40 protein-coding genes and 8 pseudogenes (1 of these 48 cut by a window edge) are annotated in these 57,671 nt (G+C 43.7%); 19 read left to right on the plus strand and 29 right to left on the minus strand.

What is annotated here, in order from left to right; translation table 11 throughout:
- The 5 genes and pseudogenes from ITG09_11360 to ITG09_11380 form a co-directional block, all read right to left on the minus strand.
- Window positions 1-6,239, minus strand: partial view of a hypothetical protein gene (locus ITG09_11360; protein UPR51303.1) — the 5' portion only. Its footprint begins 964 nt before the window's first position; the window shows 6,239 of its 7,203 coding nt (coding positions 1-6,239); it begins with the start codon at window positions 6,237-6,239; its stop codon lies beyond the left edge, outside the window.
- Between the two features lie 67 nt (window positions 6,240-6,306).
- A complete protein-coding gene (locus ITG09_11365) occupies window positions 6,307-8,394 on the minus strand; it encodes a type I secretion system permease/ATPase (protein ID UPR53630.1) in 2,088 nt (695 codons plus the stop codon).
- An 83-nt stretch (window positions 8,395-8,477) separates the two neighbouring features.
- Window positions 8,478-9,860 (minus strand): HlyD family type I secretion periplasmic adaptor subunit, encoded by a 1,383-nt coding sequence (locus tag ITG09_11370; protein UPR51304.1) that lies wholly within the window; start codon window positions 9,858-9,860, stop codon window positions 8,478-8,480.
- Window positions 9,860-11,983 carry a type I secretion system permease/ATPase gene (locus tag ITG09_11375; GenBank protein ID UPR51305.1) on the minus strand — a complete coding sequence of 708 codons (2,124 nt, stop codon included), beginning with the start codon at window positions 11,981-11,983 and terminating at the stop codon, window positions 9,860-9,862. Before ITG09_11375 ends, ITG09_11370 begins: the two co-directional genes overlap by 1 nt.
- Window positions 11,984-12,368: 385 nt before the next feature.
- A pseudogene (locus ITG09_11380) lies at window positions 12,369-12,563 on the minus strand (ISAs1 family transposase).
- Window positions 12,564-12,848: 285 nt separating this feature from the next.
- On the opposite strand from ITG09_11380, the gene ITG09_11385 reads away from it, so the two are divergent.
- A complete protein-coding gene (locus ITG09_11385; GenBank protein ID UPR51306.1) occupies window positions 12,849-13,766 on the plus strand; it encodes an IS5 family transposase in 918 nt (305 codons plus the stop codon).
- 198 nt (window positions 13,767-13,964) lie between these two features.
- On the opposite strand, the gene ITG09_11390 is transcribed toward ITG09_11385, so the two are convergent.
- The 3 genes and pseudogenes from ITG09_11390 to nrtS all read right to left on the minus strand — a co-directional run bounded on the left by ITG09_11390 (window position 13,965) and on the right by nrtS (window position 15,904).
- Window positions 13,965-14,696, minus strand: a complete 732-nt coding sequence (locus tag ITG09_11390; protein ID UPR51307.1) for an EAL domain-containing protein — start codon at window positions 14,694-14,696, stop codon at window positions 13,965-13,967.
- Window positions 14,697-14,733: 37 nt separating this feature from the next.
- Window positions 14,734-15,662 (minus strand): annotated as a pseudogene (locus ITG09_11395) (chemotaxis protein).
- A gap of 2 nt (window positions 15,663-15,664) precedes the next feature.
- Entirely contained in the window at window positions 15,665-15,904 is a 240-nt protein-coding gene (nrtS, locus tag ITG09_11400; protein ID UPR51308.1) for a nitrate/nitrite transporter NrtS, read from the minus strand.
- A 276-nt stretch (window positions 15,905-16,180) separates the two neighbouring features.
- On the opposite strand from nrtS, the pseudogene ITG09_11405 reads away from it, so the two are divergent.
- Both ITG09_11405 and ITG09_11410 read left to right on the plus strand, forming a co-directional pair.
- Window positions 16,181-16,369: pseudogene (locus ITG09_11405) on the plus strand (transposase).
- 108 nt (window positions 16,370-16,477) lie between these two features.
- Window positions 16,478-17,495 (plus strand): annotated as a pseudogene (locus ITG09_11410) (IS481 family transposase).
- 484 nt (window positions 17,496-17,979) lie between these two features.
- Here the strand turns inward: ITG09_11410 and ITG09_11415 are convergent.
- From ITG09_11415 to ITG09_11430, 4 genes and pseudogenes are all read right to left on the minus strand, one after another.
- Window positions 17,980-18,297, minus strand: a complete 318-nt coding sequence (locus ITG09_11415) for a hypothetical protein (protein ID UPR51309.1) — start codon at window positions 18,295-18,297, stop codon at window positions 17,980-17,982.
- 220 nt (window positions 18,298-18,517) lie between these two features.
- Window positions 18,518-19,835 (minus strand): annotated as a pseudogene (locus ITG09_11420) (HAMP domain-containing protein).
- A 36-nt stretch (window positions 19,836-19,871) separates the two neighbouring features.
- Window positions 19,872-20,549, minus strand: a pseudogene (locus ITG09_11425) (response regulator transcription factor).
- Between the two features lie 162 nt (window positions 20,550-20,711).
- On the minus strand, window positions 20,712-21,632 hold the full coding sequence (locus ITG09_11430) for an IS5 family transposase (GenBank protein UPR51310.1): 921 nt from the start codon (window positions 21,630-21,632) through the stop codon (window positions 20,712-20,714).
- Between the two features lie 267 nt (window positions 21,633-21,899).
- On the opposite strand from ITG09_11430, the gene ITG09_11435 reads away from it, so the two are divergent.
- On the plus strand, window positions 21,900-22,217 hold the full coding sequence (locus ITG09_11435) for an IS66 family insertion sequence element accessory protein TnpB (protein UPR51311.1): 318 nt from the start codon (window positions 21,900-21,902) through the stop codon (window positions 22,215-22,217).
- 156 nt (window positions 22,218-22,373) lie between these two features.
- Window positions 22,374-23,475, plus strand: a pseudogene (locus ITG09_11440) (IS66 family transposase).
- A 197-nt stretch (window positions 23,476-23,672) separates the two neighbouring features.
- On the opposite strand, the pseudogene ITG09_11445 reads toward ITG09_11440, so the two are convergent.
- Window positions 23,673-24,023 (minus strand): annotated as a pseudogene (locus ITG09_11445) (outer membrane beta-barrel protein).
- 83 nt (window positions 24,024-24,106) lie between these two features.
- Between ITG09_11445 and ITG09_11450 the strand changes: the two are divergent.
- Window positions 24,107-25,027, plus strand: a complete 921-nt coding sequence (locus tag ITG09_11450; protein UPR51312.1) for an IS5 family transposase — start codon at window positions 24,107-24,109, stop codon at window positions 25,025-25,027.
- Window positions 25,028-26,224: 1,197 nt separating this feature from the next.
- Here the strand turns inward: ITG09_11450 and ITG09_11455 are convergent.
- A complete protein-coding gene (locus ITG09_11455; protein ID UPR51313.1) occupies window positions 26,225-28,348 on the minus strand; it encodes a methyl-accepting chemotaxis protein in 2,124 nt (707 codons plus the stop codon).
- A 207-nt stretch (window positions 28,349-28,555) separates the two neighbouring features.
- On the minus strand, window positions 28,556-29,476 hold the full coding sequence (locus ITG09_11460) for a histone deacetylase (GenBank protein UPR51314.1): 921 nt from the start codon (window positions 29,474-29,476) through the stop codon (window positions 28,556-28,558).
- A gap of 261 nt (window positions 29,477-29,737) precedes the next feature.
- Here ITG09_11460 and ITG09_11465 point away from each other — a divergent pair, with 261 nt between their 5' ends.
- Complete coding sequence (locus ITG09_11465) at window positions 29,738-30,424, plus strand: SDR family oxidoreductase (protein ID UPR51315.1); 687 nt, start codon at window positions 29,738-29,740, stop codon at window positions 30,422-30,424.
- 7 nt (window positions 30,425-30,431) lie between these two features.
- Window positions 30,432-31,433, plus strand: coding sequence for a DUF3080 domain-containing protein (locus ITG09_11470; GenBank protein ID UPR51316.1), 1,002 nt, complete (start codon window positions 30,432-30,434; stop codon window positions 31,431-31,433).
- Between the two features lie 18 nt (window positions 31,434-31,451).
- On the opposite strand, the gene ITG09_11475 is transcribed toward ITG09_11470, so the two are convergent.
- The 3 genes from ITG09_11475 to ITG09_11485 form a co-directional block, all read right to left on the minus strand.
- Window positions 31,452-33,428, minus strand: a complete 1,977-nt coding sequence (locus tag ITG09_11475; GenBank protein UPR51317.1) for a DNA topoisomerase III — start codon at window positions 33,426-33,428, stop codon at window positions 31,452-31,454.
- 115 nt (window positions 33,429-33,543) lie between these two features.
- Entirely contained in the window at window positions 33,544-34,092 is a 549-nt protein-coding gene (locus ITG09_11480) for an NAD(P)H nitroreductase (protein ID UPR51318.1), read from the minus strand.
- A gap of 208 nt (window positions 34,093-34,300) precedes the next feature.
- On the minus strand, window positions 34,301-36,310 hold the full coding sequence (locus ITG09_11485) for an NADPH-dependent 2,4-dienoyl-CoA reductase (protein UPR53631.1): 2,010 nt from the start codon (window positions 36,308-36,310) through the stop codon (window positions 34,301-34,303).
- A gap of 279 nt (window positions 36,311-36,589) precedes the next feature.
- Between ITG09_11485 and sppA the strand changes: the two genes are divergently transcribed.
- Both sppA and ansA read left to right on the plus strand, forming a co-directional pair.
- Window positions 36,590-38,440 (plus strand): signal peptide peptidase SppA, encoded by a 1,851-nt coding sequence (sppA, locus tag ITG09_11490; protein ID UPR51319.1) that lies wholly within the window; start codon window positions 36,590-36,592, stop codon window positions 38,438-38,440.
- 118 nt (window positions 38,441-38,558) lie between these two features.
- Complete coding sequence (gene ansA, locus ITG09_11495; protein ID UPR51320.1) at window positions 38,559-39,575, plus strand: asparaginase; 1,017 nt, start codon at window positions 38,559-38,561, stop codon at window positions 39,573-39,575.
- 143 nt (window positions 39,576-39,718) lie between these two features.
- On the opposite strand, the gene ITG09_11500 is transcribed toward ansA, so the two are convergent.
- Window positions 39,719-40,000, minus strand: coding sequence for a DUF1315 family protein (locus ITG09_11500; protein UPR51321.1), 282 nt, complete (start codon window positions 39,998-40,000; stop codon window positions 39,719-39,721).
- Window positions 40,001-40,113: 113 nt separating this feature from the next.
- Here ITG09_11500 and ITG09_11505 point away from each other — a divergent pair, with 113 nt between their 5' ends.
- Window positions 40,114-40,920 (plus strand): DUF2989 domain-containing protein, encoded by an 807-nt coding sequence (locus tag ITG09_11505; protein UPR53632.1) that lies wholly within the window; start codon window positions 40,114-40,116, stop codon window positions 40,918-40,920.
- A gap of 170 nt (window positions 40,921-41,090) precedes the next feature.
- Here the strand turns inward: ITG09_11505 and msrB are convergent, their stop codons facing one another.
- A complete protein-coding gene (gene msrB / locus ITG09_11510) occupies window positions 41,091-41,489 on the minus strand; it encodes a peptide-methionine (R)-S-oxide reductase MsrB (GenBank protein ID UPR51322.1) in 399 nt (132 codons plus the stop codon).
- Window positions 41,490-41,847: 358 nt separating this feature from the next.
- On the opposite strand from msrB, the gene gap reads away from it, so the two are divergent.
- Window positions 41,848-42,843 (plus strand): type I glyceraldehyde-3-phosphate dehydrogenase, encoded by a 996-nt coding sequence (gene gap / locus ITG09_11515; GenBank protein ID UPR51323.1) that lies wholly within the window; start codon window positions 41,848-41,850, stop codon window positions 42,841-42,843.
- Window positions 42,844-43,082: 239 nt separating this feature from the next.
- Window positions 43,083-43,967: a D-hexose-6-phosphate mutarotase gene (locus ITG09_11520; GenBank protein UPR51324.1), complete on the plus strand. Its 885-nt coding sequence runs from the start codon at window positions 43,083-43,085 to the stop codon at window positions 43,965-43,967.
- A gap of 92 nt (window positions 43,968-44,059) precedes the next feature.
- Here ITG09_11520 and ITG09_11525 read toward each other — a convergent pair whose 3' ends face one another.
- Window positions 44,060-45,034, minus strand: a complete 975-nt coding sequence (locus ITG09_11525; protein ID UPR51325.1) for a nucleoside hydrolase — start codon at window positions 45,032-45,034, stop codon at window positions 44,060-44,062.
- Window positions 45,035-45,238: 204 nt separating this feature from the next.
- On the opposite strand from ITG09_11525, the gene rlmA reads away from it, so the two are divergent.
- The 4 genes from rlmA to ITG09_11545 all read left to right on the plus strand — a co-directional run bounded on the left by rlmA (window position 45,239) and on the right by ITG09_11545 (window position 49,770).
- On the plus strand, window positions 45,239-46,054 hold the full coding sequence (rlmA, locus tag ITG09_11530) for a 23S rRNA (guanine(745)-N(1))-methyltransferase (protein UPR51326.1): 816 nt from the start codon (window positions 45,239-45,241) through the stop codon (window positions 46,052-46,054).
- 75 nt (window positions 46,055-46,129) lie between these two features.
- On the plus strand, window positions 46,130-47,083 hold the full coding sequence (locus ITG09_11535; GenBank protein UPR51327.1) for a ChaN family lipoprotein: 954 nt from the start codon (window positions 46,130-46,132) through the stop codon (window positions 47,081-47,083).
- A gap of 276 nt (window positions 47,084-47,359) precedes the next feature.
- Window positions 47,360-47,713 carry a hypothetical protein gene (locus ITG09_11540; GenBank protein UPR51328.1) on the plus strand — a complete coding sequence of 118 codons (354 nt, stop codon included), beginning with the start codon at window positions 47,360-47,362 and terminating at the stop codon, window positions 47,711-47,713.
- A gap of 170 nt (window positions 47,714-47,883) precedes the next feature.
- Window positions 47,884-49,770 carry a BCCT family transporter gene (locus ITG09_11545; GenBank protein UPR51329.1) on the plus strand — a complete coding sequence of 629 codons (1,887 nt, stop codon included), beginning with the start codon at window positions 47,884-47,886 and terminating at the stop codon, window positions 49,768-49,770.
- A gap of 105 nt (window positions 49,771-49,875) precedes the next feature.
- Here the strand turns inward: ITG09_11545 and ITG09_11550 are convergent, their stop codons facing one another.
- The gene (locus ITG09_11550) at window positions 49,876-50,313 is read right to left on the minus strand and encodes a YcgN family cysteine cluster protein (GenBank protein ID UPR51330.1); all 438 of its coding nucleotides are present in this window, start codon (window positions 50,311-50,313) and stop codon (window positions 49,876-49,878) included.
- A 159-nt stretch (window positions 50,314-50,472) separates the two neighbouring features.
- Between ITG09_11550 and ITG09_11555 the strand changes: the two genes are divergently transcribed.
- Window positions 50,473-50,721, plus strand: coding sequence for a YkgJ family cysteine cluster protein (locus tag ITG09_11555; protein UPR51331.1), 249 nt, complete (start codon window positions 50,473-50,475; stop codon window positions 50,719-50,721).
- A gap of 100 nt (window positions 50,722-50,821) precedes the next feature.
- Window positions 50,822-51,511 carry an aquaporin Z gene (gene aqpZ / locus ITG09_11560; GenBank protein ID UPR51332.1) on the plus strand — a complete coding sequence of 230 codons (690 nt, stop codon included), beginning with the start codon at window positions 50,822-50,824 and terminating at the stop codon, window positions 51,509-51,511.
- Window positions 51,512-51,578: 67 nt separating this feature from the next.
- Here aqpZ and recR read toward each other — a convergent pair whose 3' ends face one another.
- From recR to ITG09_11595, 7 genes are all read right to left on the minus strand, one after another.
- On the minus strand, window positions 51,579-52,178 hold the full coding sequence (gene recR / locus ITG09_11565) for a recombination protein RecR (GenBank protein UPR51333.1): 600 nt from the start codon (window positions 52,176-52,178) through the stop codon (window positions 51,579-51,581).
- A gap of 77 nt (window positions 52,179-52,255) precedes the next feature.
- Entirely contained in the window at window positions 52,256-52,585 is a 330-nt protein-coding gene (locus tag ITG09_11570; GenBank protein UPR51334.1) for a YbaB/EbfC family nucleoid-associated protein, read from the minus strand.
- Window positions 52,586-52,737: 152 nt separating this feature from the next.
- A complete protein-coding gene (gene dnaX / locus ITG09_11575; GenBank protein ID UPR51335.1) occupies window positions 52,738-54,975 on the minus strand; it encodes a DNA polymerase III subunit gamma/tau in 2,238 nt (745 codons plus the stop codon).
- Window positions 54,976-54,993: 18 nt separating this feature from the next.
- The gene (gene apt / locus ITG09_11580) at window positions 54,994-55,539 is read right to left on the minus strand and encodes an adenine phosphoribosyltransferase (protein ID UPR51336.1); all 546 of its coding nucleotides are present in this window, start codon (window positions 55,537-55,539) and stop codon (window positions 54,994-54,996) included.
- Between the two features lie 161 nt (window positions 55,540-55,700).
- Window positions 55,701-56,072: a YbaN family protein gene (locus ITG09_11585; GenBank protein UPR53633.1), complete on the minus strand. Its 372-nt coding sequence runs from the start codon at window positions 56,070-56,072 to the stop codon at window positions 55,701-55,703.
- Window positions 56,073-56,146: 74 nt separating this feature from the next.
- Window positions 56,147-56,284 (minus strand): hypothetical protein, encoded by a 138-nt coding sequence (locus tag ITG09_11590; protein UPR51337.1) that lies wholly within the window; start codon window positions 56,282-56,284, stop codon window positions 56,147-56,149.
- Between the two features lie 148 nt (window positions 56,285-56,432).
- Window positions 56,433-57,536, minus strand: coding sequence for a response regulator (locus ITG09_11595; protein ID UPR51338.1), 1,104 nt, complete (start codon window positions 57,534-57,536; stop codon window positions 56,433-56,435).
- Between the last annotated feature and the right edge of the window lie 135 nt (window positions 57,537-57,671).

Genomic DNA, 57,671 nt, shown 5'->3' on the forward strand with positions numbered 1-57,671 from the left:
CGATAAGCTTTATCCAACGCAAATTGGCTATCCACAGTTTCTATTATGCTTTCACCTTGCGCTGCTACACCTTCGGAATCAGAGCTAGCCTGATACAAAGATTGCCATTGAACCGCACTTTCATCTACGGAGATAGCAGGTACTGATGTCCCAGCAAATTTAGATCTATTTAAAACTGTGCGTTTAGTAGGGTCACTCAATAGTTGAGTAATAAAAGTCTCTACCCCTGCGGCATCAAGCGATTGATCCTTGAATCTAATTCCATGTGGAAGTGATTCAGCCACTTTTTGCGCAGTATTTTCGATATCGATAACACGCGATTTAATATCTTTAAAAGTAAATAATTGTAATTGTCGCTCTCCAGCCATAAGCCAGAGTCTTAAGCCTGATGAACTAGTAACTATTAACGTTACATCTGACGATTGGGCCTCCGATAACTGCAACACAGTTCCTTCCACAAAACCTTTATACGTGCCTTCGCGCCCATCAGGCTTATTCAATACCGCATTTACCAGATCTGCCAATCCATTAGCATTAAGTGTTTTATCTGCCAGAATAATCCCCCCAGGGGTGAGTGTTTTGATGCCATAAGCAAGGCCGGTAGCACTAAGGTTTCTTTTATTTTTTAAGGTTTCCTCTAAGTCCATATTAAAGGTTTGTAATACTCGGTCACCTGCCATCAAACTAATGGACTTATCTGAATTGGGGTCGCTATCACCGTCAATTTTGATTGTGATACTTTCTGAATCTACATCGGTATAACGTAAACCAAAATTACCATCTTTATCTAAAAACTTAATAAAGTTAAAGTCTTGGGTATCCGTAATACTGCTTGGGTTGCGAGAGGTAAAATAAGCGATTACTTCTTCATCTTCTACGATAAATTTTTTGCCATCGGCTTGCTCAAATAATATTTTATCCGGCAATGACTCAAGCGTAAGCACTTTGTTACCCGCAATATGCCATTCGTAGTTACCATTAGACTGAGTAATAGCAATACTATTTGGAACCCAGTTTTTCACTACGAGTGTATCTACGTCGTCTTGTTCACTAGTGAACTTCACTGTAACGTGTCTGTTCAAGTTACCTACGGCCACAGAATCGTTCCCAGCTCCTGTGTCAATGGTTAAGTCTCCATTACCGTCTACCGCATAAATAATGTCATCGCCATGATTCGTAGCAACTGTTCTTACGGTATTGCCATCAGCAAAGATAACATCATCTCCATCACCCGTTACACTACCTTCACCTTGAGAGTGACGCATGTACATATCCCATGTGGCAGATGCCGCTTGCTGTTCTAGTTGAGTAACATCACTTTTTGACTTACCTTCAATGCTATAGCTCATTTCAATGTTGAGTTTATTTAATAACATCGTATAGATATCTGGCCCAAGTATAATCTCATCTTTAAACGACATCTTTTGATAACGCAGAGCAAAGTCTGCAGCCAATTCTCTTAAATCAGGCTTTTGTGCTAGATTTGGATCCCAGCTTAACCCTTCATCCGTAAACAATAGGTCACCATGCTTATTCTTAAATAATACTTTTCCTTGTGCTTCATCCAATTCAATTTTTAAATCATCTACATTGTTAACCGAAAGCAATTTAATTTGATTAGCAGCGCTAACATCTTCTAATTCAGCACTAGAACCTATCGACGTAAACCGAACAAATATCTGCTCGCTGCGGTTACGTTCAAGGGATGAAAAGTCATTGTTGGGTGAAAATGCTAACTTATTATCTACAATAGAAATGGCTCCCTTATTGCTAACAACGTTGCCATCAATGTCTATAATTTCTAGCGACGTTGGATCAATGGTTAACCCTGATTCATGTTGTAAAACATCTACAACCAGCTGGTTATTTGACCACTCGCCATTCTTAGCTTGAACGGTAATCGTGCCGTCATTATCATTAGATACCGATACCAATAAGCTTTCTTGCACTCTAGCACCACTGATTTTATAAGTATCGCTTCCTTCACCACCTTTTAATATATGCTTACCTCTTTGAGCTGTCAGTACATCATCACCATCTCGGCCTTCCACAGTATCCGTTCCACCATAAGCCGCAAGGCTATTGTCATCACTATTACCTTTTAAATGATCACCACTCATTTCTGTTGCAATTATCGCAAAGTTTGAGTTCTGGCCTATGGTTGCCAACTCAACTTCTTGTGTTTGATCATTTCGGGTTTTAGTAAACCTCACATTATCAACTGCTACCGTGGTAAGCATTCGGGGATGGTAACTATCTGGTTTATGGTTGGCTAGTTCAATAGTAATATTTTTACCTTCATACTGTGCTAATTCCTTGCCGCTAACATTCAAGGTAAAAGTCTGCCAGTACTGAATAGGATCTATTAAATTAGTAGTAGCTTTTATTTCAGAGGCAGGGACAGTATTATCAATCGTTATGGTTTTCTCCCCTATCACTTCGCCATCAACAACCATATAACCCTTAATAAAACCATCTTTACGACTTTGATCTCCGAAAATTGACCAGGCGCGATTGTCAAACACCGGACTATAATTAAACTTCAATTCATAGTCAAAGTGACTAGAAAATGTTTCGGTTAACGTCTGTTTTAACCGAGCGGTACTATCGGACCAGTCCTGTCCAGAGCTTAAAATAAAGGAGCCGCTACCATCCCCAAACTTGATACCTTTATAGTCACGAAAACCATGGTTTAATGAAGAATGAAACGTACTCGCGGCTCTTGAAGATAAACTTTCGCCTACCTCGGCAACACCAAAGTCCCAGCCTTTGCCATCCGTACCATCGCTTATTGTACTATCAAGCGATGCTACGTCTTCAAAAGAATGATTTTCAACGTCAACCGCATAAGATGGTGCAACCTTTCCTGTAACCGTTCTAGACGCTAAATCAATATCCAATGCTTGTTGTGAGTACGAACTAAAGTTTAAAGTATCAACGCCTCCTGCATTATTAAACTGTGTTCCCTCACCAAAATTCAGTATGTTAACTTTATCGTTATGTTCAGTCGTCGTTACTTTAGCTATTCCTTTTGTGTTAACATCAATGCTCAAGTCTTGATCATATAATGACGCATCTAATTGTACATTTGAATCCGTGTAATTTTTCAGTTTTGAAGAATCCAAATATACACTTTCTATGCTATCTGCATGTAACCGAACTTGATCATTAGCAAGGTTTTTTCCATTAGCATCGCCGTCTTTATTCATCAACACATAACTAAAACTTCTATCCTTATAGTACCTACTGTGTACATCTTCTACGTTACTTAACCGAAGTTTGTCTGTGCCCTCCCCCCCATAAACTCTAACGATATTAGTACTTAAATCATTCGAGCTCTTCTCGTTATTTTCCAACACAAAGGTGTCATTCCCGCCCCTCAAAACGATGTCAGCCTGCTCTACTGCGGCTCCACTTCTTTGGTTGAATGCCAGCTTAATGTAGTTGTCTTGCTCATCTCCTTCCAGATAAGCTTTTTTACTGCCATCAACAATAATGTTTTCCGCTGTTTGCAAAGAAGTAGCAACAAAATCTGCTACTAACTTATTAAGAGCATTACTATTTTGCTCTACTTTCAACTCGCCGTTTTCTATTGCTTCGGCCGTATCCCGAATATTTTTTTCCCATTTGGCCAAACTGAGTCGCACCGAATCAGATTCGTCATAGTAAGTCATCCTATATAGATAAGTGCCATCGGTCATTACGTAAGTATTACCCCATATTTCAGCTTTACCCAGAATCCATACTTTCTTATCACCTAATTTTTCTTCAATTGACTTAAGCGTAGTTTCTGACGTTTTTCCACTATCTATTTCTTCCTGACTTATCTCATACATACCAAGGTAAGACTTTTGCTGGTTATTTTCTAGGGAGTTAAAGACTAGAGCTGCCAAGGTATTTACATTTTCCTCTGGATACAAATAACTGGATTCAAGGTTTTTATTCCATAATGCAGCAGGGTCAAACGCAACAGCCTTATTGCTAAAGCCAGAAGCGTCGGAAGTTGCAGCGACTTCATTGTTCAATGAAATATATACCGCTTCATCAATCTTAGACACAACAAGGTCATTATCAGGCCCCCCTACAACCACCGTATCTATTCCAGGCTCAAAAACAATCGTATCATCACCTGGACCACCATATAATTTGTCTACACCAGCGCCACCAACGATATAGTCATTACCTGCTCCCCCTTCAATCAGGTCATCGCCATCTCTCCCTTGTAGCGTATCATCACCTTCTCCACCGTAAATAAAGTCACCACCAAGTCCGCCAATTAAAATATCATTACCACCATACCCTCTTAAGATTTTACTGCTCTTTAAGTCTTCGCTTACCACGCTAATTAAATCATCTGCAGCCCCACCTTCTCGTGTAGCATCACCGTATGTATTATCTATAATCGCCTTACGTAAAAGGTTTACCGTATCCTTAGCCCCCCTTACGGCTTTGTGGGCCTCTGTTTTTTGAGCTTCTGCTAGCTTTCTCTGATAATCTTCATCCTCTTCGTCTCCCACAAGCCCTGCACCCTCTGGGTCCACGTAATACTCCAACAAATCATAACCTTGTGTTTTATAGCTTGTCCATAAATTGTCTACATAAGTCTCAAGTGGCCCCCCTTCCTTTACAAAATCCTTAAAATCCTGCTCTAGTATTGTTTCTGGTGATCTGGTGTCAACTTGCTCAGTAAACCAGCCAATCATATCGCTGATAAAACTCAGTGCTGTACTGACAAGGTCAACAATAAAAGATACTGCTGTACCCACCCCAGGAATAAAGTCAGCAATACCACTAAAAACATCCAATACCATTGTGACTATATCAAGCGCGGCCATCACACTAAACATTGCCGCTCGTCCACCATTTCCTTGTTTAAGCGCTTGATCTGCCGCTTTTGCATTTTTTAACATAGAGTTAACACCAACACCTACACTTAAAAATGCGCCTGCAACAGGAGCAAATCTCGCAACTTTTTTACCTACAGCCTCACTGGCTTCCGTGCCTACCTTTGCAACAACTTTTTGAGTAATAAAGGTACCTAAATCTAAGGTCCCTTTCGCTAAACCAAATACCCCTGTCGATATACGTAAGTTCTTCTCTGTTATAGCAGGCAGGTTGCCATGTTCATCTATTTCCGCGTCAACATCTTTACCCGCACCAGCTGCCGTATCAATGCCACCTTGAATAAGGCTAAAAAACGAGCTTCCCTTTGATATACCATCATTAACTTTACCAAATAATTTTTGTGCTCTTTTAGCAGACTTTGATAGCCGCTTCATAGAAAGATTTGACTGTTTCTCAAAATTATTAACTTTCTCTATTTCTGCGTTAAAAAGCCGTTTATTTTCTAGGTAAGCATTTTTGAGAGCTTGCTCGCTGAGGTTAGCATATTTATTATTTTCCAAATCAGGTACATCACTAATCGAGTTAAGCAATTTAGCTCTATGAATTTTAGCGGCTTTTACTTCTTCAAAATCTAGCCTGATATTTTTCCGTGCTTGCTTTGCATCTTTGGAAAATAAGTCTTTTTGCTTAAGTTGTAATTCTTCTAATTCTGACTTGAACTTCATTCTTGAATCAAAAGCTTCCGATAAAGAAAGATCGCTATATTTATTTTTCACAACGAATTCATAATCTAAGGGATCGTGACGAAACTGATCAAAAATCTGCACCCTTAATTCAGATAAGTTATTAATTCGTGTTTTAATTTGATTGTTATGATCAAGTTTTTTAAGCTTTTCGATATTTGCTCCTGATCCACTTTCTGCAAGCTGACCTAAGGTTCCTGGCAATGCGGAAAAGAAACCGCCAAGTGTCGTACCTGAGCCTGTAATGTAATCACTATATAGTTCAAGGTCAGCCACAGAGTTCCCTGTAAAATCAATAGTCAAACTGGACGTACTTGATTCCGCTTCTGGTAGTGCACCTACTGTTGTTATGTCGTCATCACCATTTAGCGAATTTTGGTATTTTGTGATTTCTCTCAACATCTCCGGATCTGACTTTAATTCCCTAATAGCTTGAACAATGTCTTCATTTCCAGGCTCATTAGCTAAAGCATCTGCCATATTATCAAAAATAGACATAGGATCTGGATCTTCACTGCCAGTCAGGCTATTTAGCATGTCTTGTGTTACTCTTTGAAATAAATCAGCCTGAACATCTGTATCAAGTGTATTGTCGCTAGTCTGACTCTCTTGAGTGTTTGAGCTGTTGTGTACTTCATTATTATTACTCATTTTTAACCTCTACTCTCTCTGATTGTTTTGGGATATCCCCAGTTATTGCCGAAAGCTCGACTATTAGTTATTCGCTCAACCGCTGATTCCACAGTCGGGCATAAAGTTGATTTTGTTGCAGTAGTTCGTCATGGCTGCCCTGTTCGATAATCTGACCTTTATCCATCACCAAAATACGGTCAGCATGACGTAAGGTGTTTAATCTATGCGCAATACTAATCACCGTTCTACCCTGCGTAATTGCCTGCATGTTGCTCATCACTGCCGCTTCCGATTCATAATCGAGCGCACTGGTAGCTTCATCGAGCAATAAAATGCCCGGATTGGTTAACAGGGCGCGAGCAAGAGCAATACGCTGGCGTTGTCCGCCAGATAAACGCGCACCACGTTCGCCCACTTGGGTTTGGTAACCTTGTGGTAAGCTGCTGATAAAACTATGAGCTCCGCTGGTGGTGGCTGCAGCAAGTATTTGTTCGTCGGTCGCATCAGGTACACAGATTTTAATGTTGTCAGCAATGCTGCCTGAATACAGGCGACTTTCTTGCAGTACCACACTCATGTTGCGACGTAAGGCAACGGGATCCGCTATCGCTAAATCAATACCGTCAACCATCACTTGCCCATGTTGCGGTACATAAAGGCGTTGCAACAGGCGGGTTAACGTCGACTTGCCCGAGCCAGAAGGGCCGGTTATGCCAATAAACTCACCCGGCTTAATATCCAGATTTAAGTTACGTAGTACTTCTTGACTGTCTTCACTATAGCGAAAGCGCACACCTTGAAAGCTCACACTGCCTGACAGAGTTGGTACTGACGCTAACCCTTGATTGCCACTTTCTGTCTCCTGGTCAAGAATGTCGCCAATTCTGCGCAATGAAATTAAAGTATGTTGAAAGTCTTGCCACATTTGCGCTAAACGAAGAATCGGCTGAGTAACATGGCCCGATAGCATGTTAAATGCCACTAAGCCACCAACAGTTAGCGCACCATCCATCACCAACGTGACTCCCCACCACAACAATATTGCCGAGGTGATCTTTTGCACTAAACCAATGCCTTGACCAGCAATAATACCTACCACTCGAGCGCCAAACAGTGCACGAATATAGTCAGCTAACTGTCTTTGCCATTGTTTTTGAAAGCGAGTTTCAGTAGCTGAAGTTTTTATCGTTTCGATGCCTGTTACCGCTTCAGTTAAAAATGCAGTATTCTCAGCACCTAGTTCATACTCTTTGGTAACTTTGGCGCGTAGTACTGGCCCTACGGTTAACCAAAATAAGAAGTACACCACCAGTGAACCCAGTACCAGCCAAGTTAGTTCACTGCTGTAGGCAAACATTACCGCGATAAATAGGCCGATAAAGGCTAAGTCTAAAATCATGGTCAGCGCAGAGCCTGTTAAGAACTGGCGAATTTGTCCTATTTCTCGAATACGCGCAATAATTTCGCCGCTTTGGCGTTGTTGAAAATAGCCCAGAGGCAGTGATACCAAGTGCTGAAACAAACGGCTGGACAACTCACTGTTAACCTTGCTGGCTAAATTGGTAAATAACCAGGAACGAATGTAGTTAAATAAGGGTTCAGAAATGGCCAGTGCCAGCATTGCAAACCCCAGCACTTGTAGGCTGGAAAGGCTACGGCTAACCAATACCCGGTCAATAACATTTTCAAACAATAGTGGTGTCACCAAAGGAATAAGCTGAAGTAACAAAGACACGACAATAACGGTGCGAAACTGCGCAGCATGTTTAGTAATGGAAGGCACAAACCAACCAATGCCAAATTTACGTTTTACTTCAGTTTGTCTCGGTTGAGCTAATAAGAGTACTTCTGATGACCAAATAGCGCCCAAATCATCTAGCGTAAGTGTATGCAATAAACCAGTAGCGGGGTTAAACAATGTCGCTTCATGTTCATCAACAACGTTGAGGGTGTGCCAACCTTGGCAAGTTTTTACTAGCGCAGGTAATGCAACCCTAGCCAGTTTGTCTAACGCCACGTGTTGCGTACGTGCTCTTAAGCCTAACCACTTGGCACAGCGGTTCAGATCAAACTCACCAAGCGTTTCACTGCCTAAACGATGCGCTAATTGTGCTACATCTGCATTAATATCAAATGCTTGTGCCGCGTGCACTAGTGCTGTTAACGCTAACATTTGCTCATGGCTGGCAGAAACGGTATCTTCAGCGGTTTCATTGCTCAGTTCAGCTGCATTTGAGGTGATAGTTGCAGTGGTCATTATCTTTCTCCTAATGCTTCAGATTGATATTGCTGAATAGGACTTAGAAGATAATCAATCACCCGTCTATCACCGGTACGAATTTCTGCGCTAATACTCATACCGGCTTGTAATGGCACGCGTTTGTCTTCAACCAAAATATCACTGTCACTAATCAGAATTTTGGCAGGGAAAACCAAGCCAAATTGTTCGTTCTCAACTGAGTCGCGTGAAACATAAGCCAGTTTTCCGCTGATAGTGCCGTAACGTGTGTATGGGAAAGCATCTATTTTGATTTCGACTTCCTGCCCGCGATAAACAAAACCTACATCTTTGTTTAACACCATCACTTCAGCCTCTAACGCCATGCCATCAGGAACAATAACCATCAGTTGCTGAGCAGGTTGCACCACGCCGCCCAACGTATGCACAGCAAGCTGCTGAACAACGCCATCAACCGGAGCCACTAAGTTATGTTGGCGACGCTTTTCTTTTATTTGTACTAATTGCTGTGTCAGTACAGCCAGATTAGCTTGTGCTTGACTTAACTTATCGAAAGTCTCACGCCTCGTTTTAGCAACAAAGTTTTCTTGTTCATGCAATAAGCGCTGTACTTGAGCTAATAGCACAGAGAGCTCACCTTGTTTTTGTGAATGGGTTCGACGAATTTCTAGGGTTTCACTTTCTAGCCTCAACAAATCCATCAATGGAAATTGATTAGCATCAGCTAATGTTTTACTGGCGTTAAAACGTTTATTCGCGTTCTTTTCTAATTGCTGTAGCTCAACCAGTTCATTTTCTAACGCGATGCGCTCAGCTTCATTAACCTTTAACTGGCTTTTATAGCTAGCTAACTGCGTGCTGATATCACGCCATTCACTCGTTAAGAACGCACGTGCCGTATCAACTTGCTGTATTGAAGCCGTCTCAGGGGGGGCGAATTGACTTAGAGGGTCATCACTTAATAGTGCCTGCAAGCGTGATTTTTCTAGCTGCTGAAACACAATTTGTGCGTGTAACTCTTCTACTTTTGCTTTTATACCAACCGTGTTTAATGCAATTAAAACATCGCCCGCTTTAACACTTTGCCCATTGGCAACATTAATACGGGCTATTTCTCCTGCTTCAGCAGCTTGTACGACTTTTGAGTTGCTGCTAACAATCAATCGTCCTGTCGCTTGAGCGTGAATATCTAACTTACCAACAATAGACCACGCTAATATGGCAACCAGTAATAACGTAATGCCGATAGCTAATCGTTTAGTCCAAGGCGCGGGTGGACGGTCTACTATTTCTAAATATCCCGGCTGAAATTCATATTCTTGTTGACTTAGTTCGATTTTTTTAGGTTCTTGTTTCTGGCTCTTAATTGCCTGACGAGCGGTGTTAATATGCTTGAGCATTACGCTACCTCCTCTGTTAGGTCCTGTTGAAGCTGCCAAAGGCGTGCGTAGGTACCTTGTAAACTGATTAACTGTTGATGAGTGCCCATTTCGGTGATCTTTCCTTGCTCTAAGGTGATAATACGATCACAGCTCTTTACAGTGCTCAGACGGTGAGCAACAATAAACACGGTGCGGTTATTGGCAATTTCTGCCATGTTTTGTTGGATCATGGCCTGAGATTCATCATCTAATGCACTGGTCGCTTCGTCTAAAATAAGTAGTCTTGGATCGCCCATTAAAGCGCGAGCAAAGGCGATGCGTTGGCGCTGGCCACCAGAAAGTGATTCCCCCCCTTCCGATAACACCGTGTCGTAACCTAGAGATAAGCGCAAAATAAAATCATGAGCACCAGCCAACTTAGCCATCTGAATAACGTCATCTAATGACGCATTCGGTGTTTTGAGTGCAATGTTGTCGCGTACGCTACGGTTGTATAAGTAGTTTTCCTGTAACACGACACCAATTTGGCTACGCAGGTAATGAGGATCTAAGGTGTCCATTGATTTACCATCAAGCAATACACGTCCTTGCTGTGGGCTGTATAACTTCATCAACAAGCGAGTAAGTGTTGATTTACCTGAGCCAGAGGGCCCGACAATACCGATGCTTTCTCCTGCATGTATTGTTAGGGTGAGATTGTCTATTACTGGGTTACTACCGTCAGGCTGATAACTAAAGCTAATGTTATCAAAGATGATATTTCCTTTAAGTGATGTGTCCGGAGTGAATTTTCCCTGCTCTTGTTCAACGGGTAGGTTGAGCATGTCTCCTAGTTTGTCTACTGCGACTCGGGTTTGGACAAACTGTTGCCATAACTCAATCAGCTTGGCGATTGGTTGTAATACATGATTCACCATCATGTTAAAGGCAATGAGCTGACCTATTGTCATTTCCAGTGACATCACCAGGTTGGCACCAATCCAAATGACGCCAACAGTGGTGACTTTCTGTAGCAAGGTCACGGTTTGTGAAATTTGGTTATTAATAACCTGGGTTTCAAAGCCGGCTTCCACCATATCTTTGGTTTGTGATTCCCAGCGGCGCTGCATCTTTGGCTCGATAGCTAAACTTTTAAGGGTTTCACTGCTACTTACTGTTTCATTCAAGAAAGCACTATTTACCGCTGAGGTTTGAAATTGATGTTCAATTTTCTCTTGTAAAGGTTTAGTGCTAAAGCAAGCAATTAAGAAATACAAAGGTAGTGTAGCTAATACTAATAGCGTCAGCATAGGTGATAACCAATACATGACCCCAAAAAAGACAAAGGTAAACAATAAATCAACACTTAACGTCAGCATAGAGCCCGTTAGGAAATCACGAATACTGTCTAATTCCTGCACGCGCATGATGATGGCGCCAACTTGACGTTGTTTAAAGTAATTAAGCGGTAAGCCGAGTAAATGACGGAAGAGTTTAATGCCTAAACCAATATCAATTCGGCTTGAGGTGTGAACAAAAATATATTCTCTTAGCCCTTTTAGTATCACCTCAAAGACACCAACAACAACAAGTACGACAACTAAGACATCTAAAGTAGCCAGCGCTTGATGCACCAAAACTTTATCCATAATGACTTGAAAAAACAGTGGTGTTACCAATGCCAACAACTGGAGCATAAGGGAAAAAACAATGACTTGGCTAAACAATTTGCGATGGCGAATAAACTCAGGGATGAACCAGCTAACATCAAATCGTAAAGCTGGACCTAGCAGCACAATGACTTCACCTGACCATTCTTGCTCCAGTTCAGCTAATGTAAGCTGGCTAGGGGCTGAATTATCAGTAAATTGTACGAGTGCATGCTCAGTTGATACTTTCGCTAGCAGGGCAAATTTACCTGACTTCAGTCGGAAGATCAGCGGCAATTGCTGCGCATTTAATTTTTGATAAGCAACCTGCTTTAATTTAGCCGATACTTTTTGAGCTCGGCTAAATTGTGCGAGCTGCTTTTTAAAAGGAGAGGATGTATGCTTGCTATAATCATAATCATCAGCTTGCTCCCCATTAAGTTGCATTAATAATGTTAAGCAACTAAAAGCAGACTCAATATCTCCAACCGCGTATTTATCTAGCTTCAACATACATATTCACCGTTAATAACAATCACCGATTGATTATTACTTTTAAAAAACAACCGGCATGCATGAATAGGCATAAATCGGCCAAGAGTATTAGCTAGAGAAAAACGAATATTCGAGCGGTGAAAAGGTTTAACAGTGGAATTTGTATATACCGTGCTTAGTCTGCTACCACGCCGGCTATTTACTGAGGGTGTATGCACGGCCTTCAACAGTAATACACATTTATACTTTAAGTTCATCACTGACTCCGTTTAATTCAAGTGGAGTGATTATAAAAAAATTATGGTTAATACAATGTTGGTTAATTGTATGGAAATGTAAGCAAAATCGTTACATTATTAATTGAATAAATGGTCAACTAGAGCCAGGGTGACCGCATGAGTGCCTAGTTTTTCACCACCCGAGTAAAACCAGCACTTAATACAGCCTCTAGCATTGATGTATTCATCATGCAGCGCTTTTGCTAACCAACAATGCTTAGCTTGGTTAGCTCTTCTCGGAGCATGTTCAAGCTCATATGACGTAGGCATGATAGGTTCTCTGCACCGTGATCTTTGTATATCTGGCACGCATCTTCATTCTGATCAAAAAACGTTCACGATCTCACCCTGCTCTCCAATGCGTGCTAACCATTAAACCAGTCGAGTGGTTAATGGATATTCAAAAGCTCTTTTCTGCCCACCAGAATATAACTTCAATGTTTACATTTGTTTAATGGGAAATAACGATAGATTCAATAGGTGAAAACGATGGAACGGTTAAGTGTGATTGGGATGAGGTAAAACAGGCTTTGTTGCGTAATTCAATGGAACTAAATCCAGAACCTACGATCTGATCAGCTACCTCCACTCTCTCTCGTAGTCCTATGCCTAAGCCTCGTTACAAAACAACCAACTGGAAGCAATACAACCAATCACTCATTAACCGTGTTTCGACCTTTTGGATTGATGAAGAAGCAATAAGCGGGTGGGCACAAAGCAAACAGAATAAGCGCGGGAGGCCGCGTCGGTTCAGTGATTTAGCTATCACGACAGCACTCATGGTCAAACGAGTTTTTTCTATGCCATTGAGAGCGCTTCAAGGATTTATCGACTCGATATTTAGGCTAGCCCATGTACCGTTAAGTTGTCCGCATTACACCTGCATCAGTCGTAGAGCCAAGCAAGTTGAGGTTTCATTTAAGACTAAAACGAGAGGAGCGATACAGCATCTAGCCATTGATGCTACTGGCCTTAAGGTTTATGGCGAAGGTGAATGGAAAGTCAAAAAACACGGTACGGATAGCAAGCGTAGAGTCTGGCGAAAGCTTCATATTGCCGTCGATACCAACACTCATGAGATCGTTGCCGCCGAGCTAAGTTTATCGACGGTTACAGATGGAGAAGCACTTCCTTACTTACTGAAACAAACACGCCGAAGTATCCTTGAGGTGTCTGGTGATGGCGCTTACGACACGAGAGCGTGTCACGCTGCTATTAAGATTAAGGGAGCTATTGCGCTTATTCCCCCAAGAGAAGGGGCAGCCTTCTGGGAGCGTGGTCACCCTCGAAATCTCGCCGTGGGTTGCCAGAAATTATACGGCTCAAATAAGTATTGGAAAGAGCGGTATGGATACCACAAACGTTCACTCTCAGAAACAGCGATGTATCGAGTTAAACAGTTGCTAGGAGGGAAACTGAGCTTAAGAAATTACAATGCCCAGGTGGGTGAAACTTACGCGATGATAAAAGCGTTGAACAAGCTTACTAGGTTAGGTATGCCTAAAACTTGTCGTATTGACTAAGAAATACGCGAAACGGGTTGGCTCTATATCTAAATTTAATTACGCAACAAAGCCGGGTGGATTTGTTCTACTTGAAGCAAAGTATACTTGTTGGTATTTTTAGATAAATGTGGCTATATTTATAATCTCAATATATAGAACAATAAGGATATCAAAATCCAACTGTACGATTTTTATTGAGGACTAGGTTTTTGTGACTCAAATAAGTGGCTGTGGCTTATCAAAAAGATAGCCTTGTGCTAGATCGATGTTCAGTTGCTCCGCCATATCGAGCTGTACGTGCTCCTCAATCCCTTCAGCTAAAACAGCGCCACCGTAGTCATGAACCGCTTTGACGACCGCTTTTATTTCATCAACTAGAGTAGGATCAAACGTAAGTCTGCTGATGATTTTGATGCAAAGTTTGACTACCTCTGGTTTGACTTCATCGATCAGCGCCAAATCAAAAAATCCGCAGCCAACATCGTCAAGCCAGAACTGATAGCCTTGCTTTCTCAATTGAGCCATTCGCTGTTTTATTGGTTGCCAGTCACGTATCGGTAAGTGTTCAGTGAGCTCAATCTTAATTCTTTCAGCCAGTGCGTAGCGGTTTAGTATCTGAAATACGGTTTTATCTAACAACAGGTTAGGAGCAAGATTAACGGTGTAACATCCTATAGATGTATGGGCGGCAATGTTTTCAAGATGAACTTCGAGGATGACAATTTCCAATTGCCTGCTGAGTTGTTGTGATTGAGCAGCGATAAACAACTGATCGGGTCGATGCCACAAGGAGTCTGAAGGACCACGAACTAAAACCTCATGTCCATAAGTGGTCTGGCGTTTAAGATCTCTAATAGACTGAACATATGAATATAGTGAACGCTCACTTAAGATATCACTCAGTGAAACAGCAGTCCCTGTTTCAAGTGGTGTTTGGCTTTGGTTCATGTCGCAATTTTCCTTGTTTGCTTACACGTTATCGGAGTTAAGCATTTCTTTTCTGGTCCGTTTTATCATTCAGTTGCAGATAAGATAAAGAGTTGAGGATCTGTTCCGCGAGTTCATGGTTGTTGCCCGAGAGGCTTATTGATAGCTTGGTGTCTTCAACTAGGGCTTCCATGTTTTGCTTAACCGTGTTGGAGTCGGACAGTTGAGCCTCAATGGCGTCCATGATGGTTTTAGAAGCTGTTTTACTATCAAGCGACATGTTCATCAAGTTCTTCATGTTATGCATGGTGTTTTTGGTTACTTCTGAGCTGAGAATAATGACGTCCTCAACCTCTTTTTGTTTGTTGAAAATGCTGTCTGATATCTTTGAAATCGACGCCATTTCAGTGTCGATGTTCTCAGCAGACTGATTCGCCGTGTTCGCAAGTTGACGGACTTCGTCTGCGACTACTGCAAAACCGCGGCCGTGCCCCCAGCTCGAGCGGCTTCAATCGCGGCATTAAGCGCCAACAGGTTTGTTTGTGCAGCGATACCTTTAATAGAATCCACCAATTGGGTGACGTTCTTGTTAATCTCATTCAGTGATTCGAGCAGTTCGCTAAACTGGCAGATCTTTTCTTTGGAAACTAATACTTGCTCTTCCAAAGCCTCCAGCTTGTCGATGGTATTAGCCGCAGTTTCTGCCGTTTGACTGGAGTATTGATGGCTCTCACAAGACAGCTTGTTAATACTTTCTGACTGCTCGATAAAGTGATTCACTAACTCATAGCTCTGTTTAATCGACTCAGCACGACTTCGTGACGCTTTATGGACATTGGCCGCATTGACGTAAATTTTCTTCGCATAGTCGGTGGGATCATTCTGTTTGAATAGAGAGTACTTTTCAGAGACTTTCTTCAGTTCTGTAAGATGGCTAGTATGAACTTCGACAATATCCGATGACGGTTTTTTAAACGAAAATATCATTATTAGACGGCCTTCTTTCGGGATTGAAGAGTTGCAGAAACGCTGGCTTGGGTAGACACACAAAAGGGTACGCAGTAAGTCATCAAGATCTTAATGATCAGCGTTATGTCAATGTTGCTGGAGAGCAATTTGTCACCGTGATTAATGAACATAAGAATGGTGCCAACTATGAGAGAAACCTTGAGTGAGCGTTTCAGTATCGTAGGTTCGCCTGCGGTTTTAATAAACTGAGCTAAAGGCATCTGCAACCTCTGTTTAGATGAGTATTGTTTTGGTGAATCATATATATTATTGAACGATTGTTCAAATTAATAGTGGTGTTCAACTGCAACTTACGTAAGGTTAATTGAGTATATTCAATCGCTAAAAGTTCTATGTGCCTTAGCAGTGTTCTTTCGCATTGAGGCTTTGTTGCGTAATTCGATGTAAGTAAATGTCAATGGCGTTGTTGACTAAATCAGTTGAACCTTTCCTCAATAGTGCGATCTGATCCCATGTAGTCAAAACATGGTGATGTTTTGGGTAAATCTAAGAAGAAGATAACGAACTGGAGTGAATATAATGAAGCCTTGTGCAAAAGAGGCTCAGTAACGTTTTGGATTGACGGCTCTGCCGTTGAAGCATGGCAATGCAAAAGCCACCATGGCAAACGTGGTAGAGGCTTTCAATTTCCTGATACTGCTATTGAAACAGCTTTGATGATTAAAGTGTATTAATTCAGACTAGATCTGACACTTCAATTTGAAAAGAAGAGAGTTACCCACTTTGATTAACGGTGCTTAGTCATCAATCAAAGACAATAAGAGGTAACTCTCATGCTTCATACTAGCAATCCAATCATCAAACACAAAGCTGGGCTTCTCAATCTTGCAGAAGAGCTTGGTAATGTATCTCGAGCCTGTAAGGTTATGGGTGTCTCTCGAGACACGTTTTATCGCTATCAAGAGTTGGTTGAAACTGGCGGTATTGATGCTCTGATTAATCAGAGCAGAAGAACACCAAACTTAAAGAATCGAGTCGATAGTGAAACTGAACAAGCCGTCCTAAAATACGCCATCGACTTTCCTGCTCATGGGCAAGTTAGAACAAGCAATGAACTACGTAAACTGGGTGTCTTTATCTCTCAAGTGTCGTGCGCTCAATCTGGCTCCGCAACGACCTAGAAAACTTCAAAAAACGCCTCATTGCCTTAGAAAACAAGTTGCTGAGAACGGTATCATTCTAACGGAAGAGCAAGTCGCAGCTCTCGAGCGCAAGAAGCATGATGATGAAGTTTGTGGTGAGATAGAGACCGCACACCCAGGCTATCTAGGCTCTCAAGACACATTCTATGTTGGCAATCTTAAAGGGGTTGGGCGTATCTATCAGCAGACGTTCGTTGATACCTACAGCAAAATAGCTTTCGCAAAACTCTACACGACAAAAACACCAATCACCGCAGCAGATATGTTGAATGACAAGGTTCTGCCGTTCTTCGAGAATCATGAGCTGCCAATGTTGAGAATCTTGACAGACCGAGGTACTGAATACTGTGGCCGTGTTGATCAACATGACTATCAACTCTATCTGGCCATCAATGATATCGACCACACAAAAACGAAAGCAATGTCACCGCAGACAAATGGTATCTGCGAACGCTTCCACAAGACCATATTGAATGAGTTCTACCAAGTAACATTCAGAAAAAAACTGTATGGCTCGATGGAAGAGTTGCAGACAGATCTGGACGAATGGATGGACTACTACAACAATCATCGTACCCATCAAGGAAAAATGTGCTGCGGCAGAACGCCAATAGAAACATTAGAGGATGGGGAAATCAATCTGGGCTGAAAAGAATTTAGCCCAGATATAATCTGACAGGCACCGAGTCTAAAAGTGGGTAACTGTCAGATCAGGTCTGAATTAGTACAAAACCATAGAACGAGTTAATAACTGACGACTGGTTTCAAGAAAATGGAGTCCTTGCTGGTCAATTGTTTTGGGCTTACTGCATTTAAGATCAATTGGTAATGCGGCATTCGCTACAGCTAACGCATCATTCGCGTCAGTTTTGTGGACCTTCAAGATTGCCTTTAGCTTTCTTTGGGTTAATGATTCGTACATCGTGACTAAACCGTTCAGCGAAACGTCCCCAATAATGGCAGCTAGCACACCCTTCAACAGCCACAATAGAAGGTGTAGTCGTAGAAGACAGCAAACGTATAAAAGTGAAACTAAAAGGCCTGACTCCGATAGAATATCGAACTCAGGCCTTGAAAGCCGCTTAACAAAAATGTCCAACTTTATGGGGTCACTTCAATGTCACTGGCTTAGGCTATTTATCTACATAGCTGCTACCTAAACGAACAGTAATTAAATTATTGCTTTTACCACCGACTTGAATGTATTCGATACCGATAATACGATTGATGATCCCCATAGCAGAGCTTGTATCAGAGTTTGTTGAGCGAATTGTCTCAACCGTTGCTCCTTCTGGCACTAACTCCATTGCACGATCTTGAGTGTTACCAGGTACTTGGAAACCGATAATATTGAAGCTTTCAGCATGCGCTGTGTAAACCTCATCGTTATGGCTAATACCTGAACAGCCTGCTAGAGAGATAACGCCTAAAACACACAATAACTTTTTCATAAAATACCTTAAGAATAATTGGGAATTTAGATAGTAAGCCTATGGCTTCAACTGCTAACAAAGTACGAATTAATAAGTAACGGTTTACTTTGCTACTAATTAGCAGTGCTGTAATGACAAGCCATAAACGACCGTGTCATGATTATCTAGACTCAATAAGTTCATTGGGAGACAGCATCTCCCGACCGATGTTGGACATTATTCCAGAGATGTTTTGTAGTTACTGTATGGGTTTGTCAGCTGAGTCATTACATATCTGAATGGTAATAGTAAATACCGCACCTTTTAAGGTTGGGCTCTGACCAACCTCCACGGTTGCGTTGTGTTGAGCACAGATCTTATCGACGATTGAAAGCCCCAAGCCATGGCCACTCTTAGCTTTATTACGCGCTTTATCGCCCACGTAAAAGGGTTCAAACAGACGAGCCTGGTGTTCTTGTGCTACGCCATCACCATCGTCATGTACCGCAATCTGTAGCTGATCTTGATGCACGCTGGCTTCAATCGACATCTGTGAACGTGCGAACTTCATTGCGTTACGTACTAGGTTATCTAAGGCTCGGATAAGCAGAGTTTCATCCGCTAGTATTGAGCTAGGTTGTTCTGGCAGTGATAAGTCGATGTTGAGCTCTGTGTCTTTGTTCCAGCGTGTCATCGCGTGCTCGAGAACGTCTCTTATCTCTAATGACTGGGGTTGCTTTTCGAGGTCAATGCGATCAAATTTGGCGTAGCACAACAGTTCTTCCACCATCTTTTCCATCTCTTCTGTATCTTCGATAATACTTTCAACGGTGTGTTGTTGCGATTCATTAAGCGGCGTGTCTTTGAGTATTTCAGTTTGCCATTGAATACGAAATATTGGCGTGCGTAATTCATGAGCAACGGCTTTGGTGAGTGAGCGGTTACTTTCAATTAAGTGATGAATTCGGTCGGCCATTAGGTTAAAGGATTTGTTCAGTGAACCAATCGCAATACCACTTGAAGTCTCGGCTCGTGTCGAGAGTTCGCCTTCAGAAAAACGCAAAGTGGCAACCTCAAGCTTTCTAACACGGCGGAAAATAATTAACAGATGACTTACGCCGTAAACGATACAACTAGCCAAAAAGAATACCCAAATGAGGTTATCTTCCAATTCTATTTTTCTCGAACAAATGCTTGATTATCGGGTAGGTAATGATAGGTGTTATCACTGCCTACTAAACGAAACCAAAGATTTCGTTCATCATCGTGAAAGATAAAGCTATTCGGGTGAGTACTAAAAACTCCGAAACTGGCCCCGGTATTTCATCATTTGAACTGAACGTGACGAGTATATTTTGAGAGGCCTCCACAAATTGATCTATCGCTTGATGAGCCGCTTTAAGGCCTTGATTTTTTGCGATGTTTGCTATGAGTTGCTGGTGGGCTGTCGCTTCGTAATCTTGCAGCACATAGTCGTAGTCGGTATTGAGTTGATAGACAGAAACTTCGTAGGCGACAATACCAATAAAAAAGCAAACTAACAGCCCCAATAAAGACTCCAAATAAATACGTCGCATAATCGTTCTCGTTTATTACGCTCGTAGTGAGCGAAGTTAATACCTAGCGGTTAAAAAAAATAAGTAGTCTTTATCGTGCATGATCTGAATTATTTTTGCTCGAGCATGGTCGTCACCGAGCATTTGTCTTAGGCGCACAACCTTGTTATTAATCGTCCGGTCGATCCTGTCATACTCAATGCTAACCAGTATCTTCGTCAAATAGTCAAGTGACTACGGCGTATCTGAATTGCTTGCTAATAAAGTCGATCAAACTCTCGATCTGTGAGTGATAAACTGCACCTGAAAGTTCATATTTATTATATGTTTTTTCAGAACGAGTTAATCAAATTGAAGGTTATTTGAACCACCGTCTGAAGCAGTTTTGGCAGCGTAATAGTGAACGAACTCAGGCCAGCAGAAATCTTGGTTTCATTGGCTTGATGGCAGAGTCATCAGTCCTTTCTTACCCGCAATACGATCAAAGTCGTCATCACCAGTGGTGAGCATCAATACTTTACCTTTATAGAGTGTATGCGTCTGTCGGAACATTGTCAGTCTAGCGGTTACAGGAAGCATTAAATCCAGCAATACGATGTCAAGTTGTTCGATGAGGATGGTCTGCGCAACATTACAGTCATAGGCAGGACACATAATGTTGAACGACAAAGTAATCTTGAAATATTTCTGAAGTTACAGATCGCCTTCCACGGTGACCATTTTAGAGTTTGCCATTCAACCGCTAACCTAATCGAGTGTTAACTTAAATGAAATGTCGTGAATTACCTTCATCTTTAGCTTAATAAATATTGCATATTGAGTTTAATTACTTCGCAAAAAATAGGCTTTGTTGCGTAATTAAATTTAAAGATAGAACTACCCCGTTTCGCGTATTTCTTAATCAATACGACAAGTTTCAGGCATACCTAACCCAGTAAGCTTGTTCAACGCTTTTATCATCGCGTAAGTTTCACCCACCTGGGCATTGTAATTTCTTAAGCTCAATCGTCCTCCTAGCAACTGTTTAACTCGATACATCGCTGTTTCTGACAATGAACGTTTGTGGTATCCATACCGCTCTTTCCAATACTTATTTGAGCCGTATAACTTCTGGCAACCCACGGCGAGATTTCGAGGATGACCACGCTCCCAGAAGGCTGCCCCTTCTCTTGGGGGAACAAGCGCAATGGCTCCCTTAATCTTAATAGCAGTGTGACACGCTCTTGTGTCGTAAGCGCCATCACCAGACACCTCAAGGATACTTCGGCGTGTTTGTTTCAGCAGGTTCGGGAGTACTTCGCCATCTGTAACCGTTGATAAACTTAGCTCGGCGGCAATGATCTCATGAGTGCTTGTATCGACGGCAATATGAAGCTTTCGCCAGACTCTACGCTTGCCATCCGTCCCGTGTTTTTTGACTTTCCATTCACCTTCGCCATAAACCTTAAGGCCAGTTGCATCAATGGCTAGGTGTTGTATCGCTCCTCTCGTTTTAGTCTTAAATGAGACCTCAACTTGCTTGGCTCTACGGCTGATGCAGGTGTAATGCGGACAACTTAGCGGCACATGGGCTAACCTAAATATCGAGTCGATAAATCCTTGAAGCGCTCTCAGTGGCATAGAAAAAACTCGTTTCACCATGAGTGCTGTCGTAATAGCTAAATCACTGAACCGACGTGGTCTCCCACGCTTATTCTGTTTGCTTTGCGCCCAGCCGCTTATCGCCTCTTCATCAATCCAAAAGGTCAGAGAGCCACGGTTAATGAGTGATTGATTGTATTGCTTCCAGTTGGTTGTTTTATAACGAGGTTTAGGCATAGGGCTACGAGAGGGAGTGAATGTAGCTGATCAGATCGTAGGTTCTGGATTTAGTTCCACTGAATTACGCAACAAAGCCCATGAAATGTCACGTAGTTTGGGTAATTAAGTACCGTCGGAAAATCCTGAGTCCTGGTATGTGCAGCTACCTACGGAAAGTTATACCAAAGTTACTGCGAAGTTTACCGTAAGCGCACCATGAAGCCCGCATTCTAATCTTTCAGCACGAAGAATAAGATCAACTCTCCAACCCAAAGGAGAGTTGAAATGGCAAAACGACGCACCAATCTAGAATGGCAAACACTGTTTGAACAATATGAAAGCAGCAATATTACACAGCGTGCTTTTTGCGAACAACATAGACTGAGTTTATCCACGCTCTTCGCCAAGCGGCGTCAACTCCAAACAGCAAACCAATCGGAATCTGTCGGATTTGTTAGAGCCGAAATCGTCGAAAAGACAACGAAGTATCAGGCGCAGATAGCTACGGCTAACATGACACTGCTCGTCAATGATGTGGAGTTGAGCATTCCTCAAGGCACGCCAGCGACCTATCTTGCTGAACTCATTGGAGCGTTGTCATGAAAGGTATGCTTAGCGCTCCAGACATTTATCTTTATCGTGAAAGTGTCGATTTTAGAAAGTCCATCAACGGCCTGGCGGCGATTATCGGAAATGATACGGACTTGCCTCTTGGTAACGGGGGCGCTGTTCCTGTTTACCAACAAACTGCTCGATAAGATTAAGGTGCTGGAATATGTTCGCCCTAAGTACGCTTGCCGCCAGTGCGAAAAAGCAGGCGACAGTAGCCGTATCGTTCAGAAGCCATCCCCTCAGAGCCTCATACCTAAAAGCTTCGCCACAGAAAGCTTGCTGGCCAACATCATTCTTGGCAAATACCAATACGCAATGCCACTTTACCGCCAAGAATCGCTGTTTACCCAGTCAGATATCGAGTTATCACGTACCACGATGGCAAGGTGGGTCATCCAAGTCAGCGAGAAGTTCGCTCCGCTGTATGCGGCCTTGAAAGAGCACCTACTCCAACAAGTGGTGGTGCAGGTGGATGAAACGCCACCAATGTGCTCAAGGAAGAGAAGATGCGTTATATGTGGCTCTACTGCTCAGGCGCTGACTCGCCCGAAGCGGCATTACCGAATGTGAAAAATATCGTCTTGTACGACTATCAAAACAGTCGCGCGAGGGCGTGCCCTGTTGCCTTTTAGGCGACTACAACGGTTATCTACAAACCGATAGCTACGCGGCTTATGATGGTCTACATCAGGTCACTAATGTGGGGTGCTTAGCGCATGCTCGTCGTAAGTTCATGGATGCTAAGAAGCTTCAAGGGAAAGGTAAGTCGGGAAAGGTTGATAAGGCGCTGGCTAAAATCCAAAAACTCTACGGAATAGAATCACGCTTAAAAGGTGCGCCTGTCGAAAAGCGGAAAGCAGAGCGTCAAGCGTATTCCAAGCCGGTACTGGATGAACTTTACCAATGGATGACAACCCAGAAGGTGATAGGCTCAAGCCCATTAGGTAAAGCGATAAAATACACGCTCGGCCAATGGCCGAAGCTCATCCGCTACGTCGATGACGGTCACTTATCGATAGAAAATAACCGCGCTGAACGTGCAATTAAACCTCTGGTCATTGGCAGGAAGAACTGGTTGTTCTCGAACACAACAAATGGTGCTGATGCGAGTGCGATGATTTACAGTATCGTCGAGACAGAGGAAGCCAACGGCCTAATCCTCTACGGCTACATGGTCAAGTGCATGAAGGACCAGGCGAAAGCTGAGCCTGATATCAACGCACTCTTACCTTGGAACTTCAAACATTAACAGCATCGCCCCGTGGGTTCATAGGGTGTTTACATCCAAGTTTGCATGGACGAGAAGTGTGGACGATGTTGAAACAAGAGCAGATAGATATAGTCTGTCACTTTCGATGTATTGCTGAGAACGAACTGAACAGCAATACATCGCCAAGCCTTAATGACTAGAGTTTAGGGAATCTCTATAATTCAAATATAAAGCCTCTAGAAGTCGTACGAAGCACCTATCATAACGGTACTAAACGCTGTGTCTCTGCTTTTAAGTCTTTTACCGTTATTATCAGTGAATTCGATATTTACGGCATCTGCCTGTGAAATCAGACGTAACGTAAGCCTGTCAATTGGAGTATATTCAACGCCAATTCCGAAATGGAAACCGGCACCAGAATCGTCATCAATTTTGTAATTACTACCCTTACCAGAATTCAGGTCAACATAGCTAAGTCCAGCAACAAAGAAAGGTCGTATTGAATTATCAAATGTGTAACCGACATTAGCCGAAACAGACAATGCTGTTGGAGAGAACACTTTGTCACCAACTTTCGAATCGTAGTCACCAGGCTTTGTTGCGTAATTCAATGGAACTAAATCCAGAACCTACGATCTGATCAGCTACCTCCACTCTCTCTCGTAGTCCTATGCCTAAGCCTCGTTACAAAACAACCAACTGGAAGCAATACAACCAATCACTCATTAACCGTGGTTCTCTGACCTTTTGGATTGATGAAGAAGCAATAAGCGGGTGGGCACAAAGCAAACAGAATAAGCGCGGGAGGCCGCGTCGGTTCAGTGATTTAGCTATCACGACAGCACTCATGGTCAAACGAGTTTTTTCTATGCCATTGAGAGCGCTTCAAGGATTTATCGACTCGATATTTAGGCTAGCCCATGTACCGTTAAGTTGTCCGCATTACACCTGCATCAGTCGTAGAGCCAAGCAAGTTGAGGTTTCATTTAAGACTAAAACGAGAGGAGCGATACAGCATCTAGCCATTGATGCTACTGGCCTTAAGGTTTATGGCGAAGGTGAATGGAAAGTCAAAAAACACGGTACGGATGGCAAGCGTAGAGTCTGGCGAAAGCTTCATATTGCCGTCGATACCAACACTCATGAGATCGTTGCCGCCGAGCTAAGTTTATCGACGGTTACAGATGGAGAGGTACTCCCGAACTTACTGAAACAAACACGCCGAAGTATCCTTGAGGTGTCTGGTGATGGCGCTTACGACACGAGAGCGTGTCACGCTGCTATTAAGATTAAGGGAGCTATTGCGCTTATTCCTCCAAGAGAAGGGGCAGCCTTCTGGGAGCGTGGTCACCCTCGAAATCTCGCCGTGGGTTGCCAGAAATTATACGGCTCAAATAAGTATTGGAAAGAGCGGTATGGATACCACAAACGTTCACTCTCAGAAACAGCGATGTATCGAGTTAAACAGTTGCTAGGAGGGAAACTGAGCTTAAGAAATTACAATGCCCAGGTGGGTGAAACTTACGCGATGATAAAAGCGTTGAACAAGCTTACTAGGTTAGGTATGCCTAAAACTTGTCGTATTGACTAAGAAACACGCGAAACGGGTTGGCTCTATATCTAAATTTAATTACGCAACAAAGCCATTCGCTGATTCTGAAGGTTCCCATTTTGATACTGATGAAGACATCTTTGCATCCTCACTCAAAGATTCCGTCATAAATGGTGATGAAATAACAATGTCCCAGAAAGAGCTTTTTATGTGGGATATTTATATGCTTATAGATTGGCACATTAATAGATTATGGATTGAACTAGAATTCCGCCAACATTTTAAACGTCACGAACTACAGCCAAAACTAATCCATGACATGAAAACGGAAATTGACCGTATAAACAATCACTATGAACCTTTACTGAAAAGTAGTCTTTTATCATTTTCAATGATTGGCCATAGAACTTGTTCGACGTGTAGCTCTATAATGACAAAACATGATGAATTCACCATGATCTGTACGTCGTGCGGAAATAAAGTAGAGTTATAAATACGCTTATAACAAGAAATTCCAGCAGACACCTACGGCGCAGCTGAATTTGGCGTTAACTCCGACTCAGCAATACATTAACTAATCCAGCATATCTTTTCCCAAACAGTCTTCGTAACACGCTTGTGTCCAAAAGTTTCTTACGCTGAGTTGCGGTTGCGTGAGAGGCATATATGAAGCAAAGGAGGATTGCTTGTTTGTATCGTAGAACGCTGGATAGCATGCAACAAAATGTCGAGAATTGCTTTGTTCGACTTGATGGTATAGATGAGAGTTTCGGGGTGACTTTCTCAGGCTTTGGTTAGTGAAAAGCCCTTTTGTTAAGAAAACCACTAATCCAATCCATTGGTGTTGCTGATCTCTCTCATGATTCATAAAATCAAAAATTAACTCTTACACACCAATAAGCGCCTGTTTGACCAAGTTCCAACTATAGATAATTTAGTGTAAACGCGGCCTGTGAGGGAGAGTGATTTTTAGTCTAAAGTGAACAAATATAGGATATTTTAGAAGCGTTTCTTGACGGACTCACGAATAACAAACTATAGTCAATTTAGTAAGTCAATCATTAGCAAATCTAGTCTGCGTTATGATTAAGTTATTGATATCAGGTTATTTAACGAATGAATATCGGAGTTTCTAGGGTTCAAATCCCTATCCCTCCACCACATTAAAGAAAGCCGCTGAGAAATCAGCGGCTTTTTTGTATCTAGCGTTTACGTAAAGGACTTACGTAATTCCGACTATGCCACCTTTCGGCTCACTTCAAAGCGTCCTATCAATTGGTCTAAACGGCTCAGTGCATTGCCCATCAAAGAAACTCGACGTGCGAGTTGCTTGGTAGACAGTTGCAAGTCAGATATTGAACGTTGGGCTTTATCTGCCGTTTGTCCATTTTTCTGACTGTTTTCATCTAGATTAGACATTGTCGTGAAGAGATCACTCACCGCCGCTTGAATTTGTTCACTGCGAGCGTTTGAGTCTACTGTTAAGTTTCCTTTACTCACATTCTCAACGCCTCGCTCCATAGACTCAACAGCACTACGAGACTTACTATGCAGCTCTTTCATTAGGTCACTAATATGATTAGCGGCTTGTGAGGTGCGGTCAGCCAGAGTTCTGACTTCAGAAGCGACGACAGAGAATCCTCTCCCGTGTTCACCTGCTCTTGCCGACTCGATGGCCGCATTCAAGGCTAAAAGATTAGTCTGCGCGGTAATGTCAGTAATGATGTCTATAATGTCAGACACTTTGGACATTTCATTATTCACCTCATTCACACTGTTCGCCGAGCTTTCTACGATATTCCGAACAATCTCCATACCTTCAACCGATTGATTGTATTCTTTCTCCGCATTAAGAACGGCTTGCTTCATAACCGTATCCATTTGCGTTGCCGAGACACTCGCATGAGTAATTTCACTCTGTTGATACTGACTCAATTGCAGCATATTACTTAACGCCTGTGATGCCTCGTCGCTAGTTTGGTTCATTACCACACTGCGACGAAACATCGATTCCGAGACTTCTCTGACTTCGTGGCTCGCATGAATCAAGTCACTCACCGTACTGTCTAAATTATCTATGAAGCTGTTAGTCCACCGCCCCAAATTACCAAGTTCATTATGACTGAATGTGGTTGGGTTGAGTCTGCGACTTAAGTTGCCATCGCCTTCGGCTAAGGTTTGCATAACCCCTGTCATCTCATGAACTTTATTCGCTAACGGTTTGGCGCTGATCCATCTGAATAGGCCTAAGCTCACTATTGCGCAAGCGAACATAAGGCCACTTTGTAAGTAAGGCGGAAGTGAATAAAGGTTGGAGAGCAATAACGGAATAAAGATGGGTAACGACATACATCCGATAAAATGCTTAGATAGGGTATAACTCAAGCTTCGGTCTCTATAGACTTCTTCCAAATCAGATTCACACATCATCCCAAAGGTGTCTGGAGATCCGTCTAGCTGAAAGATAAGCCCTTTTCCAATAACCGGTATATGACGGTAGTCTGAATAACCGGGGTATCCAACAAACAGGTTACTGCCATTTTTAATGGTTTCCCTAACCCCTGGATGAAGTTGATTAGTGGCCGGATCGGTAAAGCGAATTTCGAACTCAGTGTGTTGTTTAATCTTGACCGTTCCCCAGTCAGTACTGATTCCTTGCTTTAAATTCTCACCATGAGAAAAAGTGTTATCTTCAAAACGAGAGCGAGATAGAGCAACACCTGGCTGAATATGTGGATCATGAATCGAGTCCACCATAAAGATATAGTTATCACCCGACTCACTGTAAATATGCCCAGCTTCTCGTTGAATGATATCGCTAATCACATCATTGGGCACTCTGCCACACAAGAACTGCTGTGTGTTATCGTCTCGAGAGAACGGCACATAAAACATCAATGTGACTTGGTCATGAAACGAAGAGCTCGATGCTCCTACATTCAAAGTGCGCGAGTCCATATACGGACCGTGTAGATAGCGCTGCTTTGCATTTGATATTGCTTTTCTATCTCCGATAGTAACACCCACATGCTCTTGAAAACTCGAAGCTTGTGCGATGCCTTTGCCATCAATGATCGCTAACTCAGAAAAATCCGAACTGCGTTTGAGCAGGCTCGCTAACGTATCCTCAGCTTGCTCTTCATTTCGACTCGCTAAATAAACAGCAGAGTCCTCTAGGAAATCCCATTGATTCTTGACCCAATTGTGAAGCAGTTTAACGCGAGTGTGAGCGATGCTTTCAAATGCTTGCTCAAGCTCTCTTGTTCTACTTCGATTTAGAAAACAGGCTCTTCGCATTGCCAGTTTACCTGTCACACCAAACCAATTAAGCCAACTGCGTTCCTTGTCCGTCAGGTTCATTTACATCCCTTGTATTTTTTATAGACACAGAGAATAAGCAATTTATAGACCATAAATAGTCGCAAAAATAAGTAACTATCTAATAAGAAAGTACTTTATTTAAGCCATATTGGTGCAATCCCATGTCTTTTTTGGTGCGGGCGCGAACCATTATGGTGCAAGGAATTTTTAGATAGCCGGTTTCTTTAATAGGTTTTTGGGGGGCGTTTAACCATAAATTTCATAAGCTGCTTTCAATAATTGCATGTGAATAGGAACCAGATCTTGATGCTGTGTTCGATAGCCACCGCCAACAACACACGCCATCGGAATGGATTCTGATTTCGCTAAACCAATCATCAAGCAGTCGCGTTCAAATATCCCATCTGTAGACACATTTAAATAGCCCAGTTCATCGTCTTGATGGATATCGATCCCCGCATCGTAAATAATCAGATCAGGCTGATGGTGAGCAATCGCTAACTTAGTGACTTGTTCAAAACAACGCAAAAATTCTTCATCTTTGGTTTCACGACTTAGCGGCACATCTAAATCGGATAGCGGTTTACGTGCAGGAAAATTTTTATCACAGTGGAAAGACAGAGTGATAATCTCTTCGCTATCTTGGCAAAGAGTCGCTGTGCCATCACCATGATGAACATCGCTGTCGACGATAAGTACTTTATCGATATGTTCAAAGGTCAGCGCGTGTTTTGCCGCTAAAACCAAATCGTTCAACAAACAAAATCCACTACCAAAATCATGATGCGCGTGATGGTAGCCACCACTCAAATGAATAGCTAAACCACTCTCTATCGCCATTTCTGCGGCCAAACAAGTTCCTCCGCTGGAATAGAGCGTTCTTTCAATAAGTTGTTCACTCCACGGAAAGCCGATACGCCTCATCTTTGCCGCAGGCAGGTTTCCAGAAACAAGCAAATCCACATACTCGCTATCGTGTACCTGTTTTACTTGCTCAACCGAAACGGGCGCTGGTTGGAACACTTCAAACTTGCTCTTCCACAAGGGTTCGCTATCCATTAGCGCCTCAACAGCACTGTGTAACAACTGATATTTGTTAATCGGATAACGATGACCTTCAGGTAAAGGCAGTTGCGAATAGATTGGGTGGTAAATTAAAGGAATCATAATCAAGTTAATTGCGTATCTTTCTCAAAATCATAACAGCCTCAGACTTGGCGACAACCTTAATTAATGATAACAATTATCATTACCTTTAATCCATTTCAGAGGCAACAATGAAAAACGTAATACTCATCCTTGGGGTGATCTGCGGCTCGATGGCTGCAGTAATGATTTTTGTAGGAATGCTAATGGCCAGTTGGTGGACCGTTGATTTTCTCGTGTTAAGCCATCAAACTTAACTAATTGAACTGAAAAGGAATCACCATGAGCGTTATTTTTATTACTGGAGCGAACCGCGGCATTGGCTTAAGTTTGACTCAACAATACTTGAAAGGTAATCACAAGGTGTACGCTACTTACCGTGACGCCTCTTCGGCAAAAGAACTGCTCTCACTCGCAGACCACAACAGCAACCTAACCTGCATTCAGTTAGAAATAACCGATTACCAAACGGTGAGCCAACTTCCCTCTCAAATTCCGTCGATAGATATCTTGATTAACAATGCTGGCTACTATGGGCCAAAAGGTTACGGACTAGGTAATACCGATGTTGAAGAGTGGCGACGTGTTTTTGAAATCAACACGATTGCACCATTGAAGCTTGTCGAAGCGCTATTGCCTGTTCTAGAAAAAAGTGACGTGAAAAAAGTCGCTTGCTTGTCTTCTCGAGTAGGCAGCATGACAGAGAATACTTCTGGGGGAGGCTACATCTATCGTTCCTCTAAAGCGGCTCTTAACTCCGTTGTGAAGAGTTTAAGCAACGACCTAACCAATAATGGCTTTACCGTGTTAGCCCTGCACCCAGGTTGGGTACAGACCGAAATGGGTGGGCCAAACGCTCTCATCGACACCGACACTTCGGCATCTGGCCTTATCAAAGTCATCGAATCTGCCAATACCGAAGTAAGTGGTCACTTCTTCAATTTCGATGGCACCGAGATAAACTGGTAGGCTCCCCATGAATCATCGCCTTCTTTCAAATTTACTGCGGCGTTCACCACTGGTTCTGTTAACCGTGGTGCTCGGTGGGTGTTTTGGGGAAGGCCCTGGAGACTTGTTTGACGACTACCAAACTAAAATAGCCAGAGTACAAGACGCTGACGAGATAAAAGAGAACTGGGAGTTTGAAAGCCTACCGAGAAAGCGAGAGCTGTTACTGGATGTACCTCCGCTCTCTATCGGGCTCATCGACAGCTATCAGCTTCGCCAATGTGGATTGTTCAACCTAATTGCCGAAAGAAACTCAGTACTAGGAAAAGTCGCGGACGAGTTACGCAATTACGATTATCAGGTCGCTCTATTGGAAGGTGTGGGGCAATGTTTAGCTAATAACGAGTTAGACACAGAGATCGTAGAATTACTAAAAGAAATAGAGCAACAGAAACTCGCACAGTTTCCGCTACATCAATGGAATCTCATCTACGCCAGTGATGCTATGCAGTCGCAAATGCGGGGTAGCCAGTGGTTACGTGCTGATATTGGCGATCAAGTGAGACAAACAAGCGACGCCCTAGAACATATCAATCAAGCGTTAAACACATCACTCGTTTCAGGCAAAACTATTGAGGTTCAAGAAGTTCTGGAGAAGAGTTCAACGCTTGGCGATTTGTACTACTCACTCGCTCGAGCCTCAGTTGAACTCGATACCATCACCAAACAACTCACCACCTTTGATTCCAACATCATCTGTGGGAAGCAACGAGACACAACCAAGTTTCGTTATCTCAACAATGTGTTCGAACAACAGTATATTGACAAGGTGCAGCCCTACATGGCGCAGCTAGATGGATACTATCAGCAGTTAGCCCCTCAACTAGGGATGTTTGACGCGCAGCCTGAACTCCACAGTTATTACTTTCCCATCCAAGATGCACATCAAGCTTTTCGAGCATCAACTCGTCGCCATGTCGACTATTGGCAACAGCTGTTTAAGCGTTGTGGCCGCAAGGTCGGACGTTAATCCTAACCTCAATAAGTCTTAGCTTTTGGTGCCCTTTTTAGCATACGTACCTTTCTTGGCATAAGACTTCTTCGCACCACCGCCTTTACGACGTTTAAACGCTGGTCTTTCGACTTTAGGAAGGTGGCGGAGTGATTCAGGAACTTCTCCCGTTTTTACCTTGCCCATCAAACCATCTATCTTGCTTTCCAGCGCTTGCATAAAAGGTTGGTATGCTTGATTTCGTTCTGCCATACCTTGCAACTGGTGCTCCCAGTGAGCGGTCATGTCGGGAAAGGTTGAGTCCTCAGGTAAGGCATTAATCAAACCTCTCCCCGCAGGGCTACTATGTATGCTCTTACCTTGTCGCGTTAGTAGCTGCCTTTTAAAGAGAGTATCTAGAATGCCTGCACGAGTCGCCTCTGTTCCAAGGCCATCGGTCTCTTTCAATATGGCTTTCAGGTCTTTGTTCGCAACAAAACGCGCGATACCTGTCATCGCTTGAAGCAGTGTCGCTTCTGTGAAGTGCTTTGGAGGCTCGGTTTTTTTATCACCAATCACACCCTCACGACAGGTGAGCACAGTCCCTTTATCCAGCGGTGGAACCGTATCAGTTCCATCACCTTTCTCTTCGGTGTCTGTTTTCCCCATCAACACTTTCCAGCCCGGGTTGATAAGCTGACGCCCTTTTGCGATGAACACACCACCAGCGATATCAAATACTAATTTGGCATCAGCAAAAACCGCAGGTGGGTAGAACTGCATTAGATATTGGCGGGCGATTTGTTGATAGATTTTCATCTCATTGGCAGACAAGCCATTCACCGATGATTTCTTCGGAGTAGGAATAATCGCGTGGTGAGCATCAACCTTGCTGTCGTTCCATGCTTTTGATTTAAGTGAAAGATCCGCACCTTGAGCACCACTTTGCAGCTCTTTCGCATTGTTAGCGATAGCATCTACTACCGACTCTCGTTGTGAGTAGTGATCTTTCGGTAAATAGCGGCTATCAGAACGTGGGTAAGTGATGAGTTTGTGTTTCTCGTACAACGACTGACACGTATCTAACACCTGCTGAGCACTCATACCAAAACGTTTAGACGCATCAATCTGTAAAGCTGACAACGAGTAAGGAAGCGGCGCGGCTTGTTTGCTTTGCTTCTGCTCTGATTCCGTCACGGTTGCAGGTTGATTCGCAATTCGGTTAGCCACGTTCTCAACCAGCTTTCGATTGAGCACTCGGCCTTCTTCATCTTGCCATGGTTTACATGCTTCGCTTGGTTTCCAACGCGCTCGAATATCAAAGTTCTGGCCGTTGTTTTGATAAGGGATCAAAGCGTGCAGAGTGAAGTAATCTTTTGGGATGAAGTTCTCGATCTCTTCATCACGTCTCACCACCAAGCCAAGCACTGGCGTCTGCACTCGCCCTACCGACAACACGCCTTGGTAACCCGCCTTTTGACCAAGCAAGGTGTAAGCTCGGGTCATGTTCATGCCATACAGCCAATCGGCTCTAGAGCGTGCTAGAGCAGAAATAGACAGTGGGATAAAGTCGCGGTTACTGCGCATTTGAGAGAGCGCACGTGTTACGGCAGGTAAGTTCAAGTCACTGATCAGTAGCCTGTCCATCGACTCTTTCTTAGCCTTAGAGACTTTGCAGTAATCGATCACTTCATCAACAAGCAACTGCCCTTCTCTATCCGGGTCTCCGGCGTGAACAATTTGAGTGGCGTCCTTCAATAGCTTTCGGATCACCGTGAGCTGTTTGCTTGAAGTCTTGCGTGGTCTTAGCTGCCATTGCTCTGGCACGATAGGAAGATCGGCCAAGTTCCATTTCTTATAACGGTCGTCATAAGCGTCTGGCTCAACCTGCTCCAATAAGTGTCCAATACACCAAGTCACCACATCCCCGTTACCACATTTGATAAACCCTTGGTCTTTCTTCTGTGGATTCGGTAGTGCGGCGGCGATCGCGCGGCCGAGGCTTGGTTTTTCAGCAATAATAAGGCGAGACATGTTTTTCCAGATGCTACAAACAATTAGGGCCACATTATCTAATGTGGCCCTAATAAATCAAGAAAAACTGGTTGTTTATACAGTTAGCATTCCACTATTCAAGCTTCAGCTTTCTTTACAAGAACTCGACGAACTTTGAGAAGTCACGTTCTGGCGCTTTCATTGGCGTACAGCCCGGAGTACCCAAATATAGGAAACCAACTATTTCATCGTCGCCTTCTAGGCCGAAAGCTTGATGTACTTCTGGGTGGAACATCCATTTACCTGAGCGCCAAAAACCTTGGAAGCCTTGAGCGACGGCTGCCATTTGCATTGCTTGCGCAGCGCAACCTGCAGAAAGGTGTTGTTCAATCGCTGGTACTTTCTCGTGCTCAGTCACTTTTGCAATCACGGTGATCACCATCGGAGCTCGGAACGGCGCTTTTTTTACTTTCTCGATCACCGCTTCTTCGCTTTCATCCGCTTCAGCAGCACGAACCAAGATGTCAGAAAGCTTTTGTAGGCCTGAACCTTGTGCGATAACAAAGCGCCATGGTGTTAGTGCACCGTGGTCTGGAGCACGCAGCCCTGCTTTGATGATGTTTTCTAACGCCACACCTTCAGGTGCCGGATCAGAGAGTTTTGCGATAGAGCGTCTGTTGAGCAATAGATCCAAAGCATCCATTTGAAGTCCTTACTATTTCTTTATTATTTGTATACTTGAACTTTAGCACAGAATACAAACGATAATAAATCTCAACCACTGCCCATCTAGGTTAGATTAGAAACAATAAAGGCTCCTAAATCTATGACTTAGGAGCCTTGTTCAAACATCTATCTCAATAGATTAGATAAACATATCTACTGATAAGATTACAGCTTGATTGCTGATTCTATAACTTAATAGCTAGCTCAACACCTTGACGGATAGCTCGTACCGCATCCAGTTCACCGGCATAATCAGCACCGCCGATCACGTGAAGCTTGCCACCAAATTCTTGCCACATATCTTCGAACGGACGAACTGACACCTGACCTGCACATACAATAACCGAATCGGCATCGAGCACCTGATCTTTCTTACCAACGCTAATATGCAGACCTTTATCATCAATCTTGTTGTAGCTCACGCCGCCTAAAAGGTTTACACCGCGTTTTTCTAGGGTGCGTTTATGAATCCAACCAGTAGTTTTGCCCGGGCCTTTACCAACACGACCCGCTTTACGTTGCATCACCCAAACCGTTTTATCGCTGAACGAATCAGGGTAAGGGTAAAGCCCACCTGGGTGTTCCATATTCTTATCGATGCCCCACTCATGCAGCCAATCATCTAAACTGTGAGAAGTAGGCTCGGTTAGCATGGTTGCCACATCAATACCTATACCACCAGCGCCAACAATCGCAACTTTTTCGCCTACTGGTGTCTTTTCACGAATCAAGGTTTGATAATCGACTACGTTTTCTTGGTCAATCCCTTCAATATTAAGCTTTCGGGGTTCAACACCGGCAGCCATCACGACTTCATCGTACTTCAACAACATTTCAAACGTCGCTTCAGTATCCAGTTTTAAGTTCACGCCTGATGCATCTATTTGATTAGCAAAGTAACGAATCGTTTCTCTGAATTCTTCCTTACCAGGGATCTGCATTGCCAATCTAAATTGTCCACCGATACGGTCACTTTTTTCAAGTAAGTCAACATTATGACCACGCTGTGCTAACGTCGTCGCGCAGGCTAAACCAGCAGGCCCAGCACCAACAACAGCAATAGTTTTGGTCGCATCCGCAGGTTGAACAACAATTTCAGTCTCGTAACAAGCACGTGGATTCACCAAACAACTTGCTCGCTTACCCTTAAACACGTTATCAAGACAAGCTTGGTTACAGCCGATACAGGTATTAATGAACTGCGCTTGGTCTTGAGCGGCTTTGTTGACGAAATCAGGGTCAGCCAAGAATGGACGAGCCATTGATACCATGTCGGCCTGTCCTGAACTGAGGATACGTTCTGCCTCTTCTGGCGTGTTAATTCGGTTACATGTCACCACTGGGATCGACACGTATGGTTTCACTTTTTCCGTCACCCAAGAGAATGCGCCTCTTGGTACTTGCGTCGCGATAGTCGGAACACGAGCTTCATGCCAACCAATGCCGGTATTGATGATAGTCACGCCCGCTTCTTCTAATTTCTGAGCCAAAAGAACAACATCTTCAAACGTGCTGCCTTGCTCAACCAAATCCAGCATCGACAAACGGAAAATAATAATGAAATCTTTACCCACCGCTTCACGAATCGATTTAACAATCTCTAGCGGGAAACGCATACGCTTCTCGTAAGAGCCACCCCATTCGTCGTAACGCATGTTGGTACGCTTACAGATGAATTGGTTAATCAAGTACCCCTCAGAACCCATGATCTCAATGCCATCATAGCCCGCGACTTGAGCGAGTTCAGCACTGTTGGCAAAAGCACCAATGGTCTTTTTGATTTGGCGAGGGCTCATCTCACTCGGTGCGAACTTAGCGATTGGCGCTTTAATACCAGAAGCACTTTGCGCGAATGGGTGCATTGCATAGCGGCCAGCATGCAGCAACTGAAGGGCAATTTTACCGCCATGCTTATGCACGGCTTCTGTAACAACTTGGTGCGCTCTAGCGTGCTTAACTTTACTGAACTCAGCACTGAATGGGGTCAATCTGCCACGTAAATTAGGAGAGAAACCACCGGTAACAATAAGGCCAACGCCTCCTTTTGCTCGCTCTTCATAAAACGCGGCGAGTTTGTGTAGGCCTTCTTTATTTTCTTCTAAACCTGTGTGCATTGATCCCATCAATACACGGTTACGTAACTGAGTAAATCCAAGATCGAGTGGTTCAAGTAAATGTGGGTACATGGCAGACATCACTTCTATTATTTTATCCTTGTGGTCTGACCACAGTATAGTTCAATTACCAAAAGTTCAAACAACCGTTTACATTTTTGTAACACCGATCATAATGCAGAGCGTATTAATCGTTCAGAACCCCTTAATTTGACTACACTTAATGAGAATATATATCGATTAACAATTCTTGGTGTAGTTTGAGCTTGGGAATTATCGTAGGATACTAAGCAGTTCATATTATTGAGATTAATGGTACTACGGCTTGTTAAAGCGACGTGATCTCACTGCGGAGACAGAATGAAAAAAATATTCAAATTTATAGGCATGATCTTTAAAGGGATTTGGAAGCTCATCACGTTTGTGCGTCTTGCGCTTGTTAACCTCTTCTTTTTACTCAGTATCGCCATAATCTACTTTGTGTACTTTCACTCAGATACGGCTCAGCCTACTGTTCCACAGCAATCGGCTTTGGTGCTTAACCTTTCTGGTCCGATTGTAGAGCAAAGCCGCTACATCAACCCGATGGATTCCTTGACAGGTTCACTGCTTGGCAAGGACCTTCCGAAAGAGAACGTGCTGTTTGATATCGTTGAAACTATTCGCTATGCCAAAGATGACGAGAACGTAACAGGCATTGTATTAGCACTTAAAGAGCTACCAGAAACTAACCTGACCAAGCTTCGTTACATTGCTAAAGCGCTGAACGAGTTCAAAGCAGCGGGTAAGCCGATTTATGCGGTGGGTGATTTTTACAATCAAAGCCAATACTACCTAGCCAGCTACGCGACCAAAGTCTACTTATCGCCGGATGGTGGTGTGCTTCTTAAAGGCTACAGCGCTTATTCGCTTTACTACAAAACCTTATTAGAGAAACTAGACGTGAACACCCATGTATTCCGTGTAGGTACTTATAAGTCTGCAATCGAACCTTTCATTCGTGATGACATGTCAGACGCAGCAAAAGAATCGGCTTCTCGTTGGTTAGGGCAACTATGGGGTGCTTACGTTGATGATGTGAGCCACAACCGCCAAATCGACGCGAAAACACTGAACCCAAGCATGGATACTTTCTTGAAAGAGCTTGAGTCCGTTGATGGTGATATCGCGAAACTAGCCGAAAAACTGGGCTTAGTGGATGAGCTAGCAACCCGTCAACAAGTTCGACTAGAGCTTGCAGATGTGTTCGGCAGTGATGGTCAAGACAGCTACAACGCATTTGGTTACTACGAATATCGTACAACTATGCTTCCAGACATGAACAGTGAATCACACGATGTTGCTGTGATTGTGGCAAGCGGTGCCATTATGGATGGCAAACAACCTCGCGGCACTGTTGGTGGTGATACCACTGCAGCCCTACTTCGCCAAGCTCGGAATGACGACAAAGTGAAAGCGGTTGTACTTCGTGTAGACAGCCCAGGTGGCAGTGCCTTTGCTTCTGAAGTTATTCGCAATGAAATCGAAGCGATCAAGCAAGCGGGTAAACCTGTAGTGGTTTCTATGTCTAGCCTTGCGGCTTCTGGTGGTTACTGGATCTCGATGGGCGCAGACAAGATCTTGGCTCAACCGACCACACTAACAGGCTCGATTGGTATTTTCAGTGTTATCACAACCTTTGAGAAAGGCTTGAACGATATTGGCGTTTACACCGATGGCGTGGGCACGTCTCCTTTCTCTGGCCTAGGTATTACAACTGGACTTAGCGATGGCGCGAAAGACGCGTTCCAAATGGGCATTGAAAACGGATACCGCCGATTCATCAGCCTAGTTGGAGAAAATCGCGGCCTAGAAGTCGATGCTGTCGACAAGATCGCTCAAGGCCGAGTATGGACAGGTCAAGATGCGATGCAGAAAGGCTTAGTCGATGAGATTGGTGACTTTGACGATGCGATTGCAGCAGCGGCTTCACTTGCAGAGCTTGAAACCTACAACATTTACTGGGTAGAAAAGCCGCTTTCAGCAACTGAACAGTTTATTCAAGAATTTATGAACCAAGTTCAGATGTCGATTGGCCTAGATATTCAGTCAATGATTCCAAGCAGTTTACAGCCTGTTACGCAGCAGTTAGCTCAAGATAGCCAACTATTAGGCAACTTTAACGACCCACAAGGCCGTTACGCTTTCTGCCTGAACTGCCAAGTTCAATAAGTTAAACCAATAACTCAATAACCAAGAGGCGCCTGTGTGTTAGGCGCCTCTTTTTATTGCATGATAATTCGCTATAATCGCCCCCCTGTTCCCTACATCACACTAAGTATTAATCGCCATGGAAAGAAAACACATCTATATCGCGTACACCGGCGGCACAATTGGCATGCAGAAGTCTATTGACCACGGCTATGTTCCAGTCGCAGGTTTCATGGATAAGCAACTAGCTGGCATGCCTGAATTCCATCGCCCAGAGATGCCTGAATACACCATTCACGAATACTCTCCTTTAATGGACTCCTCAGATATGACGCCACTTGATTGGCAAACTATCGCTGATGACATTCGCGCGAACTACGATAAGTACGATGGTTTCGTTATCCTGCATGGCACAGACACTATGGCATACACCGCCTCTGCGCTGTCTTTCATGCTTGAAAACCTCGGCAAACCTGTGATTGTTACGGGCTCTCAGATCCCACTAGCAGAACTTCGTTCAGACGGACAAGCAAACCTGTTGAATGCATTACACCTTGCGGCTAACTACCCTATCAATGAAGTAACCCTGTTCTTCAACAACAAATTGATGCGCGGTAACCGCAGTACAAAATCGCATGCAGATGGCTTCAATGCGTTTACGTCTCCAAACCTAAATCCATTGCTTGAAGCAGGTATTAATATCCAGCTTAGCAATAACGTAAAAGTCAATGAACAACCTGAAGGTGCTTTCAAGGTTCATAACATTACTCCGCAACCCATCGGCGTAATCACTATGTACCCAGGCATCTCACATGAAGTAATCCGCAATACGCTGCTACAGCCTGTTAACGCAATGATTCTACTGACTTTTGGTGTCGGTAACGCACCCCAAAACCCAGAGCTGCTTCAGCATCTGAAAGATGCGTCAGAGCGTGGTGTGATTGTGGTGAATCTAACGCAATGTTTGGCAGGTAAAGTCAACATGGGCGGTTACGCAACAGGATGTGCACTTGCAGAAGCTGGCGTGGTGAGTGGCTTTGATATGACGCCAGAAGCGGCGTTGGCGAAGCTACACTACTTATTAAGCCAAAACCTAAGCTATGAAGAAGTGAAGGCTCAGATGCTACAAGTGTTGCGCGGTGAGATGAGCTTATAACCTGTTCAAGGATTCACGTTAACCCCAGTTATTCGATGAAAGTAACGGTGGCTTAACGTGAACTAAATCGTTTTATTGCTTATAAATAAACGAGTTAAACTAAAAGGGGTGGCACATTGCCACCCCTTTGTTGTAATTTAAGCTTAATGATTCGGGTTAACCCTAACAATGTCTTCTTGGTCTGACTTAAACTGTTTTTTTAGTTCAGACTTAGATTTAAAGCTAATCTCACCACCAGCTGCAATTGTCATATGTTGAGCTTCAGAGTTATGTTTAGATTGATATAACATAACCGCTTGCATACACGAGTCGCGCTGTTCTTTTGAGAGCGCCGTACCTTCTGGCCATTTACCCGTTTCAACTGCGTAGGTTAAACGTTCGTAGACCTCGGGTGTCATTGCGCTAAGAAGTTGTTCTGCATCCATGGTAAAGCCTTAGTTTTAACAATTTTCACCAGAAAATAACCCGTAACAGAATTGAGTCAAGAACCTGACCGATAATAAGTGCATTTGATCACAAGTGAAGGAATATGAAAATTATGAAATGGTTGGCGATTAGCCTATTGCCTTTTACTCTGGTTGGGTGTCTTGAAGGGAACAAAAATACCGATCAACTGTGTCAAAGCAACCCTGGACTTCAGTGTGAACAATTGAATATGAACGATGGGCAATGTCGTGTCGCACGTACCGACCTTATCTGGCATCGATTTGAAGTTCAGAAGCAACCCAGCGAAATAAACAAAATTAAAGAATTCGAATTAGTCACTGCCTACAAAAAGTGCCTAGAACTCGCGGCGCAGATCGAAACTATCGACCAATCTAAGCTGCAAGAGCGTCGCTTTACCTCTTTAATGCACAGTATCGAAGAGTCTGAGCGCATTGTTGATGAGCTATCGAAATCCGATACACCGGAAACGCTTTACTTCTTGTGGTCACAAACTGGTGATATTAATGCAAGACGTAGCTTCTTACAGCTAGAAGGAACTGAAGCATTAAATACGGCAGAGATGCAATATGCTCTGGCGACTTTCTATACCACGAGAGATCATGCAAAGACATTAAAGCTACTCAATAATGCGCTAACATTGTCGAATAACTCGGTTGTTAATACTGAGATATTTAAGTCCATGGCCAGTATCAATCACAGCTTAGGCCATAGAGAAAAGGCGTACGTATGGGCAATGGTAGCCAAAGACTTTGATGTGCCGATTGCTTCTGAAGCGGAGTTGGCTGTTCTCTACAACTTCGAAGCCCCAAAGTACAAGCAGTTAAATAAAGACGCAGACAAAATTGTTGAAGCCATTGAAGATGGTGTTTACAGCCCTTCGGTCGTCCCTAATTACTGATCGAACACTTATTGATTTCTAACCTAAGCTTCCTATTCATCAGCTTAAAAAAAACAGCTACCTTTCTGGTAGCTGTTTTTATTTGTACTAAAGTTAATTCTGAAATCTTGGGCGTTCAGTATTCCTAAATCGGCAAATGCGATCTGTAAGGATTAGACAATAGTTACAAGTTATTTCGTAATTTTGTCATTTTTGTTGAAAATTAACGACACCGAATTAACACAGAAGCGCTCGCCAGTTGTCTGCGGGCCATCAGGGAAAACATGACCTAAATGGCTATCACAAGCAGTACAACGGATCTCTACACGCTTCATTCCGTGACTTAGATCTTCTATATAGCGTACCGCTTCATCATTCACTGGGGCATCAAAACTAGGCCATCCACACCCAGAGTCATATTTGTTATCCGACAGAAACAAAGGGCTTTGACAGCATGTGCAGCTATAGACACCCGTCTTCTGATTATGCAGCAACTTACCGCTATAAGGGGCTTCAGTTCCACGTAGACGACACACTTCAAATTCATCATCTGATAGGCGCTCACGCCAGTATTCATCAGGCTTTAACATATTTCCTTCCTTTTGAATCACGTTAATATCTCTCCACATTCTCATTTATTATATTTACTTTTTACCATAAAGGCTTGCATATGAGTCGTTTTGTAGCACATACTTTCTCACCAGGAAACATTGTACATATACACTCATAAGTGAATCATCATTTAGGGGTATTTTACCCAACTGGAAGGGTACAGAGCCACTCGCAATGGTCAATTTTCAACCACTTACACCCAATTGTTAAGAAAAGCGTCGCTTTTTTTTGACATTAAACAAGTTAAGTCGGATTATCTATTGCAGATGTATACTGGATTCTGTAATTTTACTACCAGTTATCTTTAATCAGAAATTAAGTTGTGGAGCAACTACAATGACTATCAAAGTAGGTATTAACGGTTTTGGCCGTATCGGCCGTTTCGTATTCCGCGCAGCTCAAGAGCGTGCAGACATCGAAGTAGTAGGTATTAACGATCTAATCGACGTAGAGTACATGGCATACATGCTTAAGTACGACTCAACTCACGGCCGTTTCAACGGTACTGTTGAAGTTGAAGGCGGTAACCTAATCGTTAACGGTAAAACTGTACGTGTTACAGCTGAGCGTAACCCAGAAGACCTTAAGTGGGATGCTATCGAAGTAGACGTAGTTGCTGAAGCAACTGGTCTTTTCCTAACTGACGAGACTGCACGTAAGCACATCACTGCTGGCGCTAAAAAAGTAGTTCTTACTGGTCCTTCTAAAGATGCAACTCCAATGTTCGTAATGGGCGTTAACCAAGCATCTTACGCTGGTCAAGACATCGTTTCTAACGCTTCTTGTACTACTAACTGTCTTGCACCTATCGCTAAAGTACTTAACGATAAGTGGGGCATTGAGTCTGGTCTTATGACTACAGTTCACGCTACTACAGCAACTCAAAAAACTGTAGATGGTCCTTCTGCTAAAGACTGGCGCGGTGGCCGTGGTGCTTCTCAAAACATCATCCCATCTTCAACTGGTGCTGCTAAAGCTGTAGGCGTTGTTCTTCCAGAACTAAACGGCCTTCTAACTGGTATGGCTTTCCGTGTACCAACTGCTAACGTATCTGTAGTTGACCTAACTGTTAACCTAAAAGAAGCTGCATCTTACGAAGAAATTTGTGCTGCAATGAAAGAAGCTTCTGAAGGCGAAATGGCTGGCGTTCTTGGTTACACTGAAGACCAAGTAGTATCACAAGATTTCATCGGTGAAGTTCAAACTTCAGTATTCGATGCTAAAGCTGGTGTTGCTCTAACTGACAAATTCGTTAAAGTTGTATCTTGGTACGACAACGAAATCGGTTACTCAAACAAAGTTCTAGACCTAATCGCTCACATCTCTAAGTAATTTCTTTTTAGAAATCGCTTTAGATAAGCATTAGCGAAGACTTTCATTGAGAAAGACTTTGAAAAAGGCGACCTTAGTGTCGCCTTTTTAATACCTGCTATATTTTGAGCGTCTTTTGAATGAAGTTGATTAAAAAACAATGAAGTTCAATTCTAATACTGTCTGAGCTTGTTACTCGTCATATCACAAGCATCACTCTAGTCAGCATTTGAATTCAATTTCCTTAGAAGGATCATGTAATGGATTTATCTACTCTACCCACACTGACTGTACTTTCTGACAACGTGACTATCGTAGAACACGAAGGCGTAAAATTGGTTCGCGTTATCCACGATAAAGCAAACGCAGCGATTTCACTGTTTGGCGGCCATGTGGTGTCATTCCAACCGCAAGGTCAAGAAGACCTGATTTGGATGAGCCAACAAGCTAAATTCGATGGTAAAACGGCTCTGCGTGGTGGTATTCCAGTATGTTGGCCTTGGTTTGGTCGTATTGCAGCACCTGCTCATGGTTTTGCTCGTTCAAGTGAATGGCAATTGCTTGAGCACCGTGAAAGCGAAGCGGGTGTGATTGTTAGCTTAGGTCTGAAGCCAAGCGAAGAAACGTTGGCAGTATGGCCTCATCAGTTTGATGCACGCCTAAATGTTGAGATTAGCGATGAGCTGAAAGTAACATTAGATGTGAAGAACACAGATTCACAACCATGGACTTTCTCTGGAGCGCTGCACACTTACCTAAACGTTGGCGATATCCACACCACAACCACAACAGGTATGGGTGCTGAGTACATTGATAGCCTGCAAGGTGGCAAGATCTGCCAAGGTGGTGCTGAGCTGATACTGACTGACACTATTGACCGTGTTTACACGCAACCAGAAGCGCAAATCTTTGTTGCTGACAAGAAGCTGGATCGCACACTAACAGTTGAAAACCACGGCCATAACTCTGCAGTACTGTGGAACCCGTGGGCAGAAGGTGCTACCAGTATGGGCGATATGCAAGACGACGGTTACTTAACTATGATGTGCGTAGAATCAACACTGCACGCACCAAGCCTAGAAGCAGGCAAAACGTTACAGCCAGGTGAGAGCCATCAGCTGATTACGGTTATCTCTTCGAACTAAGCTACTCAGTAACTTAGTCAAAAAATTCTTCAAAGGCCGGTTTATCCGGCCTTTTTTACAGCTATTTTTTACAACACTACGATGGCCATCAATTAGCTTTGCTGCTGTGAATAGTGAACTAACGTTTCTCTATAGAGTGACAATAGAGCATTGCTGTCTACTTGAACGCCGACTTTTTGTGCAGGGAATGAACTCCACTCATCATTCATATATTTACGTTGGTCAGCTTTCTGAATTGTCATACCTTCAGCTGGGCCATCAGTCACTACTCTGACCGAGCCACTACGACAGGTAAACAGAGATGGTTGGATAACATAAGCAATCGCTGAAGGATCGTGAACATGACACCCCTCCATTCCTACCTTTTCAGAATAGAACTTTAAGTAGTAACGGCTAACATCCCAGATAAACTGCCCTACCTCTCCAGCATCATCTCGCAACTCATCAAGGTAATGACCGGTAAAGAAGCTTTCCTCCGTGACATCTAGCCCAATGATCACCACTGGCCATGATGCCGTAAACACCTTATCCGCAGCGTGAGGGTCATCATGGATATTCGCTTCAGCAAATGGCGTCACGTTACCTCTATGGTCATTTTCACCAAACGCACCGCCCATAACGACCACTTCTTTTACTAAGTCGACAATTTCAGGAGCCGCCTCCAGAGCAAGCGCAAGGTTAGTAAGAGGGCCAACCGCCAGAAGAGTGATCTCTCCAGGTTCTGCTCGAACACTATCGATAATGAACTGATAAGCTGGCTTTTCAATCGCTGAAACACTTAACGAGCTTGGCACTTTCACATCACCAAACCCTGTTTCGCCATGCACCACAACCGTAGCTCCAACGGGATCTCTAACCAAGGGCTTATCAGTACCCTTTGCCACAGTCGCTCTCATACCAAACTTCTGCTTTAAATAGAGTGCATTCTGAGTACCGTTGTCTATCGTTGCATTGCCATAAACCGTAGTAATGCCCATCAGCTCAATCTCTGGGTGAGCTTCTGCAAATAGGATAGCCATTGCATCATCGATGCCCGGGTCTGTATCTAGGATGATTTTCTTTGTCATATCAGCTTCTAATTAAACAGTAGGAAGGCATAGACGATACCCAGAAAAAACGCAGATAAACGTGACCTAAACCTAAGCTCTGATTTTTATTGTAATAAGCTATAAGCTCACTATTCTAGAAGCGGATATTCGTGCCTTTTTATTTAGCCTGATGCAGACCTTTTTGATAGAATCTGCGCCCAACTCTATGCCTCTGAGATCGTCATGACTTACCAATGCCCTTTGTGTCACCAACCTTTATCTCAAAACGATCGTACGTTTAAGTGTGAAAAGAACCATCAGTTCGACCTAGCGAAAGAAGGCTATGTCAATTTGATGCCAGCGCACCACAAACGCTCAAAAGATCCAGGTGACAACAAAGAGATGATGCAGGCACGTCGTCGCTTCCTTGAAGGCAACCATTACGATCCAATGCGCCAAGCAGTCGTTGGCTTATGTTCTAGCTACCTGCCAGACACAGATCCTAGCCTGTTAGACATTGGCTGTGGCGAAGGGTATTACACCAACGAAATTGCGGTAAATCTTCAAGAGAAGAATGGTGCGACTTTTGGCCTAGACATTTCTAAGATTGCTATCAAATACGCCGCTAAACGCTATCCTGCTGTCGACTTCTCAGTTGCATCAAGTCATCGCCTACCCTTTGCTGAAAACAGCTTAGACGGCATTCTACGCATTTATGCGCCTTGCAAGGCTGAAGAGTTACAACGCACCATCAAAGACAATGGTGTGGTGATCACCGTAACGCCTGCTAGTCGACACCTGTATCAACTGCGTGACGCAATTTATGATGGCGTTCGCTTGCATGATGAAGACCCAGAAATGATCGAAGGTTTTACGCTTGAGCATCAAGAGCAACTAAACTATATGATGGAACTATCGGGGTCAGATGCATTCGACCTGCTACAGATGACGCCGTTTGCTTGGAAGGCGAGTGAAGAGTTTAAACAACAACTCACCGAGGCAGAGCAATTCAACTGTGAAGCTGACTTTATGCTGCGAGTGTACCGCAAACAAATTTAATTGATATTGATTATCGTTTGCATTGAAATCTTATCTTGCCTCCTTTAGTATGCGTGTTCTTCAAGGAGGCATTTCATGCAACGTATTATTCTTATCGGATTAGCTACTCTTCTCACGGCTTGTGCTAATCCACCTGCAAAAGACACTTCTCAAAAAGTGGCTCAAACGGAATCCGTTTCCACATTCTATGACTACCAGTTCGCTTCTCCACAAGGCGAAACACTTTCTCTCGATGCATTACCCGAGCAGCTGATTGACTCTGATGTAGTTCTTATTGGCGAATGGCACACGCATTCTGCTATTCACCGATTCCAAACCGACTTCTTAAAAGCGCGCCGCAACGCAACATCCAACATTGCGCTTTCAATGGAACAGTTCACTCGAGAGCACCAAGCCACACTTGACCAATACTTAAACGGTGAAATTGGCGAACAAATTCTCATGTCTCAAGCGGCAGCTTGGCCGAACTATGAAAGTGATTACCGCGCATTAGTTGAGTTCGCAAAAACCAACGATGTCGATGTTATTGCGGCAAACGCACCAAAACCATTTGTGCAGTGTATTGGCCGTAAAGGATTGCCTTACTTAGACCAATTATCGACCGAGCAACGCCAATGGATTGCCGCCGAAGTGGATACTGGCGATAGCCCTTACAAAGAAAAGTTCATGGCTTCTATGCACCACGGTACGCCAGAGCAAACAGAAAAGCAGTTTGCCGCTCAGGTTACCTGGGACGAAACCATGGCTGAGTCGATTGTAGATTACCTAGCATCAAACCCTGATAAACAAGTGATTCATGTGGCTGGCAAGTTCCACACCGAGGGTGGTTTAGGCACTGCTGCTTCTATTTTACGTCGTAACCCAGATTTAAAAGTGGTTATTGTTACTCCTGTTTCAGAATTGTCTTCTAACTCAAGTGACTACCAACTAAAAGTGCTTTCTCCACCCGCTCGCTTTGTTCAAAAAGAGAACCGAATGAAGGCATACAAGCACCTGTCAAAACGCAGCGCTAGCCTAGAGTGTGACTAGGGTCTGTTGATCCACTCTTCTAAGCTAAAGAGCCGATGGGCTAATACTAGATAATTAGCCCATCGTCACAACTTGATCACGTTCCCACCATTCATCCTAACTCTATCTAAAATCGAACATTCTTATCGGCACAAGACTTGCTTAACAAATAGACTGTTCAACCAAGCAGAAGAAAATGTAATGTGCGAATAAAAAAACATCACTATCGATGATTAATTGCACAAGTTTTTCACACCTCTGCCGATACTATATTTAAGGATAGGTAAGGAGAGCGATATGACGCCAGTAGGAACGAGTAATACTCAGCTGTATTCACCTTCGCAAATGAATGCACAAGCTAAAAGCACTGAAGCTGAAAAGCCTGCACCTCTTAAGGTTGAGCAAAATACCGTGAAGCTTTCTGATGAAGGTAAAGCGCTCTTATCTGCCCTAAAAGAAATCGATAAAGAAGCAAAAAAAGTCGAAGCAGAGAATGAAACCGTCACCGATAAGGTTGAATCATTTGCTCACGGCGCATTAGGTATGGATCACCCTGATAAGATTGAAGAAGAAGACGATGATTCTTATTCAGCAGGGCAATACTTATCCGCGGCGGCAACCGTTGGTGGCATTCTTCTCGCTCTGATTTAACGTTACACTCACTCTACACTACTCCTTCCACAGCCCTTTTGCATTGGCACCTCATGCCTTGCCTATTTCTCATTGCCAAAAGCGATTTGTCGTCACGACAACAGACCCGATTTGGTCTAAAAAACGAGTTCATTCCATAATTCCGCTCTCATTTTAATGGAATAATACTCGTGAAAAACACTTTTGAGCTTATTGACAAGCCAACCTTCTTTGGTGCTATTGCACTCCTACTCACGATAGTTTTCCCGCTGATTTTGTTCCCGGCTCAGGGCGCAGAATGGATTGCGGTTGCGAAAACATTCATGACTGACCAACTTGGATTTCTATATCTGGCTCTAGGCCTCGCTGCCTGTGCATTTATGGTTTACGTTGTGTTCAGTGATATGGGACAGATTAAACTGGGCGAAGCCGATGAAGAGCCTGAATTCAAAACGGCATCATGGGCTGCAATGTTATTTTGTGGCGGTATCGGTGCAAGTATCTTGTACTGGGGCTGCATTGAGTGGGCTTACTACTACCAATCACCGCCTTTCCAACTAGAACCAGGCAGTGAAGAAGCGGTTCGTTGGGCTGCAACTTACGGTTTATTTCACTGGGGACCAATCGCTTGGTCTATCTACCTGATCCCTGCGATTCCTATCGCTTACTTCTTCTATGTACGTAAACAGCCTGTTCTAAAAATTTCTAGCGCGTTAATGCCTGTTCTTGGTGAACACCGCAGTAAAGGCGTCCCTGGAAAAATCGTCGATATCCTTTTCATTTTCGGTCTATTAGGCGGCGCTGCAACAACACTCGGTTTAGCTGCACCTCTAATCACCGAAGGTCTAAATCACCTATTTGGTCTACCTAAAAATAACCTAACTCAAGTGATGGTGCTTTTAGTGTGTACTGCGATTTTTGCTTACTCATCTTATGCTGGATTGGAAAAAGGCATCAAGATCCTAAGTAACATCAACTTCTGGGGTGCAATGGGTCTATTGGCTTTCGTTCTGATTGCAGGTCCAACTATTTTCATGCTTGAAACTGGCCTAGATTCAATTGGTCGTCTGCTGTCTAACTTCTTCGTGATGGCGACATGGGCAGAACCATTTGGTGGCTACGGTACATTTGAAAACACCCACTTCCCACAAGACTGGACGATTTTCTACTGGGCATGGTGGCTAGTATTTGCACCGAGTATGGGTCTGTTTGTTGCGCGTATCTCTCGCGGCAGAACCATCAAGCAAATGGTGTCAGGTTCGATCTTCTTCGGTTCACTAGGTTGTTTCTTATTCTTCATGATTCTAGGTAACTACGGCTTATCACTACAGCTTTCTGGTGAGCTAGATGTAGTTGCAATCCTGAATGCCGAAGGCGCAACCAAAGCAATCTTCTCGATGCTAGCGCAGTTGCCAATGAGCACGCTGGTTATCGCTGTATTTACAATGCTGTGTATCATTTTCACGGCCACGACATTTGACTCTATCTCATACATCCTGGCGTCTGTTGTACAAAACAACGTGACCGAAGAGCCAATGCGTTGGAACCGTATGTTCTGGGCATTCACTCTGTCGTTCTTGCCAACGATTCTGATGTTCTTGGGCGGCCTAAGCACGCTACAAACGGCGGCAATTGTTGGTGGCTTACCGCTGCTTGCTATCTCTGTCATGCTGATGATTTCAGCGGTTCGTGCGACAAACCTCGACCTGCGCCATCAAGACGCGTACATCGAGCCAACGATTAACATCGAAGAACTGCCAGACATGGACCCTTGGTCTGCTGAAGGTATGGCGCTGGCTCAATTTGAGAAAGAAAGAGATGCAGCACAAGAAGCTGCAGAACTTGAGCGTGTTGCTTACACAGAACTTGCCGCAGTGAAGAAAGAAATTCGCGCTTATGTGTTAGAACAAGGTTCACAAATGGAAACTCACGAGTTACCAGAGAACCTACAACAAGCACTTGAGCAGGCCGAGAGTAATCTTAGTGCCGCACAAGCGAAAAAGATCGAGTTATCTGAGCAAGCTCAGAATGCTCGTATCACGTTCAACCAGGTGGTTGCAGACTTACCGCTTGCTTGACATTAGCCATGACACAGTCCATTGATTTGGACCCTCCTAAATACGACAAAGGCTCACAGAAATGTGAGCCTTTTTTTATTCGGACAATTGACTAGTGATCGTTAACTAACGGTTGGGGTGATTCAAGATGTGGTCTTCCCAATCGACAACATCAATTTCGTATACCACTTTGTTACGAACGCTTTCACCTGCTGCATGCATCTCTGTTTTTGATCCAGTGATCAATGGGTGCCACTCAGGGATCGGCTTAGATTCTGATAGAAGACGGTAAGCACAAGTATCTGGTAGCCAGTGGAACTCATCGATTTTGTCACGAGTCAACTTCAAACACTCTTCACCTGAAGTGAAGCGGTTCGGGTAGTCTTTACACGAACATGTTTTGTCATTTAACCAGCTACACGCCACATTGGTGTAGTAAACTTCATCGCTATCTTCATCCATTAGTTTATGCAGGCAGCACTTACCACAACCATCGCAAAGTGATTCCCACTCATTCTCGGTCATCTGTTCTAGTGTTTTTTCTTGCCAAAATGGATTCGTCATAGGATTACTTCTTACTCTTTTACTGGGGTGCGTGTTATACCGCTAGCCCATCAAAAGTTCAAGGATAATAATTGTTCATTCTTTGATTGAATCAACAGCTGTCACTCTCATCATTTTTTGCTACTATCGCGCACCCTGTTATTTAGTGAGTTTAATTTGATGGAATGTCGTCTAGGTTGTGGAGCATGTTGTATCGCTCCAAGTATTACATCTGCTATTCCTGGAATGCCTAATGGTAAGCCTGCTGGCGTACGCTGCATCCAATTAAATGAGCAAGATCTGTGTAAGTTATTCGGTCAACCTTCACGCCCTAAAGTGTGTCATCAATTCAAAGCATGCCCTGTCATTTGTGGTAAGACCGACCAAGAAGCCCTTGATAACCTGATCGAATTAGAAGCAATTACCTAAGCGTATTTGCCCTTTTCTACCTACTATATGCCCAAGATTTCACAAAGTTGCGAAATCTAAACTATCTTGTTGATACTGGTACAGATTAATAAGGATCGTTATGAATAGGTATATCGCAGAAATGTTTGGTACGTTTTGGTTGGTGTTGGGGGGTTGTGGTAGTGCAGTCTTAGCCGCTGCTTTTCCCGATGTGGGAATTGGCTTGCTCGGAGTCTCTCTTGCCTTTGGTTTAACAGTGCTGACCATGGCTTTCGCTATCGGTCATATATCCGGTTGTCACCTCAACCCTGCTGTTACTATCGGCCTTTGGAGTGGCGGACGCTTTGATGCCAAAGATGTCGCACCTTATATTATTGCCCAAGTGATTGGCGGTATTATCGCAGGTGGCGTGTTATTTGTGATTGCTTCAGGCCAAGCTGGCTTTGATGCTGCGGCGTCAGGATTTGCTTCCAATGGTTATGGTGAACACTCACCGGGCGGTTACTCGCTCACAGCGGCTCTCGTTTGTGAAGTGGTCATGACTATGGTGTTCCTATTCGTGATTATGGGCGCGACTGATTCAAAAGCACCTGCTGGGTTTGCACCTATCGCAATTGGTCTTTGTTTAACCTTAATCCACCTTATCAGTATCCCTGTAACGAATACTTCTGTGAACCCCGCTCGAAGTACCGGCGTGGCTGTATTTGTCGGTGATTGGGCTGTTTCGCAACTATGGCTATTCTGGGTTGCACCAATTATCGGTGCCGTGATTGGCGCGATGATATACAAAGCAGTGAGAGGGTCAGATTAAGCTCGAAAAAAACGTCTAAAGCAATAAAAGAAAAAGCCGCTTGGTGAATCATCACCAAGCGGCTTTTTTAGATCTTATGACGACCGAGTAATGAGTGCGAAAGCGTGGTGCCATCCACCAGCTCTAGCTCACCACCAACGGGAACACCATGAGCAATACGGCTTGCGTTCACTTCATGGGCATTACATAGCTCAGCAATGTAGTGCGCTGTTGCTTCCCCTTCAACTGTCGGGTTGGTCGCTAGGATTACTTCAGAGATATCACCACGTCGTAAGCGGTAGTCCAGCACATCGAGACCGATATCACTTGGACCAATACCATCAAGTGGTGAAAGGTGACCCATAAGAACAAAGTAACGACCAGAATATTGGCCAGTTGCTTCGATAGCTGCAATGTCTGCAGGGCTCTCTACTACACAGATTTGACCATTTTCCTGACGTTTAGGATTGGTACAAATGTGGCAAGTATCTTCTTCAGTAAAAGTACGGCACTCATTACAGTGACCAATTTCGGTCATTGCTTGGCTAAGAGCTTCAGCCAACTGTAGGCCGCCTTTTCTATCGCGCTGTAACAAATGAAAGGCCATACGCTGCGCCGACTTGGGGCCAACCCCAGGTAGACAACGTAAGGCCTCCATCAAATGCTCCAGCATATGACTGGTACGCATATTTAACCGTTCTAATTTTCAAGTAACGATCTACTCAAGATAAACCGCAGCTTGAATAAACCTTTAGAAATAGTTTCTTAGAAAGGCATCTTCATACCTGGTGGAAGTTGCATTCCGCCAGTTACGCTAGCCATTTTCTCTTTTTGAGTTTCTTCAACGCGACGAGCCGCATCGTTGAAAGCTGCAGCGATAAGATCTTCAAGCATCTCTTTATCGTCTTCCATTAGGCTTTCATCGATATCAACACGGCGAACGCTGTGGCTACCAGTGATCGTTACTTTTACAAGGCCAGCACCTGACTCACCTGTAACTTCCATATTTGCGATTTCTTCTTGAAGCTTTTGCATGCGCTCTTGCATTTGCTGGGCTTGCTTCATCATGTTGCCCATACCGCCTTTACCAAACATGTTAATACTCTCTGGTCTAATTGGTTTATTAAAATTAATTAAGCTATACGTACTTAAATGGGGGTTAAGCCAGTGCGATTCAACCCCTCGATGTTCAGTTCTCAGATTTGCTTGTCTGGGATGATATACAAGTCACTAAACGAGAAAATGTTCTAGATAGGACGAACGCTGTCTCTGTCGAGTTCTGCAGCAAAACGTCTTTCAATGAACTGTACGTTGGCATCGTTTTCTAAAGCGGTAAACGCGTCTTTCAACTTACCTTGATACAATCTTTCTCGTAATTCTAGTGGCGTTTCTCCACCATCACCGATTTCAACACTCAAATGACACTCTTCTCCGAGCACAGTATTGAGCGACTGTAATAGTTCGCTCTGTGCGCGGTCCGTATTCAAGTGAGCTTGACTCGCTCTTAACGTTAAAGTGATTGATGTGTCGTTTTTAGCAAACACTGAGTTCAATGCTAACTGTTCAACAAGCTTGGCTGTCTCTAGCTTTTGAATCGTGGCGGACCATTCATCTTGAGCAATCGACTCTTGAAGCAATTTATCGACCATTTCTGGTGTCTTAATATGCTCTAACGCACGCTTGATCTGAGTAGGTGTAAGCTCTTTGCTCACCTCTTTCACTACAGGTTTAGACGGTTTCCAGCGATAAGGTTCATTATCATTGGTTACCTTTTCTGCAGAAGAGGCAGATAAAGAAGCTGGCGACACCCGCTCAGAGCCACCGTGTTGCTGAGCAACTCGGTCAAGAACTGAAGTTTTAGCTGGTGTCGCTTTAGCCTTTTTTGGCGCTGACCCTTTGTTTTCCGGTGCCGCACTGCCTCTGCGTTGAGAACGCAGTTGGTGGCGTAAACCACTGACAGGTGAAGTTGCACGCGCAGGCTGCTCTTGCGAAACGGGAGGAGCAGAAGGTGCAGCGCTTGGCTGTTGAACTGGACTCTGGTTCTGATAGTTCGGTTGTTGCTGCTGAGGCTGCTCTGCACCGTAGCTTGGACGCTCATCATAAGCAGGTGGTGCATCATACTGGCTATGCGGGTAATCCTGTTCTGGATAACCTTGGTTGCCTGAGTGTTCAGCATAACCTTGCGAATCTGAATACTGTGCTGGATTCTGCTGCGGAGCCTGTTGTACCAGTTGCTGCTGCATAGTTTGCTGTTGAGGCGCCGGTTGTTGCATCTGAGGCTGTCTCGGAGCTGCCATTGGCGCAGGTTGGCTCACAGGTTGAGCAACGCTCTGAGCTTGAGCTACTGGTGCTGGCGCAGTGCTTGTCGACTGAGTCGAGATTGCTGTTGCAACCGTTTGTTCAGCAGGTCTAAAGGCCAACATGCGTAAAACTACCATCTCAATACCAACACGAGCGGTTGGCGACAGCGGTAAGTCTTCGCGACCTTTCAACACGATCTGGTAGTAAAGCTGAATGTCTTGAGGGCTGAGTGCCTTACTCAACAGTTCTAGCTTCTCAGCATCCGGTTGGGCTTTATCTAATGTTGACGGCAGAGCTTGGAACATCGCCAAACGATGGAGTTGAGTCGCAAGCTGATTCAGCAAACCATCCCACTCTAAGCCGTTCTCAGCAAGGCTTTGAATACAAGCCATAGCCACTTGAGGCTGCTTACTGCTGATCGCTTCAAGCAGGTGAATTGCTTGGTCGGTGTCTAGCGTACCGAGCATGTGAGCCACGGTGTCTGTCACGACATTACCGTTACCTAGTGCGATAGCTTGATCCGTTAAACTCAGAGCATCACGCATACTGCCGTCAGCAGCATGAGCAATCATCCCAAGCGCACGAGATTCAGACGTCACATTCTCTTGTTCAAGAATGTGGTCAAGCTGTTCGTGAATATTATCAACGCTGATCGGCTTAAGGTGGAACTGCAGACAACGCGACAGAATCGTCACAGGAAGCTTTTGTGGATCGGTCGTTGCGAGCAAGAATTTCACATACTCAGGCGGCTCTTCTAAGGTCTTTAGAAGCGCGTTAAAGCTGTGCCTAGAAAGCATGTGTACTTCATCGATTAGGTAAACCTTGAAGCGACCACGTGCCGGCTTGTACTGAACATTGTCCAGAAGCTCGCGGGTATCTTCTACCTTTGTACGTGATGCAGCATCGATCTCTAGCAGGTCAACAAAGCGACCTTCGTCGATCTCTTTACAGGTTGCACATTCACCACAAGGGGTTGAGGTAATGCCTGTTTCACAGTTGAGTCCTTTAGCAAACAAACGGCCGATGGTTGTTTTACCAACACCTCTTGTACCGCTGAACAGGTATGCATGGTGCAACCTATTCTGGCTAAGGGCATTCTCTAATGCTGTTAAAACATGGGCTTGACCAACCACTTCTTTGAATTTGGTTGGTCGCCATTTTCGCGCTAACGCAAGATAGCTCATGAATAATTCCGAAAAGGATTAGTGACCGTCGAATTCGCAGATGCTAAACACTTCTAGACCTAGGCCTTGTAAGCGCTTATCACCACCGATTTCTGGAAGGTTAATAACAAATGCAGCGTGTTCTACCACACCACCTAGCTGACGAATCAACTTTGTTGTTGCTTCAATCGTACCGCCCGTTGCTAGCAAATCATCAACCATCAACACTTTATCGCCTTCAACGATAGCGTCCGTATGGATTTCTAGCGTATCTGTGCCGTACTCAAGCTCATAAGATTGTGCCACAGTTTCGCGAGGCAGTTTGCCCGGTTTACGAACAGGGATAAAACCAACACCTAGCTCTAATGCCAAAGGCGCACCAAATAAGAAACCACGAGCTTCAGTACCAACGATCTTAGTAAAGCCCATGTCCTTGTATGTTTCCGCTAGCAGGTCGATTGTCGCTTTATAAGCTGCTGGGTCTTCCATCAAGCTTGTTACGTCACGGAACAAAATACCCGCTTTAGGGTAATCAGGAATACTTTTGATGCTTGCTTTGATCAGAGAGATTTTTTCTGTGTTCATAATCTTATGCACTTCATTAGGCCGCTTTCCAAACCCTCGTTAACGAATCAAACATCAACGCTCGGAATTAAGGAAAGGTACGATTGGTATTCATTGCAACGAGAGTCATAACTCTGATTGCTGAAATAATAAACGCCCACTATACAAGCAGGCACACTGGCTTAATGGTAGTGATTTTCTTTGCTGTCAGCAACCAACTCATGGGTTGGAAGTCGCATAAACCATGTGAGAAGAATAACAAGTACGCAAATTAGGAAAGCCTTGACCCAAATGATAGGAGCAAAGTAGATGGATAACGCAAAACTCAACAAGATAAAGAACACGCCGCGCATTTTAACTTGTTTGGTGACGGCACCGTGTTGGTACCAATTGTTCAGTAAAGGACCTAGCGTTTTATGCTCATGCATCCATTTATGAACTTTCGGATTGCTTCGCATGAAGCATGCGCTAGCAAGAAGGAGAAAAGGGGTAGTTGGCAGAACAGGTAAAATTATCCCTAGAACTGCGAGAAATATACAAAGGCCACCAGCTATATTCAGGCTTAAAACTCGAACGCTAATTGTGGCCTCCTTGAGTCAGCTATCACCAATCGACAATGACAGCTTAACTAGAATGTTGCGTAACCATTGAATACACGGATCAACGTAAGTGTTGCTGGTAGCAATGGAATCATTAAAAATGCGGCTAAAAATCCTAAAAAGTAGAATACATTAAACGGGTCTTGAAAGTCTTTGTTATCTGCCATGATTGCTTCTTGTTTTTGTTAGTAAAGGTAAGTATCTGGCGAACCAAACCCGCTTTGCTAAATCGACATTTAACAAAAAAGGCATAGCCACACCATTTGCGCAACTATACCTTAATCAATTATTCACAAAAACCGAGGAAATATAGGGTTAATCAGTAGACCCTTGGTGTATGTCTAAACTAAAACTTGCCGATCCAAGTAGGCTCAACGAAAGTTGGCAACCCTGTTCGATCGGAAGGTCCCGCGTAATAAAGTTCTTCTTACAGTTCTCGCCCAAGCGCTCACCCGCTGCAATATGTTGATTCAATTCACCATTCGACCATTGCCCATCTAAACCCGCAGGCAAAATGGATATGGTTCCCTCAGCAAGATCGGCAACACCAAATAAGGCATTCACTGGGGTGGAACATTTAGAGCAACGAATCCCCTTCTCTAATATCTCAGCAATATCTTTGAGATCAACATTAAAATCTTTTCTGTTTCTTATGTAATCGTGGAACAGCGCTCTCACCAACAATGTTGTCGCAGAGCCGCCATTATCGGAAGACGATGAATCGACGAGGTAAAAAGCAAACTGTCCATTCATCATCCACGCATAGTCAAACACAAGTGGCATCATCTCTGTTGATTGCAGTAAACGGTAACTGCAACGCCATGAGCCTTGTCGCGTATCTTTCTCTGGCAGGAGCGCATGCAGTAAGTCTTTTGCTGCGCTTGGGTTATCTTGAAGGTAATTCAGGTGCCAATGCAGCTCTTGGTCTTCAGGGATCTCTCCCCCATCATCCACACAGAACCACTGGCTCGAAAAATCTCGTTGGTCTGAAATGTTATCGAACGAATCTGTCAATGTATTTGCAATCGCACTTCCTAGGTGACCATGATCCTCTAACGGTTTCGCTAAAAAGTCTTTAATGCCAAATCGCAATGCTTTCGCCACATCAGACATGTCATCAGTGCCAGACACAACGATCATAGGCAGTGACGGGTACTCTAAACTGAGCTCTTCCACAAGCTCTATGCCATCAAGTATCGGCATTGATAAGTCACACACAATTAAATCTGGCGCTGAGTCTCTAAGCTTTTGCAGAGCGTCCAGTCCATTTTCAGCCTCAACCACTTTATAACCAATCTTGTCTAAATACGCGCTGGTTATACGGCGAAAAATAGGATCATCATCAACCAACATCACGCACTTTTGGTTAATTACTTCCTGAGCCGAGGTCATTACTGGCTGACTGTGAGTTTTGTACATAATCTATAACCTCACAAAACTAAGTCGAATTATTATTGTTATCTGTTCTAAGAACTAATATAAAACTTAGTAATAAAATGCTAAATACACAAATTTGCACTCTTTACTGGTAATTCGTGACGAGGGTTGGAATAC

This window comes from Vibrio cyclitrophicus (assembly GCA_023206055.1).
In the GTDB taxonomy this organism is placed as follows: Bacteria; Pseudomonadota; Gammaproteobacteria; order Enterobacterales; family Vibrionaceae; genus Vibrio; species Vibrio cyclitrophicus_A.

Coding starts and splice junctions, on each gene's coding strand:
- ITG09_11365 (UPR53630.1), bottom strand. CDS start 8,394: ATGTTAGCGTTAACAGCACTAGTGCACGCGGCACAAGCATTTGATATT.
- ITG09_11370 (UPR51304.1), bottom strand. CDS start 9,860: ATGCTCAAGCATATTAACACCGCTCGTCAGGCAATTAAGAGCCAGAAA.
- ITG09_11375 (UPR51305.1), bottom strand. CDS start 11,983: ATGTTGAAGCTAGATAAATACGCGGTTGGAGATATTGAGTCTGCTTTT.
- ITG09_11385 (UPR51306.1), top strand. CDS start 12,849: ATGCCTAAGCCTCGTTACAAAACAACCAACTGGAAGCAATACAACCAA.
- ITG09_11390 (UPR51307.1), bottom strand. CDS start 14,696: ATGAACCAAAGCCAAACACCACTTGAAACAGGGACTGCTGTTTCACTG.
- nrtS (UPR51308.1), bottom strand. CDS start 15,904: ATGCCTTTAGCTCAGTTTATTAAAACCGCAGGCGAACCTACGATACTG.
- ITG09_11415 (UPR51309.1), bottom strand. CDS start 18,297: ATGAAAAAGTTATTGTGTGTTTTAGGCGTTATCTCTCTAGCAGGCTGT.
- ITG09_11430 (UPR51310.1), bottom strand. CDS start 21,632: ATGCCTAAACCTCGTTATAAAACAACCAACTGGAAGCAATACAATCAA.
- ITG09_11435 (UPR51311.1), top strand. CDS start 21,900: ATGGCAAAACGACGCACCAATCTAGAATGGCAAACACTGTTTGAACAA.
- ITG09_11450 (UPR51312.1), top strand. CDS start 24,107: ATGCCTAAGCCTCGTTACAAAACAACCAACTGGAAGCAATACAACCAA.
- ITG09_11455 (UPR51313.1), bottom strand. CDS start 28,348: ATGAACCTGACGGACAAGGAACGCAGTTGGCTTAATTGGTTTGGTGTG.
- ITG09_11460 (UPR51314.1), bottom strand. CDS start 29,476: ATGATTCCTTTAATTTACCACCCAATCTATTCGCAACTGCCTTTACCT.
- ITG09_11465 (UPR51315.1), top strand. CDS start 29,738: ATGAGCGTTATTTTTATTACTGGAGCGAACCGCGGCATTGGCTTAAGT.
- ITG09_11470 (UPR51316.1), top strand. CDS start 30,432: ATGAATCATCGCCTTCTTTCAAATTTACTGCGGCGTTCACCACTGGTT.
- ITG09_11475 (UPR51317.1), bottom strand. CDS start 33,428: ATGTCTCGCCTTATTATTGCTGAAAAACCAAGCCTCGGCCGCGCGATC.
- ITG09_11480 (UPR51318.1), bottom strand. CDS start 34,092: ATGGATGCTTTGGATCTATTGCTCAACAGACGCTCTATCGCAAAACTC.
- ITG09_11485 (UPR53631.1), bottom strand. CDS start 36,310: ATGTCTGCCATGTACCCACATTTACTTGAACCACTCGATCTTGGATTT.
- sppA (UPR51319.1), top strand. CDS start 36,590: ATGAAAAAAATATTCAAATTTATAGGCATGATCTTTAAAGGGATTTGG.
- ansA (UPR51320.1), top strand. CDS start 38,559: ATGGAAAGAAAACACATCTATATCGCGTACACCGGCGGCACAATTGGC.
- ITG09_11500 (UPR51321.1), bottom strand. CDS start 40,000: ATGGATGCAGAACAACTTCTTAGCGCAATGACACCCGAGGTCTACGAA.
- ITG09_11505 (UPR53632.1), top strand. CDS start 40,114: ATGAAATGGTTGGCGATTAGCCTATTGCCTTTTACTCTGGTTGGGTGT.
- msrB (UPR51322.1), bottom strand. CDS start 41,489: ATGTTAAAGCCTGATGAATACTGGCGTGAGCGCCTATCAGATGATGAA.
- gap (UPR51323.1), top strand. CDS start 41,848: ATGACTATCAAAGTAGGTATTAACGGTTTTGGCCGTATCGGCCGTTTC.
- ITG09_11520 (UPR51324.1), top strand. CDS start 43,083: ATGGATTTATCTACTCTACCCACACTGACTGTACTTTCTGACAACGTG.
- ITG09_11525 (UPR51325.1), bottom strand. CDS start 45,034: ATGACAAAGAAAATCATCCTAGATACAGACCCGGGCATCGATGATGCA.
- rlmA (UPR51326.1), top strand. CDS start 45,239: ATGACTTACCAATGCCCTTTGTGTCACCAACCTTTATCTCAAAACGAT.
- ITG09_11535 (UPR51327.1), top strand. CDS start 46,130: ATGCAACGTATTATTCTTATCGGATTAGCTACTCTTCTCACGGCTTGT.
- ITG09_11540 (UPR51328.1), top strand. CDS start 47,360: ATGACGCCAGTAGGAACGAGTAATACTCAGCTGTATTCACCTTCGCAA.
- ITG09_11550 (UPR51330.1), bottom strand. CDS start 50,313: ATGACGAATCCATTTTGGCAAGAAAAAACACTAGAACAGATGACCGAG.
- ITG09_11555 (UPR51331.1), top strand. CDS start 50,473: ATGGAATGTCGTCTAGGTTGTGGAGCATGTTGTATCGCTCCAAGTATT.
- aqpZ (UPR51332.1), top strand. CDS start 50,822: ATGAATAGGTATATCGCAGAAATGTTTGGTACGTTTTGGTTGGTGTTG.
- recR (UPR51333.1), bottom strand. CDS start 52,178: ATGCGTACCAGTCATATGCTGGAGCATTTGATGGAGGCCTTACGTTGT.
- ITG09_11570 (UPR51334.1), bottom strand. CDS start 52,585: ATGTTTGGTAAAGGCGGTATGGGCAACATGATGAAGCAAGCCCAGCAA.
- dnaX (UPR51335.1), bottom strand. CDS start 54,975: ATGAGCTATCTTGCGTTAGCGCGAAAATGGCGACCAACCAAATTCAAA.
- apt (UPR51336.1), bottom strand. CDS start 55,539: ATGAACACAGAAAAAATCTCTCTGATCAAAGCAAGCATCAAAAGTATT.
- ITG09_11590 (UPR51337.1), bottom strand. CDS start 56,284: ATGGCAGATAACAAAGACTTTCAAGACCCGTTTAATGTATTCTACTTT.
- ITG09_11595 (UPR51338.1), bottom strand. CDS start 57,536: ATGTACAAAACTCACAGTCAGCCAGTAATGACCTCGGCTCAGGAAGTA.